General features: G+C 54.9%; 50 protein-coding genes, 1 tRNA gene and 1 pseudogene (2 of these 52 cut by a window edge). 19 read left to right on the forward strand and 33 right to left on the reverse strand.

The features are described from left to right. Positions 1-1,362: the 3' portion of an HAD family hydrolase gene (locus tag AC0L6S_RS13160; protein ID WP_473424447.1), read on the forward strand. It extends 660 nt beyond the left edge of the window; 1,362 of the gene's 2,022 nt are visible here — the last part of the coding sequence; its start codon lies off the left edge, out of view; the stop codon is at positions 1,360-1,362. A 112-nt stretch (positions 1,363-1,474) separates the two neighbouring features. Here the strand turns inward: AC0L6S_RS13160 and AC0L6S_RS13165 are convergent, their stop codons facing one another. The 5 genes from AC0L6S_RS13165 to AC0L6S_RS13185 all read right to left on the reverse strand — a co-directional run bounded on the left by AC0L6S_RS13165 (position 1,475) and on the right by AC0L6S_RS13185 (position 6,236). Next, complete coding sequence (locus AC0L6S_RS13165) at positions 1,475-2,410, reverse strand: hypothetical protein (protein WP_473424448.1); 936 nt, start codon at positions 2,408-2,410, stop codon at positions 1,475-1,477. Next, positions 2,397-3,119: a polysaccharide deacetylase family protein gene (locus AC0L6S_RS13170; RefSeq protein ID WP_473424449.1), complete on the reverse strand. Its 723-nt coding sequence runs from the start codon at positions 3,117-3,119 to the stop codon at positions 2,397-2,399. The genes AC0L6S_RS13165 and AC0L6S_RS13170 overlap by 14 nt, the downstream gene beginning before the upstream one ends. A gap of 65 nt (positions 3,120-3,184) precedes the next feature. Beyond that, complete coding sequence (locus AC0L6S_RS13175; protein ID WP_473424450.1) at positions 3,185-4,015, reverse strand: FkbM family methyltransferase; 831 nt, start codon at positions 4,013-4,015, stop codon at positions 3,185-3,187. After that, complete coding sequence (locus AC0L6S_RS13180) at positions 4,015-4,875, reverse strand: sulfotransferase domain-containing protein (protein ID WP_473424451.1); 861 nt, start codon at positions 4,873-4,875, stop codon at positions 4,015-4,017. The genes AC0L6S_RS13175 and AC0L6S_RS13180 overlap by 1 nt, the downstream gene beginning before the upstream one ends. Next, a complete protein-coding gene (locus AC0L6S_RS13185) occupies positions 4,872-6,236 on the reverse strand; it encodes an oligosaccharide flippase family protein (protein WP_473424452.1) in 1,365 nt (454 codons plus the stop codon). Before AC0L6S_RS13185 ends, AC0L6S_RS13180 begins: the two co-directional genes overlap by 4 nt. Positions 6,237-6,542: 306 nt before the next feature. On the opposite strand from AC0L6S_RS13185, the gene AC0L6S_RS13190 reads away from it, so the two are divergent. From AC0L6S_RS13190 to AC0L6S_RS13200, 3 genes are all read left to right on the forward strand, one after another. After that, positions 6,543-7,700, forward strand: coding sequence for a glycosyltransferase (locus AC0L6S_RS13190; protein ID WP_473424453.1), 1,158 nt, complete (start codon positions 6,543-6,545; stop codon positions 7,698-7,700). 270 nt (positions 7,701-7,970) lie between these two features. Continuing rightward, on the forward strand, positions 7,971-8,225 hold the full coding sequence (locus tag AC0L6S_RS13195) for an exodeoxyribonuclease VII small subunit (RefSeq protein WP_473424454.1): 255 nt from the start codon (positions 7,971-7,973) through the stop codon (positions 8,223-8,225). Next, positions 8,222-9,133, forward strand: coding sequence for a polyprenyl synthetase family protein (locus tag AC0L6S_RS13200; protein WP_473424455.1), 912 nt, complete (start codon positions 8,222-8,224; stop codon positions 9,131-9,133). Before AC0L6S_RS13195 ends, AC0L6S_RS13200 begins: the two co-directional genes overlap by 4 nt. Positions 9,134-9,167: 34 nt before the next feature. Here the strand turns inward: AC0L6S_RS13200 and ribA are convergent, their stop codons facing one another. The 11 genes from ribA to glyA all read right to left on the reverse strand — a co-directional run bounded on the left by ribA (position 9,168) and on the right by glyA (position 18,053). Beyond that, positions 9,168-9,764 (reverse strand): GTP cyclohydrolase II, encoded by a 597-nt coding sequence (gene ribA / locus AC0L6S_RS13205; protein ID WP_473424456.1) that lies wholly within the window; start codon positions 9,762-9,764, stop codon positions 9,168-9,170. A gap of 66 nt (positions 9,765-9,830) precedes the next feature. Next, entirely contained in the window at positions 9,831-10,481 is a 651-nt protein-coding gene (locus AC0L6S_RS13210) for a retropepsin-like aspartic protease family protein (protein WP_473424457.1), read from the reverse strand. Between the two features lie 20 nt (positions 10,482-10,501). Then, positions 10,502-11,002 carry a phosphatidylglycerophosphatase A family protein gene (locus tag AC0L6S_RS13215; RefSeq protein ID WP_473424458.1) on the reverse strand — a complete coding sequence of 167 codons (501 nt, stop codon included), beginning with the start codon at positions 11,000-11,002 and terminating at the stop codon, positions 10,502-10,504. Between the two features lie 18 nt (positions 11,003-11,020). Further along, positions 11,021-11,950, reverse strand: a complete 930-nt coding sequence (gene thiL, locus AC0L6S_RS13220; RefSeq protein WP_473424459.1) for a thiamine-phosphate kinase — start codon at positions 11,948-11,950, stop codon at positions 11,021-11,023. After that, positions 11,950-12,402: a transcription antitermination factor NusB gene (gene nusB / locus AC0L6S_RS13225; protein ID WP_473424460.1), complete on the reverse strand. Its 453-nt coding sequence runs from the start codon at positions 12,400-12,402 to the stop codon at positions 11,950-11,952. The genes thiL and nusB overlap by 1 nt, the downstream gene beginning before the upstream one ends. Then, positions 12,403-12,876, reverse strand: coding sequence for a 6,7-dimethyl-8-ribityllumazine synthase (gene ribH, locus AC0L6S_RS13230; RefSeq protein WP_473424461.1), 474 nt, complete (start codon positions 12,874-12,876; stop codon positions 12,403-12,405). A gap of 12 nt (positions 12,877-12,888) precedes the next feature. Then, positions 12,889-13,998 carry a 3,4-dihydroxy-2-butanone-4-phosphate synthase gene (gene ribB / locus AC0L6S_RS13235; protein WP_473424462.1) on the reverse strand — a complete coding sequence of 370 codons (1,110 nt, stop codon included), beginning with the start codon at positions 13,996-13,998 and terminating at the stop codon, positions 12,889-12,891. A 2-nt stretch (positions 13,999-14,000) separates the two neighbouring features. Continuing rightward, complete coding sequence (locus tag AC0L6S_RS13240) at positions 14,001-14,687, reverse strand: riboflavin synthase (protein ID WP_473424463.1); 687 nt, start codon at positions 14,685-14,687, stop codon at positions 14,001-14,003. Between the two features lie 57 nt (positions 14,688-14,744). Beyond that, positions 14,745-15,875, reverse strand: a complete 1,131-nt coding sequence (gene ribD / locus AC0L6S_RS13245; protein ID WP_473424464.1) for a bifunctional diaminohydroxyphosphoribosylaminopyrimidine deaminase/5-amino-6-(5-phosphoribosylamino)uracil reductase RibD — start codon at positions 15,873-15,875, stop codon at positions 14,745-14,747. Between the two features lie 18 nt (positions 15,876-15,893). After that, complete coding sequence (gene nrdR / locus AC0L6S_RS13250) at positions 15,894-16,358, reverse strand: transcriptional regulator NrdR (protein WP_473424465.1); 465 nt, start codon at positions 16,356-16,358, stop codon at positions 15,894-15,896. 432 nt (positions 16,359-16,790) lie between these two features. After that, on the reverse strand, positions 16,791-18,053 hold the full coding sequence (glyA, locus tag AC0L6S_RS13255; RefSeq protein WP_473424466.1) for a serine hydroxymethyltransferase: 1,263 nt from the start codon (positions 18,051-18,053) through the stop codon (positions 16,791-16,793). Between the two features lie 265 nt (positions 18,054-18,318). Here glyA and AC0L6S_RS13260 point away from each other — a divergent pair, with 265 nt between their 5' ends. The 5 genes from AC0L6S_RS13260 (at position 18,319) to AC0L6S_RS13280 (ending at position 27,722) form a co-directional block, all read left to right on the forward strand. After that, positions 18,319-19,767: a circularly permuted type 2 ATP-grasp protein gene (locus AC0L6S_RS13260; protein ID WP_473424467.1), complete on the forward strand. Its 1,449-nt coding sequence runs from the start codon at positions 18,319-18,321 to the stop codon at positions 19,765-19,767. Beyond that, complete coding sequence (locus AC0L6S_RS13265) at positions 19,764-20,723, forward strand: alpha-E domain-containing protein (RefSeq protein ID WP_473424468.1); 960 nt, start codon at positions 19,764-19,766, stop codon at positions 20,721-20,723. The genes AC0L6S_RS13260 and AC0L6S_RS13265 overlap by 4 nt, the downstream gene beginning before the upstream one ends. A gap of 40 nt (positions 20,724-20,763) precedes the next feature. Then, entirely contained in the window at positions 20,764-24,126 is a 3,363-nt protein-coding gene (locus tag AC0L6S_RS13270; protein WP_473424469.1) for a transglutaminase family protein, read from the forward strand. Between the two features lie 111 nt (positions 24,127-24,237). Next, positions 24,238-26,829 carry a circularly permuted type 2 ATP-grasp protein gene (locus AC0L6S_RS13275; RefSeq protein ID WP_473424471.1) on the forward strand — a complete coding sequence of 864 codons (2,592 nt, stop codon included), beginning with the start codon at positions 24,238-24,240 and terminating at the stop codon, positions 26,827-26,829. Next, on the forward strand, positions 26,829-27,722 hold the full coding sequence (locus tag AC0L6S_RS13280; RefSeq protein ID WP_473424472.1) for a transglutaminase family protein: 894 nt from the start codon (positions 26,829-26,831) through the stop codon (positions 27,720-27,722). Before AC0L6S_RS13275 ends, AC0L6S_RS13280 begins: the two co-directional genes overlap by 1 nt. A 414-nt stretch (positions 27,723-28,136) precedes the next feature. On the opposite strand, the gene AC0L6S_RS13285 is transcribed toward AC0L6S_RS13280, so the two are convergent. From AC0L6S_RS13285 to AC0L6S_RS13295, 3 genes are all read right to left on the reverse strand, one after another. Continuing rightward, a complete protein-coding gene (locus tag AC0L6S_RS13285) occupies positions 28,137-28,349 on the reverse strand; it encodes a hypothetical protein (RefSeq protein ID WP_473424474.1) in 213 nt (70 codons plus the stop codon). 165 nt (positions 28,350-28,514) lie between these two features. Beyond that, positions 28,515-30,953, reverse strand: coding sequence for a ThuA domain-containing protein (locus tag AC0L6S_RS13290; RefSeq protein WP_473424475.1), 2,439 nt, complete (start codon positions 30,951-30,953; stop codon positions 28,515-28,517). Positions 30,954-31,104: 151 nt separating this feature from the next. Beyond that, positions 31,105-31,503 carry an MAPEG family protein gene (locus AC0L6S_RS13295; protein WP_473424476.1) on the reverse strand — a complete coding sequence of 133 codons (399 nt, stop codon included), beginning with the start codon at positions 31,501-31,503 and terminating at the stop codon, positions 31,105-31,107. A 266-nt stretch (positions 31,504-31,769) separates the two neighbouring features. Here AC0L6S_RS13295 and ettA point away from each other — a divergent pair, with 266 nt between their 5' ends. Both ettA and AC0L6S_RS13305 read left to right on the forward strand, forming a co-directional pair. Next, a complete protein-coding gene (ettA, locus tag AC0L6S_RS13300) occupies positions 31,770-33,434 on the forward strand; it encodes an energy-dependent translational throttle protein EttA (protein ID WP_473424478.1) in 1,665 nt (554 codons plus the stop codon). 193 nt (positions 33,435-33,627) lie between these two features. Then, positions 33,628-33,990: a PilZ domain-containing protein gene (locus AC0L6S_RS13305; RefSeq protein ID WP_473424479.1), complete on the forward strand. Its 363-nt coding sequence runs from the start codon at positions 33,628-33,630 to the stop codon at positions 33,988-33,990. A 15-nt stretch (positions 33,991-34,005) separates the two neighbouring features. Here AC0L6S_RS13305 and radA read toward each other — a convergent pair whose 3' ends face one another. Then, complete coding sequence (radA, locus tag AC0L6S_RS13310; RefSeq protein WP_473424481.1) at positions 34,006-35,394, reverse strand: DNA repair protein RadA; 1,389 nt, start codon at positions 35,392-35,394, stop codon at positions 34,006-34,008. A 151-nt stretch (positions 35,395-35,545) separates the two neighbouring features. Between radA and AC0L6S_RS13315 the strand changes: the two genes are divergently transcribed. Beyond that, positions 35,546-36,688, forward strand: coding sequence for a DnaT-like ssDNA-binding domain-containing protein (locus tag AC0L6S_RS13315; protein ID WP_473424482.1), 1,143 nt, complete (start codon positions 35,546-35,548; stop codon positions 36,686-36,688). Further along, positions 36,600-37,271: a replication protein P gene (locus AC0L6S_RS13320; RefSeq protein WP_473424483.1), complete on the forward strand. Its 672-nt coding sequence runs from the start codon at positions 36,600-36,602 to the stop codon at positions 37,269-37,271. The genes AC0L6S_RS13315 and AC0L6S_RS13320 overlap by 89 nt, the downstream gene beginning before the upstream one ends. A 105-nt stretch (positions 37,272-37,376) precedes the next feature. On the opposite strand, the gene dnaB is transcribed toward AC0L6S_RS13320, so the two are convergent. The 8 genes from dnaB to rnr all read right to left on the reverse strand — a co-directional run bounded on the left by dnaB (position 37,377) and on the right by rnr (position 45,555). Then, complete coding sequence (gene dnaB / locus AC0L6S_RS13325; protein WP_473424484.1) at positions 37,377-38,786, reverse strand: replicative DNA helicase; 1,410 nt, start codon at positions 38,784-38,786, stop codon at positions 37,377-37,379. A gap of 102 nt (positions 38,787-38,888) precedes the next feature. Beyond that, positions 38,889-39,710: a class I SAM-dependent methyltransferase gene (locus AC0L6S_RS13330; protein ID WP_473424485.1), complete on the reverse strand. Its 822-nt coding sequence runs from the start codon at positions 39,708-39,710 to the stop codon at positions 38,889-38,891. 355 nt (positions 39,711-40,065) lie between these two features. Then, on the reverse strand, positions 40,066-40,515 hold the full coding sequence (gene rplI / locus AC0L6S_RS13335) for a 50S ribosomal protein L9 (RefSeq protein WP_473424486.1): 450 nt from the start codon (positions 40,513-40,515) through the stop codon (positions 40,066-40,068). Between the two features lie 38 nt (positions 40,516-40,553). After that, positions 40,554-41,477 carry a hypothetical protein gene (locus tag AC0L6S_RS13340; RefSeq protein ID WP_473424488.1) on the reverse strand — a complete coding sequence of 308 codons (924 nt, stop codon included), beginning with the start codon at positions 41,475-41,477 and terminating at the stop codon, positions 40,554-40,556. Between the two features lie 63 nt (positions 41,478-41,540). Further along, complete coding sequence (rpsR, locus tag AC0L6S_RS13345) at positions 41,541-41,768, reverse strand: 30S ribosomal protein S18 (RefSeq protein ID WP_159168601.1); 228 nt, start codon at positions 41,766-41,768, stop codon at positions 41,541-41,543. A 59-nt stretch (positions 41,769-41,827) separates the two neighbouring features. Next, positions 41,828-42,268, reverse strand: coding sequence for a 30S ribosomal protein S6 (gene rpsF / locus AC0L6S_RS13350; RefSeq protein WP_473424489.1), 441 nt, complete (start codon positions 42,266-42,268; stop codon positions 41,828-41,830). 153 nt (positions 42,269-42,421) lie between these two features. Beyond that, a complete protein-coding gene (rlmB, locus tag AC0L6S_RS13355) occupies positions 42,422-43,171 on the reverse strand; it encodes a 23S rRNA (guanosine(2251)-2'-O)-methyltransferase RlmB (RefSeq protein WP_473424490.1) in 750 nt (249 codons plus the stop codon). A 2-nt stretch (positions 43,172-43,173) separates the two neighbouring features. Continuing rightward, a complete protein-coding gene (gene rnr / locus AC0L6S_RS13360; protein WP_473424491.1) occupies positions 43,174-45,555 on the reverse strand; it encodes a ribonuclease R in 2,382 nt (793 codons plus the stop codon). Positions 45,556-45,727: 172 nt separating this feature from the next. On the opposite strand from rnr, the gene AC0L6S_RS13365 reads away from it, so the two are divergent. The 4 genes and pseudogenes from AC0L6S_RS13365 (at position 45,728) to AC0L6S_RS13380 (ending at position 50,304) form a co-directional block, all read left to right on the forward strand. Next, a tRNA-Leu gene (locus AC0L6S_RS13365) sits at positions 45,728-45,814 on the forward strand. A 1,063-nt stretch (positions 45,815-46,877) separates the two neighbouring features. Next, positions 46,878-47,120 (forward strand): annotated as a pseudogene (locus AC0L6S_RS13370) (FHA domain-containing protein); the annotation flags it as partial. A 96-nt stretch (positions 47,121-47,216) separates the two neighbouring features. After that, positions 47,217-47,858, forward strand: coding sequence for a hypothetical protein (locus AC0L6S_RS13375; RefSeq protein WP_473428682.1), 642 nt, complete (start codon positions 47,217-47,219; stop codon positions 47,856-47,858). A gap of 4 nt (positions 47,859-47,862) precedes the next feature. Continuing rightward, positions 47,863-50,304 (forward strand): protein kinase domain-containing protein, encoded by a 2,442-nt coding sequence (locus AC0L6S_RS13380; protein WP_473424492.1) that lies wholly within the window; start codon positions 47,863-47,865, stop codon positions 50,302-50,304. On the opposite strand, the gene AC0L6S_RS13385 is transcribed toward AC0L6S_RS13380, so the two are convergent. Next, the gene (locus AC0L6S_RS13385; protein WP_473424494.1) at positions 50,262-50,735 is read right to left on the reverse strand and encodes a hypothetical protein; all 474 of its coding nucleotides are present in this window, start codon (positions 50,733-50,735) and stop codon (positions 50,262-50,264) included. The two genes, AC0L6S_RS13380 and AC0L6S_RS13385, sit on opposite strands and share 43 nt — an antisense overlap. 1,035 nt (positions 50,736-51,770) lie before the next feature. Next, positions 51,771-52,607 (reverse strand): hypothetical protein, encoded by an 837-nt coding sequence (locus AC0L6S_RS13390; RefSeq protein ID WP_473424495.1) that lies wholly within the window; start codon positions 52,605-52,607, stop codon positions 51,771-51,773. Positions 52,608-53,958: 1,351 nt separating this feature from the next. Here AC0L6S_RS13390 and AC0L6S_RS13395 point away from each other — a divergent pair. Beyond that, the gene (locus AC0L6S_RS13395; RefSeq protein ID WP_473424496.1) at positions 53,959-54,342 is read left to right on the forward strand and encodes an MAPEG family protein; all 384 of its coding nucleotides are present in this window, start codon (positions 53,959-53,961) and stop codon (positions 54,340-54,342) included. Between the two features lie 21 nt (positions 54,343-54,363). After that, entirely contained in the window at positions 54,364-55,872 is a 1,509-nt protein-coding gene (locus AC0L6S_RS13400) for a metallophosphoesterase (RefSeq protein ID WP_473424497.1), read from the forward strand. A 295-nt stretch (positions 55,873-56,167) separates the two neighbouring features. On the opposite strand, the gene AC0L6S_RS13405 is transcribed toward AC0L6S_RS13400, so the two are convergent. The 3 genes in view from AC0L6S_RS13405 to AC0L6S_RS13415 are tightly spaced (at most 3 nt apart) and all read right to left on the reverse strand, a layout consistent with a single transcriptional unit that may run on beyond the window. Beyond that, complete coding sequence (locus AC0L6S_RS13405; RefSeq protein ID WP_473424498.1) at positions 56,168-56,614, reverse strand: DoxX family protein; 447 nt, start codon at positions 56,612-56,614, stop codon at positions 56,168-56,170. A 1-nt stretch (position 56,615) separates the two neighbouring features. Next, on the reverse strand, positions 56,616-57,392 hold the full coding sequence (locus tag AC0L6S_RS13410; RefSeq protein ID WP_473424500.1) for an HvfC/BufC family peptide modification chaperone: 777 nt from the start codon (positions 57,390-57,392) through the stop codon (positions 56,616-56,618). Positions 57,393-57,395: 3 nt separating this feature from the next. Further along, on the reverse strand, positions 57,396-57,671 hold the end of the coding sequence (locus AC0L6S_RS13415) for an MbnB/TglH/ChrH family RiPP precursor modification enzyme (protein WP_473424501.1). The gene runs 600 nt beyond the window's last position; the window shows 276 of its 876 coding nt (coding positions 601-876); the start codon falls outside the window, past its right edge; the stop codon is at positions 57,396-57,398.

Raw genomic sequence — 57,671 nt, forward strand, 5'->3', positions numbered from 1 at the left:
AAGTACAGCCACGACAGCGTAAGGGCTTTCATAGGTATCAACCGATGCTTGCGATTACGCGCAGCCGAAAGCGGTAAGTTGCAGCCACATCCATCAGCCTCAGTGGTCCACTCTGTTATCGCTCCTTTTCTAGTGATCTATGTTTCCTGGGTTCTGCAACAGGCTAGAATCGATGGTAGAAAACGGCTCTATTTCGTCTCCCGAGATGCCGAGATATTTTTCAAAATCGCTAGAATTCTCAGCGCCGCCGACGACGCTATCGAATGTCGATATCTCTTTGGATCTCGAAAGGCGTGGTTCGCTCCTTCTATCCAGCGGGGCGACCGGGAAGAGATGAAATGGGCCTATGAGTCAATTATGGCACGCACACCCAAGGCAATTCTTCGAAGACTGGATCTCGACCCAGAAGAGTTTGAAAATTTGCTTTTGCAGAATGAGTTCAACGATGTTAATGAAGAACTCAGTAATAGCAGAACCGAGGAGTTTGTCTCACTACTGGAAACCGACGGGTTGAGGGATTCTGTTCTTGAGCAAGCTGGAATCAATAGAACCCATGTGCTGGGTTACGCAGAAAGAGAGGGATTACTGGACGGCACACCCTGGGCACTTGTTGATATAGGCTGGGTACTGAACTGTCAAGCTGCTTTGCGCCAGATACTCGCAACGAAAGAACCGAGTATAGACGTACAAGGCTACTACCTGGGAGTGACTAAAAACCATTCACCAGTAAGCAGCACTGGGCGTCACAGGGGATACTTTGCGCACTCTAGTGCAGAAGTACCGGGCGAACACTGCGATGATCGAATCTTCCATCTACCTTCAGTCACGGTCCTTGAGCACCTATTCACACCTGCGACCCATGGCACTGTTATTGGATACCAAGCGCACTCTCCATGGGAACCTTTAACCAAGCCAGTCGATGACGACAGTAAGCATCATATCTGGGTAGAGCACCTTCATGGAATGGTGGAAGATCATGCTCGGGCCCTGACTCAAAGCGACATACTCAACGGCAACCTTACTGAACTTATGCCAGCGGCTAACCAGTTACTTCTCAACTTTTTGTTCAACCCGCAAAAGCAGGATGCACAAGCAGTTGCCTGGCTAAAAACCAATGTCGAACAATCCCATTACAAAGAGTACGAGAGAACGCTAGCTAGCGCTCTCTCGATACGCGATCTGCTGGAAATCCTCATCTTCGAAATAACACCGGGGAAGAAACGTTATGCAAACCCGGATCACGTTTGGCTCAATGGATCTGCTGCGCTCTCAGGCCCCATCGTCAGACGTATATTTAAGTTACTCCATGCCATGAAGCACGCTGCAAAGTTAGTGACGCAGAATCATTTGCGACCACAATAAGGCTTACTTACCTACCTATCTATCTATCTATATAAAAACTGCCTTAGGGCGTGACCTATCACTGAATCGTAACGACATTGCGAACGCAGATACTCGAACGATGCCGGGCAATCTACCTACTGTCGCGCGTCCGGTACAAATCCGGGGGCATTGCACCGATACTGGAAGATCCCTCCCTACCCAGAAATCCAAGCATATAGCGCCGGAGCATCTGCAAAAGAAAACCAGAAAAAATCCTCGGACCGATGGCCCAGGCAATGACAACCGATTGATACCACTGATTTCTAGAAAACCGGCGAAGTTGAGTTTGCGAAATACCGGGCTGTACTGACAATCTCTTATACAGATTGTGATCTACCGGCGCCCCCTGATCTTGAGACATAAAAAATTGCTGGGCCGCGCCTTCTAATGCCAATGAACGCGCTCTGTCCTCGTGTCGGCGATAAGCCACAGACAATCTTCGAATATTGACCCAATGGTTTTTAACTTGATCATAGTCGCTATAATCTCGGTCACGCTGCAGCACCTTCGCCGCCTTATGATAGCCAAAAGCATAGGCGTCTGAATCACTCTGACCGAATGCATGCCGCACGACATTCAGTTCCGGAGTCGGGGCGGCCAGCAGCAGTCGATGACCACTAACTATAGGAAAATGGTCTACGAAGAGTTGATCGCTGGATCGCTCCCAACGACATCGGTTGGAAAAAAAATGGACTCCAAAAATACTGGAATCGGTATAGAAATCTTGTACTGTAAGCGATAGATGATCTAGACCCGGATGACATTCAAAATACTGAACAACCCGTTCAATAACGTCGCCTCCTACAAACTCCATATCAGCATCAAGCTTGATGAAGTAATCGTACCTTTCACGCAAGTCCATGAATCTGCCATAAAGCGCTTCATGAGCTTCCTTGTTAGGCAGAAACTCTATCACTTCATGCACTATAGGCTTTAGTGTCTGCGCTTCTACCGAATCCAGACATGCCTGTAGCTCCGCCTCACCCGAGTACAGAGTACCTACATAAACCCTCCTATTCTGATTCATTACCTGACAACTCAGACACAGAGCAACGTGGCAAATTCATTACATTATTGAGCGTTCCTCGGCAGTGAGTTCCATAGCCTTGCCGATAGCCCAGAATAGAGGCCACTTTTTGTGTAAAAAAACTGGTACCTCCATAGGGATACGACAACTTTACAATCTTCCGAGCGAGAATTTTTTCCAGAATAGTTTTAGATTTATAGAGTTCTCTAACAATGTTCCATTTCGATTGAGTGGGCAAGAGGACATGAGAATGCGCGTGTGAACCAACATCGATGAAATCATGGGTGGCTAGCGTTCGCAATGCTTCAGCACTCATAAATCTGGACTTTCGAAATACTGCTCTATCCTTGCAGTTTCGCTCGAAAAACTCACCGACCAACGCCTCTCGAGCAGACCTATTAAGCGGTTTCAACGTCGAGTGAATCTCCCTGAATAACGCCTCCCTCGCTATCACACTATCAATGGCATGCTTCTCGCCCACCAGATCCCACACCTCATCTAAATCAGCCAAAAGATTGGAAACCTCCAATTCATACGGATAGCACTCTTGATTCAGAAAGCCGGTGGTAACAAAAAAAGTGCACGGTATCCTGTACTTTTCCAATAACGGGAGAATATTGATAACCGATTCGTAGCCGTCATCAATAGATAATTCGACTTCGGGCAAATAGCGGCAAATCACCTCTTCTATTTGATCGAGTCTATCCACATTCCATCGCTGAGCCGCGATAGCACCGTCTGATATGGAAGCTTGGACATCATGCAGATATATATTCACAGCGAAAAGAATAGTACTACCGGTCTGGTGGTTCGATTTATGTCAGCAGGAACACCGGGGACGAGGTAGTTGTCGCTGATCTTCCTATACTCATCAACCATATAACACTGATACTGGGGGACGGCAGACATAATACGATCTACAACCATTTCCGGCGTTTTCTCGATTTCAGCCAACTGCGTCGGGTGAATTTCAATCAGTAACTTTGGCCGCGCCTGTGACAGTGTTTGCATCATGCCGCTGAGCGCCTCTAGTTCTGCACCCTCGACATCCAGCTTGATGAAATTGGGGGAAATTTTCATTCTCTCACAAAAGGTATCAATCTTTAAGGTTGTCGAGAACGACATCACTGAAGATTCAACCCTTTTTTGATGAATGGAATTTGTTGTGAGATTACCCTCGATATGCGGCGCAAATGTTACGTAGTCCCCATCAGTATCTGAGACCGCCGCTTGATGGATGCTGATAGGAGCAATATCACAATTCAGTAGTGCAGACTTTTTGATGAGGGGTATGAGCACTGGGTCCAGTTCGAAGGAATGAACTGACCCTTGCGCGGCTAGCTTCGCAGAAAGCACTGAGAAATAACCCTGGTTAGCACCAATATCAAGTACGGTATCGGTAACAGCTACCTCTCGACAGAATAGGTCCGTAACATTGGGTTCATGTTGCTGCCCATGAAGATACCTAGGATAGAACCATTGCTTTGAGACTTCAGAGTCGGTAGCAAAGCGCATCTCATGCCCTGCTGCAAATATACTAAGCTCCGACTTGCTCTGGATCATGTAAGCGGTACGCATTCTTCTTAACTCAGATAATATGCTCATCACAAATCCAGATGCTTCCACTTAGTGAGGTCACGTTGGGTTAATTCTTCCAGGCATGCAATATCTTCAGAGTAGAATTTTTGTATTTCACGCAAAATACTCTCACCCACCGACTGCAGGAACTGGTCTTTATCGGAAAAAATTGGCTGAGCCCTGTTTGTATCTGGCACACTCCGCGCTTTTAACTTCGACGCAATTCCCGCAGGTGTTATGGCGGCGATCACCGACCCAAGCTTGAACCCTGAATCCCTAGCAGCAAAAGGTGCAGCAGCATTTACTTTCTCGTATATCCACTGCGGAACTTCAGTCAATTCAAGCCCGCAAAAATCGAGTATTTCCTGATAGAACGAAACCGGATCGACTTCAAGATCTTCGAAGAAAAGTATCTTGATCTGGCTTTGGTCAAAAAAATCCAAATAGGTGCTGATGTGCCTGAAATACAACCCAGGTTCCAACCAACTAGCAAAGAGATCAAAGTTTCTGAAAACCTCATCAAACGCGTAATTGAATCGGTCTTTTTTCTTCTCGTGCCAGTAGTGTGAGAGCGCTCTATCGATTGGTGACCGCAACGTAAGCATGATACGTGCATCCGGATTGTACTGCGCGATGCGCCTGGCTGATTCTCGACTACGAATATAGGTATATGTCGGATCAAAAACCACTCTTCGTTGTGAAGGTGTGAACTGATTATGATACCAATCCACTTCTCTGTGGTAGAAAAAATCAAAATAGTGGACAGAATCAATGGCAGATGTGGCTACCTGAGGGTGGCCCTGCAGTGCTTTATAGACCCAGGTCGTGGCGGCTTTTTGTGGGCCTATATGGAACACATTCACCAGGAAACTATCGCCTTTATTCATACCCAAAACATATACCCGAGCAATCCGAGATTAACGATCAGAAGTATCAACCAATCATACAGCTTAAGAAAGCGAATTCCCTCATACTGAATTATGAACGTCAGCATTAAATTAAGCGCCAGCAGAGAGGCTAACGTCGCCCATGCCGCCCCCATATTACCGAACCTAGGGATCGCTACCATATTGAGCGACACCATTACCGCGAGCACGAATATTGTCGACATTAGAGTCAGATTAGATCGACCCGACAAAATCAAGTACCTGCCGTTGGGGCCAAAAAAAACCTGGTTAAAAAAGGCTACCGAAAGCACCAGCATAACGCCGTACGACTGCTGATAGTCACCAAACACGGACAGTAAGACTTCACCAAACAACAGATAGCATAGGAGAACCGCTGCCGCGATGATAGCAGAGAAGTTTTTATTTCGGCGATACTGTGAAATGACTTTCTCACCGTCGTTCTGACCCAAATAGTATCGAAACATTGGTGTAAAAAGCGGCCCCAGCAATACATCCCCCGTTTTCACCAGAACTGCGAATAGGGCGGCCACCCGATACTCAGCTATACACATGACAGGCAACAGAATTCCAATCATAAGCAAATCGATTTTTTCCACACCGGTATGCACCAGCTTTGTCGCCATAATTTTGACTGAGTAAGCGTAATCCCCTTTTCCCAGACCGACCTTTTTTTCGAGCTGCGGCAGTGATCTTAGCTGATAAACAAGAGCCGCAATCGTGAAAAAGTTAGGCACCACTATAAACAGGGCAATACTGCGATAATCACCTTGCAAGTAAGTTAGAGTACCAAGCAACAGAACTGCGACAAGATTGGATAGAATGCCGACCTTTATGGTTACAACGACATATTTATTGGCTTGAAGATAGGCAACCAACATGGCGATCACAATGCCAGTCAGCGCGTTCGCCGAGAATAGCACTATCCAGAAAAATGCCGAATAACCAGCGGTGATACCGCGAAACCAGAACCAGGAAACAAGTAGAATTGCCTCCAGCAATAGGGTCGCTACGAAGGCCTGCTTCAACAACCGAACCATCATTGCTTGTCCGACGAGTTGGCCCGCGCTCTCACTGAAATCTGATAGCCTGAAAATCAAGGTACGATCAAAACCCAGAAGACCGACTATTGCTATGTAGGAAAATGCTGTCTGGAAGAAAACAAACTCACCATACCCGTCTTTTCCGAGCAAGCGGTTCAGAAACAATACAACCAAATAACTGGCGCCGAACGCTACTGCATTTTGGACAACGCCCAGGCTAACCACATTCGAATATGATTCTCTGGATCGGAAGCCCGCAAACACGGCCTTAATCTGGCTAATTATTGCGTTCTCTGACAACCTTCAGCCCTGCTAGTACTCTCGAATTGATACGAGAAAAATGATACCCCGGTATGTCAGGACAATGCTCAACGCATTCTTCCGCTCAGCACCGTTACCCGGCCGACTACCAACCGGCGGCGATTTGACGTGTCCCAAATCACTCAAAACTGAGTCTCTTCGGCTAGATAACAATGCTATAATCCGCGCTTTCACGTTTTATATCGGACTAACACATGAAGAACAGCCATTTTCAATCATCGGCTGAACAATTGGAAGCGCCCAAACAGATTCTCACAATAATTCCAACCTCCACCGGAACCTCCTATGGGAGCTAACGGACACGTTAATGAGCCGCGGCGCAAGAAAGTTCTGTGTGTAATAGACAGTCTCGTCGGTGGCGGAGCAGAGAGAGTTCTAAGCAGAGTAGCTTCCGAACTGAACCCAGCTCACTACGACGTCCAAATCGCTCTCACACTGGGAAACACTATCGACGTAGCTCCCGCCGAACACGTCGCTATCATTCCGCTTTTAGAGCAAATACCTGAGAATATTGCCTCCCCTGCAGGTAGTATCAAGCGGCGGCTGGAACAACTGGCGTCCGCCGGCTTCCTGCTCTCACTATTCGATCTCAGCGAGATAAAATTATCCAAGTTCAGATTATTGTCCAACGATATCAGAGACTTCCGCACAATGTCGGTAGTCTTGGGTAGGCACGTACTGAACTGGAAACCGGACTGCATCCTCAGTTTTCTTCCCAATAGCAACCTGATCTGCTTACTTGCCAAGGCATGGTATCGCCTACCAACACCGGTTATTTGTTCTGACAGGAATTACCTTAGCCGCGAAATTCAACGACTTCCATCGACAAAAATAAGATTGCGTGCGATAAATCGACTGTACCCGAAAGCCTTTGCACACGTAGCTGTTACACCGGAAATAGCAGACGACCTGAGCTCGAATTTCGGAATTGCCAAAGACAAGATCCGTGTAATCTTCAATGGTGTCGACATACCAGACCTACCGAATATCAGAGCCACTAACCCCAGTAAGTCATCCGCCCAAGTGGAGTTAATTTCTGTTGGGCGGCTGAACGTACAGAAAGGATTCGACTTATTGTTGGAAGCACTTGGCTCTATCAGAGAGTTGCCCTGGCGACTGACAATATTGGGGGTGGGCGAGGAACGTGAAACGCTGGAACGTATTGCCTGCGTACAGCAGATTGAGGATCGGGTTGAGATGGTCGGATGGAAAGAAAACGTTCGCGATTGGCTCCAGAAGAGCGACATTTTCATACTAAGTTCGCGCTGGGAAGGAATGCCCAACGTTCTTCTGGAGGCAATGGCGTTAGGACTACCGGCAATTGCCACCGACTGCCCGACAGGCCCTCGACTTTTGCTTGACGGTGGAAACGCGGGCCGTCTTGTAGCAAATGAATCCCCAGATGCACTCTCCGTCTGCGATAGCCGATTTGATCAACAGTGAAGACGAAAGAGCTGAGTTGGGTCGCCTAGGGCTAGAGCGCTGCAGAATGTTCTCTATAGAGCATATGGTCAATGAGTTTCAGGTACTTATCGATGAGGCTTGTCAGAGTGCCGAGTAAACCTAGTATCGACCCGGGTGTACGAATTGGGGCACATGGTGTACTCCTCCCAGCTGACAAGCAAAGGTAGACTGCCCCAGCGCGCTTAGTACAATTACCGACCATGAGTATAACGACCACAATTAGTACCCATGAAAAAGAGACTAACGTAGATGACAAAGAAGAAAAGTGCCACCGACAATCTTGATTTCGAATCTACCCTATCAAGGCTCAATGCTATTGTAGAATCCCTCGAGAATGAGGAAGAGACTCTGGATAAATCTCTGGTATTGTTTGAAGAGGGCGTCTCTCTAACACGCAGTGCACAACAGTCGCTCCTAGAGGCTGAACAGAAGGTCAACCTCCTACTTGAACAGCGGAATGCCATGAGCGTCCAGAACTTTGTTGAACCTGAGGATACTGAGTGAATCCTGTTCTCAAAAGGGCTTTTGAAGAGTTTCTTATTCCATTCAATCAAGCAGTTGGTCCTCTATCAGGGCGTGCAGAAGGCAGCACTGAAACATTCCTGAAGCCGTTAGATCAATTGGATCATGCCTCTCGGTATTCAGCAATCAGCGATGGTAAACGAATCAGACCTGCAATCTCATGGTTTGCCTTCAAGGCGATAGGCTCAGCTGAACCACCTCTTGAGCAACACATATTCGTCGCCCTAGAACTCATCCACACCTACTCCCTAATCCACGACGACCTCCCCGCGATGGACGACGACGACCTGCGCCGCGGCAAACCCAGCCTGCACAAGGCCTACGATGAGGCGACGGCCATATTGGTGGGAGATGGGCTACAGGCTCGCGCATTTGAGTTGTTGGCCGATGCACCGGGGCTAAGCGCCGAGCAGCGAATTGCGATGGTGAAGGTGCTGGCGCGGGCAGCGGGGCCGGCCGGTATGGTTGGCGGCCAGTTTATCGATATCCAGGCCACCGATTCCGATATATCGCTGGAACAACTGAAAGCCATGCACTCGCTGAAAACCGGGGCCTTGATTCGCGCCTCACTGGCGCTTGGCGGCATTGCCGCTGGCGCCAGTGAGGCGCAGCTGGCATCACTCGATGACTACGGCACCCATATCGGGCTCGCGTTTCAGGTGGTGGACGACATTCTGGATGTTGAGGGCGATACGGCGACCCTGGGTAAAACGCAGGGCAAGGACAGCGAGGCCAATAAACCGACCTACGTCAAACTGCTGGGGCTGGAGGGGGCAAAAGCCGAGGCGCGGCGGTTGCTCGAAGAGGCGCTGCAGGCATTGCGGGATTTCGGTGAATCGGCCGATTTACTGCGCGATCTGGCGCGCTATATCGTCGAACGGGATCGCTGATAGGCCCTGCCGGGGCTAGCAGTTTTCCCCGGCCTTAATTCCCATGATCAAACATATGCCCGAGCTTGCCGGCCTTGGTCTGCAGGTATTTCTCATTGTGCGGGTTGCTGTCGGTGTGCAATGCGATCCGCTCAGCCACCTGTACACCCTGCTCTTCCATCGCCGCGACCTTGCGCGGGTTATTGGTCATTAATCGTACAGACTGGAGGCCGAGGTGCTCAATCATGGGCCGCAGCATGCTGTAATCGCGCATGTCGGCGCCAAAACCCAACTGCTCGTTGGCTTCTACCGTATCGGCACCGGCGTCCTGTAATTTATAGGCCTTGATCTTGTTGAGCAGGCCGATTCCCCGCCCCTCCTGGCGCAGATAGAACAGCGCCCCGCACCCTTCCTTGGCAATCGCCTCGAGGGCCGCATGCAACTGGTTACCGCAGTCGCAGCGCATGCTGAACAGGGCATCGCCCGTCAGGCATTCAGAGTGGACACGAACCAGCACCGGCTGGCCATTGGCAACATCGCCCATGGTGAGAACGACGTGCTCCTTATTGAATTCGGTATCCTCAAAACCGTGAATATCAAACTCTCCCCAGGCTGTGGGAAGGCGAGAGGATTCTATGAAACTAACAGCCACGCGAGACATCCGTCAGAAAAGGTGCCGTATTCTACCAGTAAACGGCGAAAAGAGGGGGAGCAATGACTAAGGGCTTTTGGAGAGCGACAGGATGCCATTGTGCTCCTGTAGCTTCACATGCCGCAAATAACTCATTCCCAGCAAAATTGTGGTGGGAAATGCGCCATCAACGACCATTGCAGGCACATTATTCACCTCGATCTCGCCCACAGCCACAGATTGCAGGGTGATCGCGTGGGCAGTTGTGCGCCCGCCAGCCGTCTCAACTATTGAGGGCTCGCCGTCTTCGTAGTCGATGCCCAGAACTTGGGCATTGTCAGAGCTGATGGCCATCATGTTGGCGCCGGTGTCCACCAGCACCATAGCGCTACGTCCATTGATGGTGGCGCTGGTCTGGTATTGCATCGACCCGTTCCGCGCGATGGTGACAACCAGTTCGTCCCGCGCCTGATAAGCTGTGCCTACGCGCCGTGTGAGGCCGAGCACCTGAACCCTGCCAGCGATTTCCACGGTGGCTGAGGTGGGCTCTGTCGCCACCAACGTCACACCATCGGCAGCCTCACCCACGCGCAGTGTATGGCGCCGGCCATCGATCATCAGCACAGCGGTTTTACCCAACAGGGCCTCCAGATCAACGGAGCCCTGAGCCAATGCGGTTTGCAGTGTGGCCAGAGACAGGCAGAAACCAAGTGAAATCGCTGCTAATTGCAATACCATAGGTCGTCTCCCGGGAGGCCCTATATCATAAGCATGACGATATGCAGGGTCGCGCAGGCCATCACGCCGGCCAGGATATCGTCCACCATAATGCCAAAACCGCCACCGACCTTGCGGTCGAGCACGCTGATAGGCCAGGGTTTGACGATATCGAAAAATCGAAATGCCACAAACCCGGCGATCACCCAGCCCCACTGTACGGGCACAGCCCACAGGGTAATCCAGAAGCCAACGAACTCATCCCAGACGATGCCGGGATGATCGTGCACCTCAAGCTGACGACTCGCGGCACCGCAGATCCAGATGCCCACCAGCGCGGCCACCAGCACAACAGCACTGTAGTAAGGAAGGCCCCACTGCGCGATCAGCAGATACAGAGGAACCGCCAGGAGTGTGCCGGCAGTACCCGGCGCCTTGGGCGACAAGCCGCTGCCAAAGCCGAATGCCAGGAACTGCACGGGGTGACGCCGAAAGTCCGGCGCGGGATGGCTGACACGCTGCTCGGTGGTCTCTGATGGCATGATCATTCCCGGATTATCTCACTGCTCGTCAAAGTGTTGGTAGCCTGCGGGCGACTCCAGCACCAGACCGCAGTCTACACCTGATCCAGCCTCTACCCGGCCAATCAATGTGGTGCCCGCAGGCGGTGCGGCACCCGCGGGCAGGCAGAAACACAGTTCGTAATCATCGCCGCCGGTCAACGCCCAGCGCACGGCCACCTCCCGACTGTCGTGAGATAGCAGCGCGGGCGATAGGGGTAGGAGATCGGGGTCGATGCAGATTTTGACACCACTGGCCGCGGCGATATGCGCAGCATCTGCCAGCAAACCGTCGGAAATATCGATGGCTGCAGTGGCCGAACCCAGCAATTGCAGGCCGAGTTCAAGGCGCGCCCGGGGGCGGTTGAAGCGTTCCAGCAGATACTCCACATGGTCAGCATCCGGTCGCCATTCCTGTGCCATAACGGCCAGAGCCCCCGCAGCATCCCCGAGGGTACCCGATACATACACTGCATCGCCGACACTCGCGCCGCTGCGCAACATCGCCTGTGCCTGCGGCAGCGCACCCAGCACCTGCACGGAAACGGCCAGTGGGCCCCGCGTGGTATCACCTCCGACCAGTGGCAGTTCGTACGCAGAGACGGCCGCTGCCACACCCTCGCTGAATGCGTGTAACCAGAGTTCATCTGCGGCAGGCAGTGTCAGCGCCACCGTCATACCCAGTGGCCTGGCGCCCATTGCAGCCAGATCGCTGGCAGCGGTGGATACCGCGCGAAAGCCGATGTCCTCGGGGAAACAATCAGTGGGAAAGTGCACGCCTTCGACCATGGTATCGACCGAGGTGGCCAGACGTTCACCGGGCTGCAGACGCAGTATCGCGCAGTCATCACCCACCGAAAGATCCACCGCATCACCGCGGCCGAGGTGGGAAAAATATCGGTAGATCAGTGAAAACTCGGCCACAGGCATCAGGATGCCGCGTCGACCTCAACCTTGCGCAGTTGCCGCGCGGCCTTGTCCAACACGCCATTAACGTATTTGTGGCTGTCGGTGGCACCAAATTTTTTTGCCAGTGCCACCTCCTCATTGATGACGACCTTATACGGCACATCAATACGGTGCGTCAGTTCAAACATGCCCATGCGCAGCAGTGTACGCTCTATCGGGCCGAGGTCATCCAGCGTGCGATCGAGCAGCGGCTCCATCGCAGCATCGAGTTCATCGACACACCTTGGAATCTCGTGCAGCAGCGCCTGAAAATACTCCAGATCAACGTGGGTGAAATCGTAATCAGCGCGAAACTCGGCTTCGATATCGCTCACGGCGGCGCCGGCCATCTGCCACTGATACAGCGCCTGCATGCCGTAGTGTCGGGCTTTGCGGCGCTCGGCGGCCAGCGTGTTGTGTGCGGGCTTGTTCATTCAGCTCAACTTGCCCATCAGGCTCACCATCTCCAGTGCGGACATCGCAGCCTCTTCACCTTTATTGCCGGCCTTGGTGCCGGAGCGCTCCACCGCCTGCTCGATGGAATCCACTGTCAGCACGCCAAACGAGACGGGAACGCTGTATTCCATGCTCACCATCGCAATGCCTTTGGTGCACTCCCCGGCCACATACTCAAAATGCGGGGTGCCGCCGCGAATCACCGCGCCCAGCGCGATAATGGCATCGACATTGCCGCCGGCGGCGACTTTTTTGCACACCAGCGGAATCTCAAAGGCGCCGGGCGCACGCACGATGGTGATCTGTTTCTCGGTAACGCCGTGGCGGCGCAGCGTATCGATAGCCCCCTCCAGGAGGTGCTCTACCACAAAGCTGTTCCAGCGTCCCACGACAATACTGTAATTGCCCTTGCCGCCGGTAAAGGTGCCTTCGATGGTTTTGATGTCACTCATATCCTTGTCCTTCTATTGTCCGGGGTCCACAAAATCCAGCACTTCCAAGTCAAAACCGGAAATTGCATTGTACTTTATAGGGGCACCCATCAGGTGAATTTTTCCGACACCCAGATCCTGCAGAATCTGGGAGCCCAGGCCCACTGTGGTATATGTGCCGGGCAGTACGCCTGGCTCTGCGCCGGGTTCGCCAAGCGCCATATCGATGCTGGCCAACAATTGTTCGGGGCCCTCTTGCTGCGCCAACAGCACAACTACACCGCGACCGCTGTCAGACACCGCCTGCAGGCACGTGCCCAGGCTCCAGGTCGGCCGGTCTGAGAGCTTGCTCGTCACCAGGTCACGCATCGTCGATTGCACATGCACGCGCACCAGCGTGGGTTCATCGGTCACGATCTCACCGCAGGACAGCGCCATGTGCACATCATCCGCAGTCTGATCCCGATACACAGTCAATCGGAATTCACCGTACTGTGTATTGATTGTACCCTCGCGGATACGACGAATCGTGCGCTCATTGACCATGCGAAAGTGAATCAGATCGGCGATGGAACCGATCTTCAGTTCGTGCCGCGCGGCAAACTCACGCAGCGCCTGACCATCGGCTACTTCACCCTCAGGTGTGAGAATGTCCGCAATCACCGCAGACGGCAGCAGACCGGCCAGACGTGCATAATCGGTGCCCGCCTCCGTGTGACCGGCGCGCGTCAACACGCCGCCAGGCCTGGCGGTCAGCGGGAAAATATGTCCCGGCTGCACGATATCGCCAGGCTGCGCATGGGGCGCCACGGCCACCTGAACCGTGCGGGCGCGATCCACCGCAGAGATACCAGTATCTATGCCTGTAGCCGCTTCAATGGAGAGCGTAAAATTAGCCTTTTCTCCCTGTGCGTCCTCAACCATGGGCGGCAAATCCAACTGCTGGCAGCGCTCCTCAGTCAGTGTCAGGCAGATCAGACCGCGCGCCTGGCGCGCCATAAACGTCACGTGCTTGGCCTCGCAGTGCTCAGCGGCCACCATCACCACGCCCTCGTTGTTGCTGTCGTCGTCATCATCGATCACCACCACCATACGCCCCTGGCGGAGGTCACTGATCAACTCATCTACGCTATTCAACTCCATAGTCATTCTTTCCCCGGGCCCGGCGACATGCCACCCAAAAAGCCGTTTTCGGCGAGTGTATCCAGCGACAGGCCACCGCCTGTGCCCTTGGCAGCAGCATCACCCTGTATCAGCCGCTCCAGATAGCGGGCGATCACATCTACCTCAAGGTTGACGCGACTGCCGGGGCGGTAGCGCCCAAAAATCGTCTCGGTCATGGTCTGGGGAATGATATTCAAGTCAAACTCCGCGCCGTCCACTGCATTCACAGTGAGGCTGGTACCATCGACGCAGATGCTGCCCTTGTGAGCGATATACCGCGCCAGTGTATCGGGCGCGCGCACCACCACGCGGATAGACCGCGCATCCTCGGTCAGGCTCACCACCTCGCCCACACCATCCACATGCCCGCTGACGATATGCCCGCCCAGTCGGCTTTGCGGGGTCAGCGATTTTTCCAGATTAACCTGAGAGCCAGTTTTCAGCTCGCCCAAGGTAGTGAAGTTCAGGGTTTCGACGGAGACATCAGCCCAATAGCCGTCGCCGGGTAGATCAGTCACCGTCAGGCACACGCCGTTGGTACACAGGCTGTCGCCCAGCGCGACGTCATCCAATGGCAGCTTGCCGGTGTGGATACGCAAGCGCATATCACCGTCGCGTTTTTGTATTGCGGCGACAACGCCGACGGCCTGAATAATTCCTGTGAACATAATGGTCTCTCTGACTCCGGTTTGCCTGACAGGCGGCGTCGCTGACGAATCAGTGCCTCAAGCAGAATCGCTGTCGCGCAGTGCAGTGGCGGTAAACCGCCAATCTGCCCCTACCTTGCGCACGTCTTTCAGGTTGAGCTGAACTTTTTCTGACATATGCTGCAGCGGCAGGTGCAGCAGGGGACGCGCTTCACTACCCAACAGGGCGGGCGCCATATACACGATCAACTCATCCAACAATCCCGCCTGCAGCAGTGCACCTGCCAGGCGGGGGCCAGATTCTACCAGAATTTCATTGCATTGCTGCGCTGCGAGATGGTCCATCAGTGCGGCCAGATCGAGGCCGCCTTCACCCCGTTGCAGTGCGAGGCATTCAGCGGGCGTCGCCCGTATCGATTCCGGAATGACAACTGCCTGATCATGACACAGCAATGTGGACGCGCGCCCATCAAGTACTTTCGCACCCGACGGTGTCTGCAGCCGGGAATCCATTACCACCCGCAGCGGTTGGCGTTTCGCAGCCAGCTGCGCTTCCTCGGGCGCGAGCCCCAATTCAGCGGGCCGCACAGTCAGGGAGCAATCGTCCGCCAGTACCGTACCCACGCCAGTGACAATCGCACAGCTATTCGCGCGCAGGCGCTGTACATCCTGCCGTGCCGCCGGACCGGTAATCCACTGGCTCTCACCGGAGGCCATCGCTGTGCGCCCATCCAGTGACATCGCCATCTTCGCCCGCACACGTCCCCTGCCCCGCGTCATACGGGCAATAAAGCCCGGAATCACCGCCTGCGCCTCGCTCTCCAACAAACCGCATTCCACGGCAATTCCCGCCGCGCGCAATTTATCCAGCCCCTGCCCGGACACCTGTGGATTGGGGTCCAGCATTGCAGCAACAACCCGCGTCACCCCCGCCTTTACAAGTGCATCGGCACAGGGCCCCGTTTTCCCCTGGTGGCTGCAGGGTTCAAGTGTCACATAGGCCGTGGCACCCTTGGCGTCGCCCGCCGCCTGCAGCGCTTCAATCTCTGCGTGGTTGCCACCCGCCGGACAGGTATAGCCCTCACCAATGATGAGACCGTCGCGCACCAGCACACAGCCCACATGGGGGTTGGGCATCGCGGAATACTGGCCGCGTCGCGCCAACTGCAATGCGCGAGCCATCATTTGGGTATCAAAGGAGGAAGCCATGGGCGGATTAATACCGCTTCAGTCGGTGGTCGGTTCGGCTTCCAGTCGTTCTATTTCATCGCGAAATTCCGCGATATCCTGGAAGCTGCGATAGACGGAAGCAAAGCGCACGTAGGCGACCTGATCCAGTTTTTTCAGTGCCGTCATCACCAGCTCTCCCACCACCAGTGATTCCACCTCACGCTCCCCGGTGGCGCGCAGGGCGTGCTTGATATGCACGATATTGGCCTCGATATCCTCCACGGACACCGGACGCTTTTCCAGCGCGCGCAACAGGCCGGAGCGCAGTTTCTCTTCATCGAACGGCTCGCGGTTGCCGTTCTGCTTGATCACCCGTGGCATGACCAGCTCGGCGATCTCGTAGGTGGTAAAACGCTCGGCACAACTCAGGCACTCTCTGCGCCGGCGTATCTGATCGCCGTTGGCTACCAGTCTGGAATCGATCACCTTGGTATCTTCTGCGGCGCAAAACGGGCAGTGCATGGGCGTATCTCAGGAATCTAAGTGGCTGAAGATTAACATATTTTCTGGGTTTGGCGCTTTACTCATTTAGGGTACAAATTGAAGGAAACATGAGCATATGCCTGGGGCGGAGAAACCGGGGAGGGGTGGAGTATTTGAGTGGGTGGCACTAAGCCGGGAGTGTGGGGGTTGGCAAGAAAGGAGGTCGGTGTCGGCTGGGACTCTCGAAAAATTAGGCCACGCTTAGCGCTGCCCAGACATTTGGGGGGTTCTGCGAGGAGGGCCTGCCCCTGTTTATGGGTACTGTTCGAGTCCAGAAAATTGCGCAGCAATTTTTGTCGAGTTGCGCAGCAGCCAAATGACTGGGCTGCGCTGTGGCCTTTTCGAGAGTCCCAGCCGGCATCGACCGGGTTCCGAAGCACCCACTACACAGCAGCAGAAATCAATAAACGATCAGCCGTAAACAGGAAACCGCTTACAAATCTCCAACACCTTGCCCTTAACCTCAGCAATCACAGCATCAGAAGTCCCGTTCTCCAGCGACTCCAGCACATCACACATCCAGCCAGTAAGCTCAATGGTTTCCGCCTCGCCAAACCCACGTGTAGTAATCGCAGGGGTGCCAACGCGCAAGCCAGAGGTGATGAACGGAGAGCGGGGGTCATTCGGCACCGCGTTTTTGTTCACCGTGATATTGGCCTCACCGAGGGCCGCATCCGCGTCCTTCCCGGTGTAGGGCTTACCGATCAGATCCACCAGCATCAGGTGATTCTCAGTACCACCGGAGACAATCTTGATGCCGCGCTCGATGAATGTCGCGGCCATCGCCTTGGCATTTTTTACCACCTGCTTCTGGTATTCGACAAACTCGGGGCTTTGCGCCTCTTTGAAACTGACGGCTTTGGCCGCGATTACGTGCATCAGCGGTCCGCCCTGTCCGCCGGGGAATACCGCGGAGTTGAATTTCTTCTCCAGCTCTTCATTGGCCTTGGCCAGAATGATCCCGCCGCGCGGGCCGCGCAGGGTCTTGTGCGTGGTTGAGGTCACTACATCCGCATAGGGCACAGGATTGGGATAGACGCCGGCGGCGATGAGTCCGGCCACGTGGGCCATATCTACCATCAGGTAGGCACCAACCTTATCGGCGATCTCGCGAAAGCGTGCCCAGTCCATGATCTGCGAGTAGGCTGAGAAGCCTGCGACGATCATCTTCGGTTTGTGCTCCAACGCCAGCGCTTCCACCTGATCGTAATCCACCTCTCCGGTATCGGCGTTCAGGCCGTACTGCACGGCGTTATACAACTTGCCGGAGAAATTGGGCTTGGCACCGTGAGTGAGGTGGCCGCCATCTGCCAGGCTCATGCCCAGCACGGTATCGCCGGGGCTGCACAGCGCGAGGTAGACCGCTGAATTGGCCTGTGAGCCCGAGTGGGGCTGAACATTGGCATAATCGGCACCGAACAGAGCCTTGGCGCGTTCGATGGCTAACTCTTCAGCTTTATCGACATACTCGCAGCCGCCGTAGTAGCGCTTACCGGGGTAGCCTTCCGCGTATTTGTTGGTGAGCACGGTACCCTGCGCCTGCATCACGCGGGGGCTGGTATAGTTTTCCGAGGCAATCAGCTCAATGTGCTCTTCCTGACGGCGCTCCTCTTCACCGATTGCGGCAAAAACTTCGTCGTCGAACCCTTCAATGGTCATGTTGTTGTCAAACATGCTGGCCCCCTATGAAAAAAATGGGGCGATCGCTGGCAAGCCCCGGAAAGCGGCGCATTCTACCCTAAAACAGGCTCGACACAGAAGGATGCAAGGCGAAATCTCTCAGCTTTATTCGCTGTGCATCACACAACGACAACCGAGAGGCCCGAGCGGCGCGCACCGGCTCGCTGATCCCCCGTAAAACAGTCGTCGACCTGCAGCCGTTCTGGCATGAGGTTTGCGAGGCTTTTCCCAATATCCTCAGCGACCACCAAGAGACACGATGAACAAAAGCTGGAAAAACTACCGGTCGGATGCGTTCTACGATGAGTTGATCGCCGCTTCCGGGCAGCCTCGGGTGGCCGCCCGCCGCGTGGTCAAACTGCTGCAAAGCCTCCCCGAGGAAGAAATGGCCGCCCGGCGCGCTGCGGCAGAGCTTGCGATACGCGAAATGGGCGTTTCGTTCACAATTTACAGTGAAGGCAAGAATATCGACCGGGCCTGGCCATTCGATATCATTCCCCGGGTAATCTCAGCCCGGGACTGGGCGCAGGTGAGTCTGGGGCTGGAGCAGCGTAGTCGCGCCCTGAACTGCTTTATCGACGACATTTACAACAAGCAGAAGATTCTCGCCGATGGCATTGTGCCGGCAGACATCGTGCTCGAGTCGGGCAACTACAAATCACAGTGCGCGGGCGTATCGCCCCTTCATGGTGCATGGGCCCATATTTGCGGCACCGATCTGGTGCGCGATCAACGCGGCAAATTTTTCGTGCTGGAGGATAACTTGCGCGTACCCTCGGGCATATCCTATATGCTGGAAAATCGGGAGATCACCAAACGAGTACTGCCGGAACTGCTGGAGAACTACAGTATCCAACCGGTGGACGACTACCCGTCGCGCTTGCACGCCACGCTGTCGTCCCTCTCGCCGAGGACGCTGCGCCGCCCCTGCATCGTCGTCCTGACCCCAGGCATCTACAACTCGGCCTATTTCGAACACGCCTTTCTCGCCCAGCGCATGGGCGCAGAGCTGGTGGAGGGCAACGACCTGTTCGTCGACGACGATGACTGCGTCTATATGCGCACCGTCGACGGCCCGATTCGCGTAGATGTGGTGTATCGACGCATCGACGATGACTTCCTCGACCCCGAGGCCTTCCGAGAGGACTCTGCGCTGGGTGTGCCGGGGATTATGCGCGCCTGGAAAGCCGGCAATGTTGCCATCGCCAATGCACCGGGCGCCGGCGTCGCCGATGACAAGGTGGTATACGCCTATGTGCCGGCAATGATCCGCTATTATCTGGACGAAAAGCCGCTGCTGGCTAGCGTAAAAACCTATCTGTGCATGGACCCGAAGGACAGGGATTATGTACTGGCGAATCTCGACAAGCTGGTGGTTAAACCCGCTAACGAGTCTGGCGGCTACGGTCTGCTGATTGGTTCTGCCGCCACCGCCGCAGAGCGGGCCAAATTTGCCTCGCTCATTGAAGCAAATCCACGCAACTATATCGCCCAGCCCATCCTCTCGCTCTCGACCGCGCCCACCTATATCGATGAGCGCGTGGAACCGCGCCACCTGGACCTGCGGCCGTTCATTCTGCAGGGCAAGGACACCTGGGTGACACCGGGCGGGCTGACACGGGTGGCGATGCGCAAGGGCTCGCTGGTTGTCAACTCATCGCAGGGCGGCGGCAGCAAGGATACCTGGATTGTGGAGGACAACCGATGAGCATGTTGTCGCGAGTAGCCGAGCGGTTGTTCTGGATGGCGCGCTATCTGGAGCGAACGGAGGATACGGCCAGGCTCATACACTCCTACGCGCATCTGGTAATGGATATACCCAAGGGTTCCGAGCCCGGCTGGGATATTCTGGTGCATATCCTCAACAGCGAGGCCAGCTATAGCGAGCGCTATCGGGTCTACAACGAACAGAACGTGGTGAAATTCCTCATCGCACAGCCGGACAATATCAGCGGCATACTGAACTCCGTCCGCGCCGCACGTGAAAATGTACGCACCACCAGAGACGTGCTTCCCGGTGAAGTCTGGGAACATGTGAATGAGCTCTACCTCTATGCGCAGGAGTACGCTGAGAAAAGCGTCGGACGACGCCATCGCTATCAGTTTCTGGAAACGATTATTGCACGCTGCCAGATGATCAATGGCATACTGGTCTCAACCCTGCCGCGCGGCCACGCCTACCGGTTCATCAAGCTGGGTCGTTTGCTGGAGAGAGCGGATATGACTACTCGCGTGGTAGATGTCGGGGCCGCCGCCCTACTCGGTGAGGAGCGCCTGCATAGTTCGGTTGACCCATTGATCTGGGCCAGCCTGCTCAATTCGCTGTCCGCCATGGGGGCCTACCAGCGCGAGATAGGCCCACAGGTTGAGTCGGGTGCGATGGTTGATTTTGTGCTGCGCGAGAGCACACTGCCGAGGTCGATAAAGTTCTGCCTGAACGGTATCCGCCAGGAGCTATCCCCGCTGAACAACAACAAGGAAGCGATACAGTTGGTGCTCAAAGCCCGTCGCAAGCTCTCGGCATTCGACCCACAAACGTGTTCACGTGAGGACTTGCATGAATTTCTGGACCGATTCCAGGTCCTGCTGACGAAACTGTACAGCAGCATTGACCAAACCTGGTTTATGACCGCCGAACGACGGGCGACTGCTACACTAAGCTGACTGAGCGCACACAAAGAATCAACACAAACGGTAATCACTGATGACAATCCGCGTAGCGATCAACCATCGCACATCGTACAAATTCGACCGCCCCGTATCGATGTCGCCGCACACTGTGCGCCTGCGCCCGGCGCCGCATTCGCGCACACCGATTCACAGCTACAGCCTCAGGATCAAACCCGAGGAGCACTTTATCAACTGGCAGCAGGATGCTTTCGGCAACTACCTGGCCCGTTTGGTGTTCCCGGAGAAATGCACCGAGTTTGAAGTAGACGTTGAAGTGATCGCCGATATGACGGTGATCAACCCGTTTGATTTCTTTGTGGAAGAGTATGCTGAGAACTTCCCTTTCAAATATGCCGAGCAGGTGAAGAAGGAGTTACTGCCCTATCTTGAAACACTGGAGTGTGGCCCCCTGTTCGACGCGATGCTGGCCGGCGTCAATACCAAAAAACGCGCCATCAACGATTTTCTGGTCGAACTGAATCAACAGGTCCAGCAGAGCGTCGAATATCTCGTGCGCATGGAACCGGGTGTGCAAACCCCGGAAGAGACGCTGGAACTGGAGAAAGGCTCATGCCGGGACTCTGCCTGGTTGTTGGTGCAATTGCTTCGCCACCTCGGGCTGGCCGCGCGTTTTGCCTCTGGCTATCTGGTGCAGCTCAAACCGGACGAGAAATCGCTGGATGGCCCCTCGGGGGCAGAGGAGGACTTCACCGATCTGCATGCCTGGTGTGAGGTTTTCCTGCCGGGCGCGGGTTGGGTCGGGCTGGACCCCACCTCGGGCCTGTTCGCCAGTGAGGGGCATATCCCGCTCGCGTGCACACCGCACCCGGTGTCCGCCGCACCGATTGCCGGCGCCACCGACAAGTGCGAGGTCGAGTTTGATTTCAGCAACACCGTGGAGCGCGTACTGGAAGACCCGCGCGTCACCAAACCGTATACCGAGGCACAGTGGCAGCAGATCATGGCACTGGGCAAGGCGGTGGACAAGGAGTTCGAGCGCGAGGATGTACGCCTGACAATGGGCGGCGAGCCCACGTTTGTGTCCATCGACGACATGGAGTCCGCGCAGTGGAATACCGATGCGCTCGGCGATGACAAACTGAGCCTCGCCAAGACGCTACTGCTGCGCCTGCGCGATCATTTTGCCCCGAAAGGCCTATTGCACTACGGGCAGGGCAAATGGTATCCAGGCGAGGAAGTGCCGCGCTGGGCACTGGGCGTGTTCTGGCGCAAGGACGGGGAGCCGCTGTGGGACAACCCGGAACTACTGGGCCGGGTCGACAAGGATTATGGTTACGAGGAACCGCTGGCAGCGCAGTTTGGCGAGTACCTGTGTGATTTGCTGGCACTGCCGCGCGCCTGTTGCCAGCAGGCCTATGAGGACGGCCTGCATTACCTGTTGCAGGAACAGACCCTGCCCGAGAACCTGGATATCCTGGCGCAGAAACTCAAGGGCAATCTGGATCGTCGCCGCCTGGCACGCCTGATCGAACGCGGCTTCGGCGTCGCATCGGGTGTCGTCATCCCGCTGGAACGCAGCACCGGCTGGCCGGTGGCAGAAGCGCAGAAAACCTGGCGCAGCAGCCTGTGGCCGCTGCGCCGTGAGCGTATCACGCTAATACCCGGAGACTCCCCGATGGGGTTGCGCCTGCCCCTGAACGAGTTGCCTGAGGTCGCAAAAAAAGCGGCCAGGGTTCAGCCCCAGCGCGACCCGTTCGAGCCGCGCGACCCATTGGCTAAGCGTGCTGACATGCAATTCGCAGAACCCCGGGAGCAAACGGAAGACGAACCCGCAGAGCCGGTGGAATACGAACAGGTGGTGCGCACAGCCATGTGTATCGAGGTCCGCAAGGGGCGGCTGTATGTGTTTATGCCACCGCTGGAGTATCTGGAGGATTACGTCGAGCTGATTGCTGCAATAGAGCAAACAGCGGCAGCCCTGAAACTGAAAGTCCTCATTGAGGGCTATGAACCGCCGCGCGATCCGCGCATGCACAAGTTGCTGGTGACACCAGACCCCGGCGTGATAGAGGTCAACGTGCACCCCTCCAACAACTGGGATGAACTGGTGGCAACCACCACCACCCTGTACGAGGAAGCGCGGCTCGCGCGCCTGTCGACGGAGAAATTCATGCTCGACGGTCGCCACACCGGCACCGGCGGCGGCAACCACATTACACTCGGCGGGGCGACACCCGCCGACAGCCCTCTTCTGCGCCGGCCGGACCTGTTGCGCAGCCTGATCACATTCTGGCAACACCACCCCAGCCTCTCCTACCTGTTCTCCGGCATGTTTATCGGCCCCACCAGTCAGGCGCCGCGGGTCGACGAGGGCCGCGACGAGATGCTGTATGAGTTGGAGGTGGCCTTCGCGCAAATGGCTGATATCGAGGGGACACCGCAACCGTGGATAGTGGATCGTCTGTTCCGCAACCTGTTGATTGATGTCACCGGCAATACGCACCGCGCAGAATTCTGCATCGATAAACTGTACTCACCCAACAGCGCCACTGGGCGCCTGGGCATTCTGGAGTTCCGCGGCTTCGAGATGCCGCCGCACAGCCGTATGGCGCTGGTACAGGCGCTGTTGCTGCGCAGTCTGGTCGCACGATTCTGGCACACGCCCTATCACAAGCCGCTGGTGCGCTGGGGCACAGAATTGCACGATCGCTTTATGCTGCCCCACTACATCTGGCAGGACATGAAGCAGGTGGTGGAGGATCTCAACGAACACGGCTATGCGTTTGATCTGGAGTGGCTGGCACCGTTTGAGGAGTTTCGCTTCCCACACTACGGCCGCGTGCAGCTCGACGGCATCGAACTGGAGCTGCGCTGGGCCGTTGAGCCATGGCATGTGCTGGGCGAGGAAACCACCAGCTTCGGCACCTCTCGCTATGTCGACTCCTCGGTCGAACGTCTGCAGATCCGCGTGACCGGTCTTACCGAGGGACGCTATGTGCTGGCATGCAACGGCCGCCGTGTGCCGATGCGCAACACTGGTCGGCACGGTGAGAGCGTCGGCGGTGTACGCTACCGCGCCTGGGCACCGCCCTCGGCACTGCACCCAATGATAGGCGTGCATGTACCGCTGACGTTTGACCTTATCGATACCTGGAACGGGCGTTCACTGGGCGGCTGCACCTACCATGTCTCACATCCCGGCGGGCGCAGCTATGAGACCTTCCCGGTCAATGCGTTTGAAGCGGAATCCCGACGCATCAACCGGTTCGACGTGCTCAGTCATACACAGGGGCCGTTTATTCCACAACCGGAAGTGGATGCATTGCGCGAGTTTTTCCCGGATCAACACCCTCCCAGGCCAATGGCGCCACCGCCGGAGGAATCACCGGGGGAGTATCCGTATATACTGGACATGCGCAGCCCGCGCAAAAGCTGACATCGTCAACACAGGCTGAATGGGGCTATACTACGCGGCACGGTCGGTCCCCCTGTGGTGGGAGCGGCCTAAATCACCATTGGTTCGATGCTACTACCGCAGGATTACGCTGTGCCCAACCCCGTAACGTCCAAAGAAACCGGCCAATCGCAGTCGCAGACTCAGGTTGTCCCGCTTCTGCCGCTGGAATACAAAAGCCGCAGTGACCTGCTCGATGAAGCGTGCACGCCTGAGGGCGAAATCAAACCCGAATGGGAATACATGCTCGGCGGACTGCGCGATCTGGGCCCAGAGGCGCTGCGTGAGCGCGCGCAAAAAGCGCGCCGCATCCTGCGCGACGATGGCGCGACGTTCAATATATATGATGGCGAGGGCGGCCCAGGCGGCAGTTGGGAGCTCGACCCGGTACCGTACATTCTCGGCAGCGAGGACTGGGCGCGCATTGAGGCGGGCTTGCTGGAACGCTCCGAGCTGTTTAATTTGTTGCTACGCGACCTTTACGGCCCCCGCACCCTGATTCGGCACGGCTTACTTCCGCCAGAGGCGCTGTTCAGCCACGGCGGGTTTCTGCGCGCCTGCCAGGGTATCCAGATGCCCGGTGAGCATGAGTTGATTGTGCATGCTGTCGACATGATCAGGCGTCACGATGGCAGCATGTGTGTGTTGTCAGATCGCTCTCAGGCGCCCGCCGGGGCCGGGTATGTGCTGGAAAACCGCACCGTAATGTCGCGGGTATTTCCCAGCCTGTACCGCGACAGCCACGTGCACCGTATTGCCAGCTTCTACCAGCGACTGCGCCTCAAACTGATTTCACTGTCACCCTCGGATGAAGCGCCACTCATCGCCCTGCTCACACCCGGCGGTCAGAACGAAGCATATTTTGAGCACACTTATCTCGCCAGCTATCTCGGTTTCTCCTTGGTGCAGTCCGGCGACCTGATGGTGCGCAACGGCTTCCTATGGATGAAATCCATGGACGGCTTGAAACGGGTGGACGTGCTGCTGCGCCAGATGGACGATGCCTTCTGCGATCCGGTGGAGTTACCCAGTGGGTCCCGCCTCGGTGTACCCGGTTTACTGGAGGTAGTACGGTCGGGGCGGGTTGTCGTCGCCAACCCGCTGGGCAGCGGTGTATTGGAGAACCCGATTTTCCTCAAATACCTGCCAGAGATCAGCAAGAGCCTGCTGGGACGCGAGCCGCGACTGGACTCAGTGAAAACCTGGTGGGCAGGAGATGACGGCGACCTCGAGTACATTACCGCCAATATTCGCAAACTCATCATCAAACCGGCATTTCGTGGCACCGGCATCAGCAGCGTCTGGGGTGGTGATCTCAACGACGAGGAGTTGAACAGGCTGCTCGCGACAGTGCACAGTAAACGCTACCAGTATGTTGCCCAGGAGCGTTTGCAGAAACCACACATCCCATCGTTTGCCAACGGCATGCTGGAGCCGAGACCCTCACTACTGCGTACCTTTTCCGTGGCGACTGATGGCTCATCCTACAAAACACTGCCAGGCGGGCTAACCCGCATCGGGGTAGACACCGGGAGCCGTGTTATCAGCATGCAGTCCGGTTGTCCCAGCAAGGACACCTGGGTCACCGCCAGTGAACAGGAGCGCACCCCCGCTATCGACAGCACCCCCGATAGTGCTCGCATCGCTGCGGATTCCCCACTGTTGAGCCTGCCCAGCCGCGTGGTCGAGAACCTGTACTGGATGGGTCGCTACTCAGAGCGCGCCGAGGCAGCCCTGAGACTACTGCGCACGGTATTTGTGCTGCTGCATGGCGAGGAACCGATAACACCCAACGCGCAGAAAATTCTGTTACACACCGTCAGCGACCTCACCGCCACGCTGCCGGGATTCACCATCGCGCCACAGGAGCTACTGGCCAATCCGGACGAAGAGCTGTTGAACATCATCCGCGATGGCAGCCGCGCCGGAAGCGTAAAATCGACTCTGAATTCGATGCTGGCAAGCGCTGATGAGTCCAAGGAATTGCTGTCTACGGACACGATGCGGGTGATCAATGATCTGCGCGACGCGATGGATGAACTGGATCTGGCGCTCGACAGTGGCCTGACCTCTGCGCCTGAAGAGGCCCTGGACCCACTGGTGACCACACTGACTGCGCTTTCCGGTTTGATGCATGAAAGTATGGTGCGGGGAATCGGTTGGCGCTTCATGTTACTGGGCAAGCGTATAGAGCGCTCCCTGCAGACACTCAACACCGTGCGCTGCCTGGCAACCCCGGTTGTCGAAGAGGCAGACCAGATCACTCTGCTCAACGCACTACTGGTGTCGATGGAAGTCCTGATAACCTACCGCAGGCACGGCCGCCAGCGCCGCGGCATTGAGTTGGGGCTGGAGCTGGTTTTGCTCGATGACCGCAATCCACGCTCACTGGTGTTCCAGCTGGAACAACTGCAGCAACACCTCGCGGAGTTGCCCAAAGCCGAATCAAAGCCCGGCGAACTCGGCGAGGAGGACCGCGCACTGCTGGAGGCGATGACCAGTTTGCGGCTGGCGCGTTTACCGCAACTGCTGGGAACGTCCTCCGACTCGCGCGATGAACTGGCGCAGTTATTGTTGCAATTGGAAAAATTGCTACAGGAATTCAACCGTATTATCAGCGACAAACACTTCGACCATCGCACCGACGAGCAACATCTGGTCACCAGCTTCTGGGGCGAACAATAGTGCGCTACCGGATAAAACATATCACGCGCTACAACTACGCAGCCCGTGTTACCCGTTGCTACAACCTGGCCAATGTGATCCCCAGGGACACCGCAAGACAGCGCTGCCTCAGTAATCGCATTACGCTGTCGCCACTGCCCTCGACAACGCACAAGCGTACTGACTACTTCGGCAACAAAGCCTTTCATTTCGAAATCCAGAAAGCGCACAGTGAGTTGTGCATCACTGCGGTCAGTGAGGTGGAAGTTTCGGACAACGACAACGCACTGAATCTCGACCTTGGGATTGCCTACAAGGAAGCTCTCGAGTACTTCCGCAATGCCAGCAAGCCGGACATTATCGAGGCGCGCGAATTCCTGCTCAGTTCACCGCTCATTGAGACCAGTGACGTGCTGGCCGATTATGCCAGACCCTCCTTTGACCCGGAGCGCTCACTGAAATCCTGCGTCGCCGACCTCACGCGGCGAATCTTCAGGGAATTCACCTACGACCCACATTTCAGCACGATTGCAACACCGTTGGCCGACGTGCTGAAACACAAAAAAGGTGTCTGTCAGGACTTCGCCCACCTGCAAGTGGGCTGTCTGCGCGCGATGGGTATTCCCGCCAAGTATGTCTCCGGTTATATCGAAACGCTGCCCAAGCCCGGTGAGCAGAAGCTGGTAGGGGCCGATGCGACACACGCCTGGATAGCGTTCTTTTGCCCCGAGGAGGGCTGGGTCGAGTTCGACCCGACCAATGACAGCATGGCGGGTAATCAACATATCGTGACTGCATTTGGCCGGGATTATTATGACGTGACGCCGCTGCGCGGGGTTATCTTCGGCGGCGGGGCTGGCCCTGCGCTGAATGTGTCAGTGGATGTCAGTCGCATGACGGGGCCGCAAGCTTAGCAGATACGAGCTTGCCCGCTGTCTGGCTGCAAGCCCGATACATTCGAGTGACCAAATCTGGCACGAGGTACCCGTATCGATTTTCGCTACTGCTGGGCCTGGAGAACACTACGTTTAACTGCGCTGGCAAACCCTCGATGCTCACTGACATCAGCATGCGCCAGTCTTCACCATTTTTCTTCAGAGACACCACCTCCATTGCTTCAACATCAATCTCCCCACACTGACTCGATTTCTGGTAACAAGGCGGGCTATATTATCGCCCTCTTTGACCTCCCCAGTATTTCCACACCTTCAGAGTTTATTCCCCCTGCTAGGTCAGCCTACTGCATGACAAAGTTGAATATGACGGCAAAAACGCTACATCACTGAATTTTTTATGCTCTTAACCGTTTGAGTGGGCCCCAAAAAACACTAAAAAAATTCAGTTTGCACTTCTGGAGGAAGCTCCTTGTAGAGCTCCATCATAGTTCTGAACTCCTTCAGTTGAGCCGGATCAAACTGACCGGCCGCTGCAGCAAAGTTGCGGTTGCTGATACCGTCAAAATACCCCATTGCTGTATCACTGGCTGTTTCGGCGCATGCAACAATCGTCAACAAAACAATAATCAGTAGGAAGTGACTCATACTGGGATATCATTATTGTCTAAGAAATGGAACCAGAGGGTCGAGGGAACCGTGGTTCATGAGTTTGGCGGTTAGGTTCGCCTGAGTGGAGCGACTGCAATAGTAAAAAAGCACTAACCATCGTGGATGTGCGTTAAACGCGCAGGTGGATGTCCATTATCTCAGTTAAACATCGAGTGCCGAAGGCGTATGCGCCCTGGCGTGATTAGCGGGGTTGAGCGACAAAATCCAGTCAACCATCTGCTGCACCTCGATGCTTTGAAGCTGGGGATGGGGCGACATGTGTCGCTCTCCCCATACCCCTGAGCCACCCTGAATAATTTTTTCAACAAGGTAGTCTTTGCTCTCCGCGCCATACCGCTCAGATATTTGCTTATAACTGGGGCCATTGACCTGCGCTTCAACACCGTGACAGGCACTGCAGTCAGAGCTCTCCACCAGACGCTGCCCTTCAGGCTTGCCGCTGACCGCGACTACCTTGTGGGCAAGTGCGGGGTTCGTCGAGGCGACGCCTTCGGCGACATAGCTGATACGATTCAGCCTGGCATCCGGATTGCGGTGATTCCATTTTTGGCCGTACTCAAGTAGATACAGGCTGCCATCCGTACCAAAAATCATGTCCATAGGGTGAGAAAACTCCTCGTCGGGCATAAACCGTTCGACACGACGCAGGCCTTGTCCCGCACTGTCAAAATGCGCGACCACAATCCAGTCGCGCATCCATTCGTAGAGCAAAGCAGAGCCCTCGAAGTAAGGCGGGAACGTTTGAACAGAGGGTGCGAAATCCTCCCGGTAAAAGAACGGCCCGGCCATCGGCGTAATTCCTCCGGAACCCAACCAGGGAAACTGTTGCTCCAGACCAAAGGAGTACCACACGAAAGACTCCTGGGCAGGGGGCAGCTGACGAATTCCCGTATTGTTGGGCGAATCATTTTCCAGGTTCTCTGGATCAAACGGCTGACCCGACTGCTCTGCGTCAAAGTCGTAATCCAAATACGCCAGATTATTCCCTCGGGTATAAGGCCAGCCCCAGTTTCCGGCCTGTGAAGCGCGATTGAATTCACCCATGCCGCGAGGGCCGCGAGATGGTTTGTCTCTGCCCGCATCCGGACCCACATCACCCCAGATCAGGTCGCCACTGTTACTGTCGATAGCAAAGCGGAACGGGTTGCGATTCCCCATGATATAGATCTCGGGCCGGGTCTGGGCCGTCCCTGGAGGAAACAGGTTACCCTGTGGTATCGAGTAGCTCCCGTCATCCTCCACCCGAATGCGCAAAATTTTACCGCGCAAGTCCATGCTGTTAGCTGACGAGCGCTGGGCATCCCAAGCATCCCGGTACAGTCGTTCATCGATTGGCGCAAAGCCATCCGAGGCAAAGGGAATGGTATTGTCACCCAACCCTATATACAGTTCACGGCGCTCTCCAAACTCCAGCCCACCACCGGTGTGACAACACAAGCGATCCGTGGGTATTTCCAGCAGTATCTGTTCAGACTCCAGGTCCAACAGACGATCTTCCAGCGTGAAACGTGAGATACGTTGCAATGGCTGGTCCAGTGCTGCTGTGTAGAAGAGATAGATCCAGTGGTTGTTGCGATAATCAGGGTCTACCGCGAGGCCCAGCAAGCCGTCCTCATTGCCGTAAAATACATCCAGTTCCGCCAACACTTCTGTCTTCTTCAGGGCAAAGTCATAGAACTTGATTGCACCGCGACGTTCAACAAAAAGTATGCCCTCTCCCGGTAGCTCATCCAGTTCCATGGGCTCATTCAGATTACTGTCGAGCACCACTCGTTCGAATTTGTTCTGCTGCGGCATTGTCAGCAGGCCGCTGTCCTGGCCGATCGCCCACGCCAGACCATTGGCCAGATGATTGAGAAACTGTGGATCGCTATAGCGTTCTTCAAGGTGCCCCATCGCGGTGTAAAATGTACGTCCCCCGTCGAATTCCCGGTACCAGGACACAGGGTGATGTTCACCGTTTGCGCCGCCGCTGTAACTCGCCTCGTCGATCTCAATCAGCACGGTGATATCAGGCACAATCTCTCTGAAGTTGTACCATTCATCTGTCACCTGCCAGGATGATGGCAGCGCGCGGCTGGCGGGATGCTCCTGATCCACAATGTGCAGCGTTGCTTCCTGTATCTCGGGGTGACCGTCAAAACGCGCCCCGACCAGTTGACCGTACCAGTCCCAGTCGTACTCTGTATCGGTAGCGGAGTGAACACCGACAAAGCTGCCGCCCTGTTGGATATAGCGCTCAAACGCCGCCTGCTGCTGTATATTCAGCACATCCCCGGTCGTATTGAGGAAGACAACCGCCGCAAAGGGCGCCAACTGTTCATCAGTAAATATATTGGCGTTGTCGCTCAGTGTGACGGCATACCCCACAGTTTGCCCCAACTGCGACAACGCTTCGCGCCCCGCCTCAATTGATTCGTGCCGATAGCCGTAGGTTTTACTGAAGACAAGCACTTTCGTTGATGCGTCACTCCAGCGCAAACTGGGTGAGTTATTGCAGGCGCTCAGGAAAAGAATCAGCAAGAAACCGGAAAGATAAAAGCGGCAAACAGGCACACCATCCTCATTTAGTCGTGTCATTGAAATTTGGCAATCGCTGTACAAAAACGATCAGGTTCGAAACGGAATAGTGCGCTGACTGGAATTCATACGTCACGCTGCCGGTTGTTTCAACTTGTCGCTATCGGAACACTGAAACCGATAATCACCGTATTCGCTCCCACTGCCTGATTCAGGCCAGGAACCCTAGAACAATCAGTGACAGCAGGCAGACCAGCGCAACACCGAAAATTACCGACCTCAGGATTTTGATATTGAAGTAATAACACAGAGCATAGGCTGCCCTGGAGACAACAAAACCCCAGGCTGCATACGCAGTGTACTGCGGTGACGCTTTAGCAAAAATACAAAACACCACAGCCAAGATAAAGATGGCAATGCTTTCATTGGAATTGGCGACCGTGCGAGTCACGCGAAACAGTAGATTATCGTGATCCGTACCGACAGTGGCTCCTGGCGTGTGACCGGATCGAATACCTACCGCATCAGCCACGAGTAACTGGCAAAACAGCAGCAGGGACATTGCCCCCACTGCGGAGATGGTGCCCTGATAAGCCTGCAGTATATCCATGTGATACCTGGTATTGAGTTAGTGGCGGAGGTCAATCCCGCGCCTCCCGGAACAGCCGCGCGGGTAACCTTGTCCAGTTACAGCGCCACTACGAGTTGTGATCGAAACGACTTGAACCATACTATAGCGACAGCGGAATCGGAAGGTTCGATTTCATTGGCCTGGTGAACATCCACTACCCTGCAAAACCCTCGACCAAGCCTTCTCCCTGCAACAGTTTCTGTTAAAATCGCCAACTCACAATTTGAACAGAGCACAACACACCCATGGCGCAATACGTCTACACTATGAACCGGGTCGGCAAGGTCGTGCCACCGAAAAAAACCATATTGCAGGATATCTCCCTGTCGTTTTTCCCCGGCGCCAAAATTGGCGTACTGGGTCTGAACGGTTCCGGTAAGTCGACACTGCTGCGCATTATGGCCGGCATAGATTCCGACATCCTCGGAGAAGCCCGTCCGCAACCCGGCATTAAAATCGGGTATCTGCCGCAGGAGCCACAACTCAATTCAGAGAAAGATGTGCGTGGCAACGTGGAGGAGGGCGTACAGGAAGCCATCGATGCGCTCGCTGCTCTGGAGAAAGTGTACGCGGACTACGCGGAGCCGGAGGCGGACTTTGACGCGTTGGCCAAGGAGCAGGCGCGGCTCGAAGATATTATTCAGGCGACCGATGCACATAACATCGACCACAAACTGGAAGTGGCTGCAGATGCACTACGCCTGCCGCCTTGGGATGCCAACGTAGACACGCTTTCAGGTGGCGAGCGGCGGCGTGTGGCTCTGTGTCGGCTGCTGCTGTCCAACCCCGATATGTTGCTTCTGGACGAACCCACTAACCACCTCGATGCAGAGAGCGTCGCGTGGCTGGAGCGATTCCTGCACGACTACCCGGGTACAGTAGTGGCGATCACTCACGATCGCTATTTCCTGGACAACGCAGCGGGCTGGATACTGGAACTGGATCGCGGCCGCGGCATTCCCTACGAGGGCAACTACTCCGACTGGCTGGACACCAAGGAGAAGCGGCTGGAGCAGGAGCAGCGCCAGGAGGCCTCGCACCAGAAGTCCATCAAGTCAGAACTGGAGTGGGTGCGCAGCAATCCCAAGGGCCGGCAGGCCAAGAGCAAGGCACGCTTGCAGCGGTTTGAGGAACTGCAGTCGCAGGAGTTCCAGAGCCGCAATGAGACGAATGAAATCTATATTCCCCCCGGCCCGCGCCTGGGGGACAAGGTCATAGAAGTGACTAACCTGTCCAAGAGCTTCGGTGACCGCCTGCTGTTTGATGACGTGAGCTTTACAGTGCCTAAAGGCAGCATCGTCGGCATTATCGGGGCCAACGGTATGGGTAAATCAACGCTCTTCAAAATCCTGATGGGCGCAGAGCAGCCCGATGGAGGCGATGTCACCGTAGGTGAAACCGTGCAACTGGGTTATGTGGACCAGTCGCGTGACGATCTGGACGGCAGTAAGACGGTGTGGGAAGAGATATCCGATGGCCAGGACATTATTCGCATCGGCACCTACGAAGTTCCCTCACGTTCCTATGTAGGACGCTTCAACTTCAAGGGTTCGGACCAGCAGAAATACGTCAAGGATTTATCCGGCGGTGAACGCAACCGACTGCACCTGGCCAAGCTGCTGAAACAGGGAGCCAATGTATTGCTGCTGGATGAGCCCACCAATGACCTGGATGTGGAAACCCTGCGTGCCCTGGAAGAGGCCCTGCTGACGTTCCCAGGCGCGGCCATGGTGATCTCACACGACCGCTGGTTTCTGGACCGTATTGCCACACACATATTGGCCTATGAAGACGATGGTGGCGTGGTATTCCACGAGGGCAACTTCAGTGACTATGAAGAGGATCGCAAAGCGCGCCTCGGCGCCGCCGCCGATCAACCGCAGCGCCTCAAATATCGCAAACTCAAGTAGCGGCTCGTTACAGTTCGAATTGACCCTCCCTTGCTCACGGAGTGCGAGTGAATAGTCTTTTGCACCTGAAAGTGAGCTACTACCCAGTCATAGGAGAAGCAAATTTTCTAAAGGTAGACAGTGTTACCCTTCTCGCAATCGTGCGTAGGCAGCGCTATAGTTGTGTCTGGATTTGAGGAACAAGAGCCACGATATGACCGAACATTCTAGTGAGAAGCGCCGCTGCACCCGCGTTGAACTGGCGCTGCCCGTGGAAGTGCATCAGGGTGGGAGTGTGTGGCGCCAGCGTCTCATCGATATCTCTCTGACAGGTGTGGCTACCGACCAGCCGGATGTGTGGGACGCTCAGTATAACGAGCCCTTTACGCTGATCATCAAACTGGATGAAGGCAGCACGCTGGAGCTGCATGCCTACCTGCAACACGTTGAGGCCGGCCGCTTGGGGTTTGCGGTACAACATGTCGATCGGGAGAACATGGAGCCTCTGCTGGAAGTGTTACAAGCCCATATGGACATGGCCACACTGGAAGAAGAACTCGACCAGCTGTCCACCTAGCCCGCACGCGACACTCTACTCCAGCGCCGCCAGTGCATCGGCCAGCTTTGCCACCGCAGTTACCTGCATACCCTTGATCTGCCCTTTGGGCGCATTGCCCTTGGGCACGATGGCACGAGTGAAACCGTGTTTTGCGGCCTCGGAAAGACGGTCCTGACCGTTGGGCACGGGGCGAATCTCACCGGACAGGCCCACCTCGCCAAAAATCACCATATCCCGGGGCAGTATTCGGTCGCGAAAGCTCGACACAATCGCCAGCAACAATGCCAGGTCTGCACTGGTTTCCAAGACCTTCACACCACCCACCACATTGGCGAACACATCCTGATCACCCACCTGCAAACCGCCGTGGCGATGCAGCACAGCGAGCAGCATGGCCAACCGGTTTTGTTCCAGGCCTACCGCTACGCGGCGCGGATTGCCCAGTTGGCTGTCATCGACCAAGGCCTGGATTTCAACCAGTAACGGCCGGGTCCCCTCCCACACCACCATCACGGCGCTGCCGGAGGCGGGTTCGCTGCCGCGATCAAGGAAAATCGCCGAGGGGTTTTTTACCTCGCGCATGCCCTGCTCGGTCATTGCAAAAATACCCAATTCATTGACGGCACCGAAGCGATTTTTCTGCCCCCGCAGTGTCCGAAAGCGCGCGTCGTCACTGCCTTCCAACAGAATGGAGCAGTCGATCATATGCTCCAGCACTTTGGGACCGGCCAGCGAGCCATCCTTGGTGACATGGCCCACCAGGAACAGTATGGTGCCGCTTTGCTTGGCGTACCGAATGAGATAGGCCGCGCACTCTCTCACCTGCGAAACGCTGCCCGGCGCGGAGGCGATCTCATCGGTATGGACCACCTGAATCGAGTCGACCACCAAGATCTTTGGCTTGAGCTCCTGTGCCGAGGCGACAATGGCCTCGACATTGGTCTCCGACATCAGACGCAGCTTGTCGGTGGGCAATTGCAGGCGCTGCGCGCGCATCGCCACCTGCTGTAGCGACTCCTCCCCCGTGACATACAGGGCGTCCATGGTGCTAGCCAGATGACACATGGTCTGTAACAACAATGTACTTTTCCCCGCGCCCGGGTAGCCGCCCACCAGAATGGCGGAGCCAGGCACCAGGCCACCACCGAGCACGCGATCGAACTCCTCGGTGCCGGAGGACACCCGCGGCAGGTCCTGCAGATCGATATCCTTGAGCACCCGCGCACTTTCCAACGCGCCGGCAAACCCCGTCCGCTTGCCACTGACCGGCACACCGGCACCGGCGCGCCCCGACCCCTTTTCCGGACCCAGCTTGATTTCAGTGAGCGTGTTCCACGCTCCGCAATCACTGCACTGGCCCTGCCACTTCACATAATCGGAGCCGCAGTCATTGCACACAAATGCGGTTTTTTGCTTAGCCATTTTCAATCCTGATAAATTAACCGCATTACGCCGTATTCCTGCGCACCCGGTGCACAGCAGAGGAAAATACCGCCTCTCCTGTCGGGTTTACGCGCACCGTATTCACGAATGCGGTATCCTACCAAACTTGCGACCCGATTCCGGTACAACGATGTCAGATTTCTCACTCATCCCCGAGCGCCAGCTGCTATTTTCTCCGGTGCTGGCGGCGACTATTGGGCTTGAGGAAGCCATTTTATTGCAACACCTGCAGCAGGTCTTTGAGCACCAAAGCCCGCAACTGCGCAGCGGCTATGCCTGGCTCACCGTCGAGCGCGCATTCCTGTTGCGCACCCTGCCCTTCTGGACAGTGGAGGACCTGCATCGCATCAGCCGCTCGCTGGTGGACAAAGGTGTTCTGCTGATCGATACCCCACCGCTGCTGAACGCAGAGCAGCTGAGGTTTGCCGTAAACGAACCCGCGGCCAGCGCGCCGGCCCCCAGTCCCACGCCGCCCAGCCCCACGCTGGCCACAGCGGTACCCACCCGGCGCAGTGCCGGCCTGCTGCCGCCACACTGGACGCCGAGCGAGGATATGCTGCAGCTGCTGGCGATGAACCACACCATACCGCGCCAGTTTGCACTGGACCAAGTAGAAGATTTCGTCCTTTACTGGCGCGAACGGGGCGAAACCAGCCATGCCTGGGAGAACAAATTCCGCCAACATGTCATCGCCATCTGGCGGCGCCAGCAACAGCACCAGGCCGAGGCTTTCCGGGTGCCTGAGACGACCACACTGGATAACAACTGGCGCCCCAGTGCTGACGCGATGGAAATCATGGAACGCAGCGAAATTGCCCGCGACTTCATCGAAGATGCGATCCCCGAGTTCATCCTGTACTGGCGTGAGCGCGGCACCAGCCCGAAGGAACTGAACTCCAAGTTTATCCAGCATATCCGTATCCAGTGGGCCAAATACACCTCCAGTCTGGAACACAGCACACAGCCAAAGCGTATCAGCGAGCAGTGGCAACCCACCGAGGATGTGTACGACATTTTGCGTCTGTCCCACATAGACACTGAATTTGCCCGCTCACTATTGCCGGAGTTCATCGTATACTGGCGCGACAGCAACCAGGCGCACACGTCCTGGAACAGCAAGTTTATACAGCATGTGAAGTATCACTGGGCAAAACGCCACCAGCTCGAACACGCAGGACACAGCCATGCCGGACAACAGGGAACTAGTACAACGGGTCGCACAAGAGATCGCAGCCTCGAACAAGACCTCAACGACACCTCATGGGCAGACTGAAACGACGCGCATACAGGCTACCGAAGCGCACGTAGAGGCTATCAACCAGGTATTCGCGCTGTTTCGCCTGAATTATCACAACCAGTATTACGCCGCCTACCCCGGCGCAGACCAACTCAGCCAGATCAAGAAACTGTGGCTGGAAGCGCTTTCAGACTACCCTGTGGAGCATATCCTCAAGGGCGCCAAACACGCCATTGAGAATAGTGAGTACTTACCCACACTCAACCGCATGCTGGAATGCTGCCAGCAGGGTTTGGGCGAACTGGGGTTACGCCCGGCTCACGATGCCTATGTGGAGGCCTGCCGCGCGCCCTCGCCCAAATCGGCACAGCCCTGGAGCCACCCCGCCGTGTATCTGGCCGGCCGGGACAGTGACTGGTTCTTTTTGGCCAATAACACCGAGCGCACCAGCTGGCCCGTGTTCAAATCCCATTACGATAAATACTGTGCGCGGGTATTGCGCGGGGAATCACTGGAGACACCTGAACCTGCCGCGCTGGAAAAACACAAGGCGGCGCCGCTGGACCGGGAGGAGCAACTGGCCCGCCTGCGGGAGTTGAGGGAACAGACCGGGCTGTAGGATATTCTGGCTGCGCGACTTGGCAGACATTGCAAGGGGGCGAGCCCGATAGAAAACCCAGAGGCGCTTCACACCCGGTCAGGATATGACCAGTAGCCGCCGATACTAGTGCTCGTCGTAGGCGCCGCGCGCCAGATTTTCGAACCGGGTGTACTGCCCGATAAAGGCCAGCCGACAACTACCAATGGGACCGTTACGCTGCTTGCCGATAATGATCTCTGCCACACCCTTGTCTTCCGACTCCTCGTGGTACACCTCGTCGCGGTAGATGAACATGATGACATCGGCATCCTGCTCGATCGCACCTGATTCGCGCAGGTCCGAGTTCACCGGGCGCTTGTTGGGCCGCTGTTCCAGCGAGCGGTTAAGCTGTGACAACGCCACCATTGGCACTTTGAATTCTTTGGCGATGGCCTTCAGGCTGCGTGAGATCTCGGAGATCTCGGCAGTGCGCCCCTCCGACGCTCCCGCCACCTGCATCAGCTGCAGGTAATCCACCATGATCATGCCCAGGCCGCCGTTCTCGCGCGCCACACGGCGGGCACGGCTGCGCAGTTCAGTCGGCGTCAGCGCAGGTGTATCGTCGATAAACAGCGGCACATCCTTGAGCTTGGATACCGCCTGGCTCAGCTTGGGCCAGTCCTCCTGCTCCAGCTTGCCGTTGCGCACCCGCGTCTGGTCGATGCGACCGATCGATGACAGCATACGAATGATCAGGGAGTCCGCCGGCATCTCCATACTGAACACCAGAATGGGCTTTTTCTGGGTTAGCACCGCGTGTTCCACCAGGTTCATCGCAAAACTGGTCTTACCCATGGAGGGGCGGCCGGCCACGATCACGAGATCGGACTCCTGCAGGCCCGAGGTCATGTTATCCAGCTCGATAAAGCCGGTGCTGAGGCCAGTAATCTCACCGCCGGACTGGAATAGCTCTTCAATGCGTTCAAGGGCCGTCTGCAACAGCGGGTTAATATCCTGTGGCCCACCGGATTTGGGGCCCTCCTCGGAGATCTGCATAATCCGGCGCTCGGCCAGATCCAGCAACTCCTCGGATTTGCGGCCGTCCGGGTTAAACCCGCTCTCGGCGATATCCTGTGCGGCCTCGATCAGCTTGCGCAAACTGGCGCGTTCGCGCACCACCTGCGCATAGGCCCGTATGTTGGAGGCACTGGGGGTGTTCTGAGCAAGTTCAGCCAGATACGGCAGACCGCCGACGCTCTCCAGCTCACCCGAGGCGTCCAGCTTATCGGCCACGGTGATGACATCCACCGGCTCTGCTGCCTCGGCGAGCTGGGCGATCTGGCGAAATACCAGCCGGTGCCCGGGCCGGTAGAAATCATTGGCGGATACAATCTCGGCAACCGCATCCCACCCATCGGCGGATAGCAGCAGGCCGCCGAGCACAGACTGCTCGGCCTCAATGGAGTGTGGCTGCATCTTGATGCGCGCGAGCTCACCGCCTTCACCTGGGGGATTCAGCTCGGAGACATTGCCGGGATAATCTGGATCGGACATAACAAGCAATATTTTTTTCGGGTACACAGCCTATCGGAAATGGGCTGCCAGCTAAATAGGGGTTTCAGAATAAATGACCCCGACATGGTATCAACTCACTACTCACCAGGACGGCACCATGGAGATGCCTTTGTCTTTTTCAACCAGTTCTATTTCCACATGCAAATTGGGCTTAAATATATCGAACTGTTTCTGCAGGAACTCCTTCAAAGTACCTGCTTCCAACTCTTCAGGGTTACGATCGTCGGTATAGTGATGTTTTACGCATTTAAAATCAGGAGACAGCAGTGAGAAATAGAGCAGTACCTCTTTCATACTATACTCCTTCCAGTGGTGACCAAAAGTATGGGTATCCAGAATCTTGTTGACCGAAAGCCCGTCACCGTAACCACTGAGCAGGCGCCGAACGTCATACCCTCTACCCAATAAACTGTAGTAGTTAGGCGTTGTCACAACAATTCGGCCACCAGGCTTCATAATGTGGTAAACCGTCTTCCAAAAGCGGAGAGGGTTGAAAGTGATATGTTCGAGAATTTCAGTAAACAAAACTATGTCAACGCTGCTTTCCGGAAGCCCATAAAAAGACTCCCCGGTTTGCAGTTCTTCTGCTACGGTGAGGTTGATGTTGTGCGCCGCCGCCAGAGACTTAACCCTATCCTTTTTGAAAGTAGTAGGTAGATTAAAAGCTTCAACTTTAAAACCGACCAGCGCATACAAAAGGCTTTGATGCAGCCAATGCGCCCCCACGTCAACGACGACCTGATTCTGATCATATGACCATGTGGATAGTACTCGCTTGAACGTATTCTGGAATCGGCGAAAGTGGTGTTTCAGATAGTTGCTATCTGTTCCGCCATGCGCTTCGAATAATGCATTGAACTCATCGAACGTGTAGTTCATGACGTCATTGATTTCTTGGGGCATCGGGAACGACTCCTTAAATGGTAACCGTTTAGTAACCGCACAAAATATTCGCTAGAACTAGTAACGTGCGCAACGCTCGATGCAACAGTTCCAGACATACAAAATTGCGAACTTTACAGCACCTTTGTCCAAAAAGAATCACCGACTTGCCCTATGCCTCATCGGCATTAGAGCATTCTCCGCCAAACTTTGACCGCCCTAGACGCCCCTTAGGGCATGGCACTTACAGGCTGAGCGCCACGGGGCTCATGAACCCGTAGAGTGGCCTTTTTCCAGGCATAAAAAAGCACCGACCACGAATGACCGGTGCCTGAAATGATACTGGTGGCAACCCTCGGGGCGCCACCTGCGTGATTTACTCGGGGATTACCGCGACAACAACGGTAGCGTCGACATCGCCGTGAACCTGGATGGCGATTTCGAATTCGCCCAGTTCACGCAGCGCACCGCTGGGCAGACGGACTTCAGATTTGTCTACCTCACAGCCCAGAGCAGTGATGGCTTCCGCGATATCGCGTGTACCCACCGAGCCGAACAGTTTGCCTTCTTCACCGGCGTTGGCGGCGATAGAAACCGTATCCAGCGCGTTAATTGCCTCAGCGCGTGTCTGGGCTTCGGCCATCTGTGCAGCGGCAGCAGCTTCCAGCTCGGCGCGACGCGATTCGAAGGAAGCGGTGTTCTCTTCAGTAGCGTGCACTGCCTTGCCCTGTGGAATCAGGTAGTTGCGGCCAAACCCGGCTTTCACTTTCACTGTCTCACCAAGCTTACCCAACTTGCTGATGTTCTCCAGCAATATGACGTCCATCTTACGTTCCTCTTTTTGGGTAGTGGTTTACCACTACTTCAATTGTCTCGATCATTGCTTTGATCATTGCTTTGATCGTTGCTTTCATCACCACCGTCGTCGTGTTCGTCGCGTCGGCTCAATTCGTACCCTGGCCCTTTGGACCAGCGCTGGCGGAAGTTTACCCAGCTGTCAGCGACAGCAAACAGCACTACCAGCAATTTCACCGGGTCAAAGAGCAGCCAGGCGATATAAAACACCGTCAGCCATCCTGTACCCCGCCCGCGCATCTCGGCTCGGGCATGTAACAGCGACAAGCCCGCAAATGTCAGCGGGATGATGCATATCATTGCCCAGGTGCGGTACTGCACCCCCAGGCTGTACAGCGCGACCGCCGCCAATAACAGTACCGAGGTCACCCCCACCGGGTAGTACAATCCCTTGAACTCGGCACCGAAACCGCCCGGGTTGTACAACGCCGCCTGCCAGTAGCGCGCCAACAGCAGGCACAGCACTGACATTGTCGCCGTTCCCGCGCCCAACATACCGGCTATCTGGGCTGCGTCTGGACGGGGCAACTCCATCGCCTGCCCGCCCTGCGCCAGTTGCTGCTCCAGTGACGCCAAAAACTCACTGAAGTAGGCCACCATCTCATCCAGGTAACCATCGGCAAAGGCCAACAACGCCAGCCCAGTCACGGCACCCACACCCACCGCTGACAGTATGGCAATGGGCAGGTTCACGGTGTTGCGTAACACCACTGCCAGCACCATTGTCCCTGCCAGCAGGGTCAGCGGGCCGCTATCTCCAAAGACGTAAACCAGCGTTCCCGCCGGCAACAGCGCCCACATAAACAGCCAGAGCCCTGCTGCTGCGCCTTTGCGCAGTGTGACCAGTGCCAGTGCGGCGGCGCTGATCCAGCAAAATAACAAACTGCCTGCACCGGCCACTACAACAAATAGCGCCTGCAGGCGTCCGCGCATGACAAGTTCTGCCAGGCCCTTCAAGTTAAACCTCGACTGGGCGACACGCGGATCAAACCATTTCTACAGGTGCGAATCCGTGTATGGCAGCAGTGACAGGAAACGCGCGCGCTTGATGGCAGTTGCCAGTTGACGCTGGTACTTCGCTTTAGTACCTGTAATACGGCTGGGTACAATCTTGCCGGTTTCAGATACGTACGCTTTCAGGGTTTCCAGGTCCTTGTAATCAATTTCCTTGGTGCCTTCAGCGGTAAAGCGACAAAACTTACGGCGACGGAAAAAACGTGCCATGGTGATTCTCCTCTAAACCTCAATAGTCATTACGTGATTCTGTGCGCGAGAACGGTGACTTATTCCTCTTCGGACTTGTCGTCACCACTGGAATCATCATCATTGCTTTCTGCGGCTTCGGCGCGGGCGGCATCAGCTGCCTGGCGCTCTTCGTAGCGGCTCTTGCGCTCGCGGTTTTCTTTCTCCGCTTTCATGATGAAAGATTCTTCAGTCACAGCTTCATCACGTCGGATCACCAGATTACGGATAACGGCGTCGTTGTAACGGAACGTGGTGGTCAGCTCTTCCATGGCGTCGTTGGACGCTTCCACGTTCATCAGCACGTAGTGTGCCTTGTGGATCTTGTTGATCGGGTAGGCTAACTGGCGGCGACCCCAATCTTCAAGGCGGTGCACCTGGCCACCGTCTTTCTGGATTGCTGTGGTGTAGCGCTCGATCATGCCGGGCACTTGTTCGGACTGGTCCGGATGGACCATAAATACGATCTCGTAATGTCGCATTCGAAAGCTCCTTACGGGTTAATGCTACCCACTATAATGGTGTAGCAAGGAGGATCGGCCATTCGAAACGGCCGGGCAAATTTTGAGGGAGCGGAGTCTACCGAGTTTGTCGGCGGGTGACAAGGGGCGTATGGAGGCGATTTGGCAGGAATCTTACCCGCGCTGCCGCACAACCTCGAACAGGAAGACTCCGGCCGCTACCGACACATTGAGACTGCTCACTGAACCGGCCATGGGGAGATGAATTAGAAAATCACACTGCTCCCGCGTCAGGCGCCGCATCCCCTTGCCCTCGGCGCCCATCACCAGCGCGAGGGGAGCTGTTAAGTCACTGTTAAATAATGACTTTTCTGCGCTGCCATCGGTGCCATACAACCATACCCCGCGCGCCTTCAACGCCTGCAGCGTACGGCTGATATTGGTGACGCGGACAAACGGGACCACCTCGGCAGCACCGCAAGCCACCTTGTGCACCACCGGCGTCAGGTCCGCCGAGTTGTCCTTGGGCACCACCACAGCATCCACCCCCGCGGCGTCTGCACTGCGCAGGCAGGCGCCCAAATTGTGGGGATCCGTGACCCCGTCGAGCACCAGGATCAGTACAGGGCCGTCTTTATCCTCTACCGCCTGCAACAGTTTCGCTTCATCCCACAGGTTGGAGGAGGACTGCTCGGCGGCAGATTCCTGCACCCGCGCTATGGCACCCTGATGGCGGCCGGTGACAAGGCTGTCCATCCCGGCGCGCGGTTCGCGAACCACCGTCACGCCCTGATTCTGCGCCAGTTCCACCAGGGCATTGATACGCTTGTCGTTGCGCCCGGCCTGCAATAACAGGCACTGCACCGCTTTGGCGTTTTGCCGCAACAGGCTGTCGACCGCATGAATCCCATAAACATACTGCATTGCTAATGACGCCGCCTGAGACCCGTTTTACCCTTACCTCTGGCCTTGGATTTGTCGCGTGTGCTGGACTTCGATGCGCTCTTCTCTTTCTTTCCGTCCGTTTTCTTGGCGGACTTGCCAGCACTGTCCGCGCCAGCTTTCTTCGCTTTGCCTTTCTTTCCGGTCGCGGCCTCGACCAGTTCCAGATCAATTTTTCGATCGTCCAGATCGACCCTGGCCACTTGCACACGCACACTGCCACCTAGCTGGAAACTGCGTCCGGAGCGCTCGCCGGTCAGCCGCTGCCGCGCTTTATCGAAGTTGTAATAATCTCCGGGCAGAGCCGTGATATGCACTAGCCCCTCTATATAAAGGTCCTCCAGCTCCACAAAAAGACCGAAACTTGTCACCGCGCTGACAACACCGTTGAACTCGTCCCCAACATGCTCTTGCAGATACTCGCACTTGAGCCAGGCGTTGACCTCCCGGGTGGCCTCGTCAGCACGCCGCTCTGCCATCGAGCAGTGTTCCCCGTGTACCACCATGGCATTTATATCGTAGGGGAAGATTTTTTTCGCCGTAATCGTCTTCGCACCCTCGACGCGCAGTACACCTTTAGCACTGGCTCTGCGACGAATAAGGTGGCGTATACCCCGGTGTACCAGCAGGTCGGGATAGCGCCGGATCGGCGAGGTGAAGTGGGCATAGGCCTCATAGTGAAGGCCAAAGTGGCCCTTGTTCTCGGGTTGATACACCGCCTGGCTGAGCGAGCGCAGCAGCATAGTCTGGATTACATGCGCATCATCTCGCTCGGCAATCTGTTGCAGCAGGTGCTGGTAATCGAGCGGCGTCGGCTTGGCTCCTCCACTGAGATCCAACCCCAGTTCACCGAGGAATTTGCGCAGACCCTCCAGCTTCTCCTCGCTGGGACCCTCGTGCACCCGGAACAGTATGGGCAACTGGTTGGCATCATAGAACCGGGCGGTGGCGACATTTGCGCACAACATGCACTCTTCGATCAGCTTGTGTGCATCGTTGCGTACCACCGGCACGATGGCGTCGATTTTACGATTCTCATTGAAAACAATGCGGGTCTCCACCGTCTCGAAATCGATCGCACCGCGCTTGTCACGCGCCGCTCGCAGCACATGGTAGAGGCTGTGCAGGCGTTTCAGATCCGGCACTCGACGCTTATCGACATCGGGGTGCTTCCCCTTCTCCAGCACCTCGCCCACCTGCGTATAGGTTAAACGGGCGTGCGAGTGGATAACGGCCTCATAGAAACGGTATTTGGACAGTACACCCTTGCCGCTGAGCTCCATCTCACACACCATCGCCAGGCGGTCCACTGCGGGCTTTAGTGAGCACAGGCCGTTCGACAGCGCCTCCGGCAGCATGGGCACGACCCGCTCGGGGAAATACACTGAAGTGCCACGCAGCGCAGCCTCCTGATCGAGCGCAGAACCCGGTGACACATAGTGAGAAACATCCGCGATCGCCACCCACAGGCGCCATTTACCCGCCTTGGTCTTCTCGCAGTACACCGCGTCGTCAAAATCCCGCGCATCCTCGCCGTCGATAGTGACAAACGGCAATTTGCGCAGGTCAACCCGGTGCTCCTTATCGGCCTCCAGCGGCTCTGCCTCAAGGCCTGCTGCCTCATCGAGCACCTCGTCAGGCCACTCAAACGGAATGCCGTGAGAGCGAATAGCCACGTCTATTTCCATACCGGGGTCCAGATGATCGCCCAGCACCTCGGCAATCCGCCCTTTCGCCCCAAACCGGCGGGTGGGGTAATCGGTAATTTCCACCGTGACGATCTGGCCGGAGATCGCCTCGCCCTTCTCTTTGGGAGGAATCAGTATCTGCTGCGTGAGCCGGCCGTTGTCGGGCACCACAAAGCCGATGCCGCTCTCTTCCTGATAGCGCCCGACAACCGTCTTGTGCTGGCGCTTGAGCACCTCGACGACCTTGCCCTCCATACGCCCGCGCCGATCCTCGCCGGTGACCTGCACCAGCACCTCGTCGCCGTCAAACACAAAGTGCATCTGCCTGGCGTTGAGATAGATATCATCGCCCCCGGCGACCGGCATCGCGAAGCCGTAGCCATCGCGATGGCCCTGCACACGGCAGTGCGTGAGGTTCATTTTATCCACCAGGCCGTAAGCACCGCGGCGATTCACCATCAGCTGGCCGTCGCGCTCCATTGCCCGCAGGCGCTTCTGTAGCGCATCGACTTGCTCCGGCTCATTGAGATCAAGCGACTTGGCGATTGCGGCGTGATCAAGAGGTTTTTCCGCATCAGCCAGAAGCTCGAGTATCACCTCGCGGCTGGGAATGGGATTTTCGTAGCGCTCGGCTTCGCGAGCGGCGTGGGGATCGGCAATCTTGCCTTTTTTTGTCATAAAGTTGGTTTCTTCCGTCAGAAATTATTGTTCAGAATGTGAGAATTGTTGCGCAGTATACGCGAGGAGGCCCCGCTCCGTCTGCCCGGGCATTGACAAAGCCGTGCCAGAAAAGTAAAGTCGCCGCCCTCAGAAACTTAGACGGGTTTTATTGGTCGTAAGAATCTGAATTGCCCAGATGGTGAAATTGGTAGACACGCTAGCTTCAGGTGCTAGTGCTCGCAAGGGCGTGGAGGTTCAAGTCCTCTTCTGGGCACCATATTACAGAAAAAGCCGAACCAAGTGTTCGGCTTTTTTGTGTCCGCTCAATTCGTTACGGCACATTTTAGATCATCAAACACTTACTGAAGTTTCGTTTGGTACTCAAATTGTGAAACAACAACTTCAGCGTTGCATTTTTACATACAAATTCGCAATGAAACGAGATTAAGGCCATCTTGCGAGTTTCTGTCAGAGCTTCAGAAGCTTTTCCCACCTGATATAGTCGCCAGTCCAGCGAAGAGACGGCTTAATAAACATCTAGCAATGACGGGCACTACTTTATGCTCGAGCCATTACCCAAACTGATTCAACCTTGTAATTCGATGTAATGGATTTCATTCCAGATGTTGAAGCACTATTGAGAGAAGCGCTCCCCAACTGGGGAAGCTACTTTTTTTGCCAATGGACTTGTGACCTTGATCATAAACATGAGCCTAGACACAGCTGGGCAGGTAACGAAGTTTTATTACGAGTATCCCAAAGATATTTTTGGCCTCGCCTATCATGCACTCGAAGTAGGCCTTTCACCGGGGATACTCGGTCAGGGAGAGAACCTATTTGTCCATGCCTGTATAACGGAAACCAATCAGCTAGGGCACAAAACAGGGAACCCTCAATTCAATGCCCACGAGTTCGCATTTTGGATTCAGGAATTTGTTCTACCATGGAACTATCACGGCAACGTATATCTTGCCACCGATCGGCCGGCCTCTGTCTACGGACAGTACCTACTTCAACACCTCGACAAATGCTATGAGGAACGCCTCTTCCGCCTGGGCAGTCAAACTGATCACCAGATCCCTAAGCCAAACAGTCGGCAGTGGGTAAAAATAGTTAACAATAGCTTTTAATCGTAGGCTTTCCTGCCAGCTCTTAGCCCCTCGTCATGCACTCAGCTGAGTCTGACCCACCCCCTATCACATACCAAGTACAAGAGATTACCGCAAACGGTTGCACTAATTCACTTTTTGCACTATTTTTTACATTGAAGCCGCAAGTCGACAGCTCTATTATGGAAAGTTAGGCGAAGATCCGGCGTTTTGGGGATTTTTAGCGGCATTATGGCGACAATATTAGACACTCGCTCGAAACAAACCCATCCTGTCAGAGCGCACCATACCATTGGGCGCAGCGCTGAACGGGTTGATACAACAGTCACAGATGGCCTGACGTCCCGCATCCATGCTTCCCTGGAATGGTGCGGATCGGAGTGGCAGGTCCGAGACCTGAGTAGAAATGGTACCTGGCTAGAAGACAGGCTTCTACGAACGCGCCAAAGTACACCTATATATCGAGGCCAGTCACTCCGATTCGGAAGCCCGGATAGCGCTCCTTGGACGCTTGTAGACGATGCCCCTCCGCAGTCACTTCTTATCGGATTAAGCGATGGTACGCCCTCGGTGCAACTGGAGGAGGTCCTCTTTCTACCGGATGATACAGACCCAAAATTGGTGGTGTCCTACTCACCGCACCCGAAGAGCTGCCGCAGCCTTTCATTAAGCCAACCCAATCCGGAATCCGCTGAAACCTCACTTGAGCATGGCTCGGACATCTCCTGCGGCTCTCACACGTGGCGGGTGTTTCTGGCCGAATCGATGGATGCGACTGCACCTAATCCACTTTTGCAGCAGCATTTGGATGAATTTGAGTTTGTCTTTGATCTCAGTCTAGATGAGGAAAATACCGCATTAAAACTAATTGGGCCACATGGCACATTTAACCTTGGGGAACGCTCTCATCATTATTTGCTGTTGCACTTGGCCCGCAAGCGAGCTCTGGAGGCAACCGAAGGGCTTGATCTCAAAAGTCAGGGCTGGATTAATACTGAACAGCTTTCACGGGATTTAGGCGTAGAGATACCGCATATCAATATCTTGATTTACCGTGCAAGGCAGCAACTAGCCAGACAAACTGCGGTTAGCATGCGCTCAGAGAGCCTGGTGGAACGGGGCCGGGGCCGCGTTCGTTTTGGCGGCCCTCGCTTTCGAATTTATAAAGGCCAGGAGTTAACTTACTGGTTGCCACTATCGGAAACACAATAGCCCTATGACACCGCAAAGCGGCAATGCGGCCTCAGACACTGAAAAATATAGAATTATAGAATACCTTGGCCAGGGAGGGATGGGTGAAGTCTATCTGGCGCTCGACGTTAAACTCCAACGTAGAGTAGCACTTAAGTACCTCAAAAATGACAGCCACAGTACGGATTGGCAAAGGCAAATACTACAAGAAGCCAGAATACTTGCTCGCCTCAACCATCGCCACATAATCCAGGTCTTCGATGTAATCAAACACCAGGGCCGACCCGCCATCGTTATGGAATACATTGATGGCAGAAACCTTCATATTCATCTTCGCGAAGTCAAAGCCGATCTGACAGACCGACTACGTTGGCTCTTTGAGATCGCGTCCGGCCTCGCCGCTGCCCATGAAGCCGGGATTACCCACAACGACCTGAAGCCTGAGAACGTACTCATCGGCGCTGATAATACTGCGAAAATCTCTGACTTTGGAATTGCACATATCACTCCCGATCCTCAGATAGACCTTGAAGCACTGGGCGCATTGATCGAAACCTTAGTTGGCGAGTACGGCAAAGCGAACCCTATGCTAAGAGATCTGATTCGCCAGCTATCACACCGAAACGCAATTAAACGAACCTCTGCCTCAGAGGTGGCAGAAAAGATCCACTACTTGTGGCTGGAGAGCACGCAGGTGGAGACGCAGACACCGAGTAACGATACTGAGTCCATCTATAAGAAATGGCGCGGTATCAAAGTCTGGTCAGCCTCGTTGGTCATCATATTGACAATCGTAGGGGGCGCACTATTCCACAAAAACCAACATCAGCAAGTGCCAATTTATCTCGCCGTGTTGCCGACTATATTAGATGCAGACGCAGAAGGTGGCGAGATGCAGACGCTACTGAAGACGGCTGTTGAGCAGGCACTGAGGCAGCAGGCACTTGATACAAGGGGTCTCGCGCTAATAAATGCTTCGGACACCCATCGAGAAAAGGGTGAGCTTCCCGAAATTGCCGGCGCGCTAGGCGCAGATGAGATTATCCAGTCCAACTTACATTGCACCAGCGTCCAAAAATGCTGGTTGACTATAGAGCGTCTAAGCGGCGAAGACCTGGCGGTAATTGAACAATCGGGGTCCACGGTCCTCGTCGACATGCTCCATGAATCCAATGCTATTGTTGCACGGCAGTGGCGATTACTATATCCAGACCAAGCTAAACACCCCTTTAGGAAGCAGTCCATTTCAGAAGAGGTGTACATAGAATTTCTTAAACTTTATGAAACGTCCTATACCGGTGGCCAGCGTCAGGTGGAAACCCTAACGCAACTGGAAGAACTAATTGGCAGAGGCAATCGTTTTCTGCCTCTCTACCTGTTGTATGCGCATTCTTCGCTGGAAGTCTACGATGAATCAGGGAATACAAAGTATCTGGAACGATTAAGATCCGTACTTGAAAGTGCGGACGTATGGGCTAGTTCTTCGCTTCAACTGCGCCACGCATGGGTGCTACTAGCACTAGAGGAAAGAAACTTTGAATTGGCCGCCAAAGAAATTGATCGGCTAGAGAATCTCGGTGCCGATGCTGCCCTTGTTCACAGCTTAAAGGCTGATAGATACAGGTATCTGGCCCAACACCAGGAAGCTGAAGAGCACTTCAAAAAAGCGATAGCCTTGAACCCCAATCGTGTGTTCTATAATAAGCTCGCAGACAACTACAGATTATGGGGCAAAGCTGAAAAGGCCATCGAGACCTACGAGTTATCTCAGTCCCTATTTTCCGCCACGGTCAGCGATAAAACGCTGCTTGGCGTCATTTATCTGCAGCAAGGTGACTTGGATAATGCAATTAGAGTCCTAGAATCTATTTCCGCATCTCACCCCAAGTCTCTGTACCTGAGCGACCTCGGACTGGCTTATATGCTGAAGGGCGACTATACAAAAGCCAAGGTGATATTCCAGGACGCATATGAAAGAGATGTACGAGATCCGACGCTAGTCCTAAATCTCGCTGACACAGAACAGCTCATTGGCAACGCCAACCGAGCGCGGGAGCTCTACACGAGCCTGATCAACCAGGGAAAATTGAAGCCGCATGCGGTAAAACGCTGGATTTTATCACAAGCTTTCGCTCAGATTGGTGAGTTTGAGCGTGCTATACAGACTCTGAATCAGATTACTGAAATTGATTCAGAGTCTGCATTCAATGCTGCGCTAGTCTTTACACTCGCCGATCAAAAGATTTCCGCAGTTGTAGAAGTCAAGAAAGCACTGCAATCTGGCTTTGGGGCTATATGGTTTACACTACCCTGGTTCGATGCTTTGTGTAGTAGACCCAACTTTTCAAAACTCATGGTGCAGTATGGACTTCCAACACGGTGTGACCACGCCACGTTAGAGCGACGTGATGGTGGCAGCCAGGGTCATCTTCGCCCCCAGGTACTTCCAGGATCTGCCGATGCGTAGATTCCACACTCACCAGACACAACATCGCGCCTGATAGCCAGGAAACTGAAATTTACAGTTTCTTCAATGTCCGTCAAGCATTTAACCGATGCCGTCAGTACCTTACCATCGTTACTCAATTCCAACTCCATATCTTGAAGGTAATCTGCCTCACCTGCACAGTACATAATGCCGCTCTCTGTAAACCGCCAGGACGCGTTATCCGACTGAGCAGACTCTGCTATTGAGAGTACAAATATCATTCTCTCCGACTGACGTTGCTCAGGCGTAGAAGATCGCGCAAACTCCACATCTAGCCGGTCTACATTTTCGTTGGGGTTGGCAGATGTATTTACCATCTGCCATTTCTGCGCCAGTCCGTTGACTGGAAGCACTGGGGTAATTTCTATGTGCACAATGCTACTGCCGCCTTGTGGTACGTTAAATGACATCTCGAAGCCCTCCTTATTTTGTTTACAGGCATAAGTAAATTGTATGATCCAAGGGTAACAAATCCAATTACCCAGAGTTACAGAGTATTACAAGAGATTTCACTACTCGCGGTGTTTAAGTGTGATCGCGCCCCAAAGCCAATCGGTATGGCAGACCTCCCATTATCTCCGTGAATCGTCTCGAACAGCGGCTTACGCATGAGCAGCCTGACCGCGCGTGGGTACGCGTGGGCAACTGACAATGCAAATATCAGAACGATGACTGGATACGCTTCTGAAAACAACACAACTTGGAACCAAGCATGAGTCGATGGAGACATTGTTGGGAGCGTCAACGCCATCGCAGAGCCTTTTATAGTGACCCAAATAAGAGCGGGGCAGGAAGGGTGTTTATAAGATACGTGATATGGTTCGTGCCGATATCTTCAACTATCTCGAAATGTTCTATGGGCCACGGCCCCCGCGATGGCTAATTGGGTTTCAGTTCTACTCGCACTTCCTTGCTCAGTTCCAAGACACGACCATCTCCAATCGGCGCACACACTAATGTGATACTTGGCAAAGTACATTGCTCGAAGAAACAGAGGAACCCGGGGTGAAATCCATAGCTTCCCGGAGAGGCATAGCTCCCGTGAGGTGTATCGAATTGAGTTACGCGTGTATCCAGGACACGCGCGCCTTGAGGAGCCATCGTAATGTTCGCGTTGCGAAGCGTGATTGCCCAAGGATAGCGGCAAGTGTTAGCTGTAGGCACGGAGTTGAAATCCACGTGCTGAGCGAAACTCGGCGCAGATATCCACGCACCGCTGAGAAGCAAGTTCATCACTAGAAAAAATCTCATATCTAATGCTCATCCTCGTGCCCGGAATCTGTGAAGCTTGGGGTACGCTCTCTTGCCTCGAACTACGCTTCCCCATGGGGAAATGAAGTCCGAGGTGTTCCCCGAGCATTAAGACGACAACATACGGTCAGTATCTGCGCAATCACCACACGTCGCCAGATATCGCACAGTGGAGTCGGTTTCAGTTTCGAACTCTAGATCTCTATGTCAGCAACGAATTTCTCGGCCTTGTCTCCAAGCTTGTCGACGATTTGCTGGCGTACTTTGGCATAGATGTCTTCAGACAGGACCACGCGTTGCGTCCCCTGATATACATTGAAGCTCTTGGTTGACCAGCTCCAGAACAGGAACCGGGTGTGGTGCTCGGTAGTCTTGAAGTAGAAGGCACCGAGGCCAAGCTCAACATTTCCTTCGGTACTTTCGGAAACCGGCCCCATCTGGAAATTTCCGCCGGTTCCGGTTGACCCATTTGAATCGAAAAGGGTGACTGCCTTGTCGTCTCCAGGTAGATTACCAAAGGCATCTAAAGTCGCCTTCAAGATGACAGCCTGATTGCCCGATGCGATTGCAGCTAGCACCTGAAGGGCCACTTTGTCCATCTGGAGGCTCGAGTCCGAGGACTGGTACTCGTTGAACTGGAATCCGGTAATGGCCCAACCTATGTTCTCTAGAACCTCATGATAGAAGGTGTACCACTCCTTGGTCTCCTGCTCGCGGTCGTGCTTTTTGTTAGCGGCCAGTTGAGCGAGCAACATGGAGTTCTTTACGTCGGCCTGGTGCTCATCAGTGACGCCTTCTCCGAATGCAAACAGCGCGCCAGCCACGACCGCGGCCGATGGCTTTTCCGCTGCATCGGCGGCAGGTCGCCAGGATTTCCCCGTTCCAGCAGCTGCTGGGTAGGTTGGCGCGGCCAGCTCGAGCGAATCAATCCATTCGTGAACGTCCTTCGGGCGTCTAATTTGTAAATGTTGCATCCGAACCTCCTTAATCGTACTTTGCTGATGAAAGGCGATATACTTTTCATAGGTCATATACCACCTGAATAAATAGCGTTCAGAGATATGTGTCTAAAAATATAGACCAAATTCACGAAGCGCATCATTACACTTGATTACAACCCCTCCCCTGAGCCAGTACAAAGTCCGTAATCCCCCCAACAATCCGCAAAGGTCATAAGTAGAAAATTCCACTTAAACGAACGGAAGGAGTTTTCTATGCGCATATCACGATTTAGAGACAGCCAGATACTGACTATCCTCAATCAAAACGAGCGAGGAGTTCCCGTGACTGAGCTGTGCCGAGGAACGGCTGAAGGCCGAGATCCGCCAGGCGGCCCTCGAGGGAACGTTGTAAAGCCATCTCAGCATAAGAAGATGGCGCAGTCCGCATTTGCGCGTCATGGCAGCCGCTTTGCCTGACTATTCCCAAGAGTGAGCGAGTCTTGTTACCACGATGATCCCAAACTCTCTTCAGAGAATGCTGAAATCGACGAGTTGCCATTCAGGCTGACCACGACACACAAACGCTGGGGAGCTGGCCGGGGCTCTCTGTATCTCCGCAATGTGAAGGTCTACAACTGGAATCAATCAACACTGCTGCTGGCGATTTTACTATTTATACCCATACCCTCTTGGGCCGCGCTGGTCGACGGTAAGGAGTGGCTTCAACCCTGGAACCTTACCCACCTTTCTTGGAAGGATACTGTAGGAATATGCGAAGTTGATATCGGTGCATGCGAAGGCGAGTTACACGGTATAAACGTTAGTGGTTATACATGAGCCAGTATTAATGACGTAAACGGGCTGTTTAGTTCTTATGGCATATCGCCCCCATCGTGGGATATGACCAATCTGCCATGATCGACAACGTTTGGGCGCCCCTCTTTTTGCCGATTTCAACCCTGTTTTCGTCGACCGCCATTCACGGGCTATTCTCGCCACCACACACGAACTAGCGGGGCGTAACTGGATTCGAATAGGAATCATCGTAAGCGCCTACCCGGTGAAAGGGAAAGACATCGCGAGCACCAGAGGGCTGACCCCCTCGCCACTATCCGCTACAACTTGCCGCACTGCTTTCACTACAGCTCACAGTGCTGCCTATCGGTTGTGCACGCAGCGCAGTAGGCAACATCAGTAAGCCCGGCGAACAAGTGCGCAGTGACCGGAGAGCACGGTGTAGTCGAGAATTCATAGACTAGCAGCCTGCAGAACTATGCCTCCAGACGGCCCTCCACAGCGGGAGTTTCCCGAACGCATGTTGATGGCCGCACGACTCGTCGCCCACCGGCGTCCTTCACACTATCTATCAGCACTGCGCATTGGTAGAGTCACAGGTCTCTAACAAGTGGTATCCTGTTTTTTTTACTATAAGGAGATGAATATGGAACTGGTCACCATCGTTATTGCTTTGACCCTGATTGAGTACTCGGTATTTGCCATGCTGGTGGGCTGGGCGCGAGGTAAGTACGGTGTCTCTGCGCCGGCGGTATCGGGTGATCCGATTTTTGAGCGCTATTATCGGGTCCAGCAGAATACGCTTGAGCTTCTGGTATTGTTCGTGCCGGGCATGTGGATGTTTGCTCACTATGTCAGTGCCGATATCGCCGCAGTATTAGGTGTCGTCTTTATTATCGGGCGCTTCCTGTACTTGAGAGGCTACGTTGCAGACCCTAAATCCCGCAGCCTCGGATTTGGCCTGAGTTTCCTCCCCGCGCAGATCCTGCTGTTCGGCGGGTTGATTGGCGCCGTGATAGACATACTTTGATACTGCGGCGAGAGCGGCCCGATGAAACTCCCCTCCTTTCAAACTCCAAATAGATCGCTGTTGTTTCTGGCAAGCCTGGCTCTGTTGATTGTGACAGGCTGCGCCGGCTGCTCGTCACACGATGACAGCGCGGCTACCAACACCTACGCCTACAGCATGCTTGCACCCGGCCAGAATGGCAGCACGATAATCTATGCACGCATTGTGATGGATGCAAAAAACCAGTCCTGCCCGGAGCTGAGAGGCAGTGATGGCTCTGCGCTGACAACACGCTTGCGGCAGATGTATCCGAACTCAGTAACCAGTTCAGCCAGTTTTCCCGTAACGGTTTGCGAGGCAGTGATGGCCGAAGGTGTTTCCTACACTGGGTTGGGTACTACTATGAGCCTTGATGCAGTGACGCTCACCGCATCCCTTGTGCAAGTGTATGGTGACTCCGGCTGCGAGTCATCGGATTGCCCAGGCACAGGGCCTTCCACCCAGTTTCAAGCACTGGCGAACCTCGGTGCAGAGCAAGCGCCGAATGTGATTCTGCATATGGGTGACTTTAACTACCGCGGCACATCGGGCGCCATCACAGACAATATCTATGCCTACGACGCGGGAGATGATAATTCTGGCGGCAGCACCTGCGGCCTGCAGGAGACTTACTACAGCCAGAATGCAGCGAACAGCCCAAGGCCCGACGCCTGGCCAAACTGGCAGGCTGATTTTTTTGATGCGGCGCACAAGCTGCTACCAAAAGCACCCTGGGTTTTCGCACGCGGCAACCACGAACTATGCAGTCGCGCCGGGCCGGGCTGGTTCTACTTTTTTGGCCCCGGTTCAGACCTGCCCGGTGCGGGCCAAGTGCAGATGCAATGTCCCGATCAGGGCAACTTCGACGCGCCACCAGCTACTGCAGAACAGCACATCATCATGATCCCGCCGTACATGCTGTCTTTGGGTAGTATCGATGTCTGGGTAATGGATTCGGCCAATGCCTGCGATGCCCTGGCTACCAATGCGCTCACTTCCCAGTATCAGGCACAGTATGAAGCACTTGCCAGCACAGTAAAAAACACCACCTGGGTTATGAGCCACCGGCCGACCTGGGGCTATCAGAAAAAAGATGAGCCAACGCTAAACCAGATGCTGCAAACAGCATTGGCCAACACTGCCACCGGTGCACTACCAGCAAGTGTTCAATTATCGCTTGCCGGGCATATGCATATTTTCGAATCACTGAGCTTCCTTCAGGACAGTGCACGCCCTCCACAGATCGTGATTGGCAATAGTGGCGTCAAACTCAGCCATCACCCGGCGAAGGAGGCGTTCGTCGAAACCGTTGACGGGGAGCAGGCCCAGGGGAATGCCATGCGAAAATTTGGCTTTCTTTCCGCGTCTGTCGCCAACGGCGTATGGAGCGGAGAAATACTGGGCACAACAGGTTCGACCCTCCTCAATTGTGATAGCCGCAATATCGTCAATCAACAGCCGATTTGCCTCCCGGCACCGGAAGCGAATGTCGAGCCAGGAGCGAGCGAGTAGCAAAATAAGGCACTGTCCTTGGTGGGACGGGAATGCAGCTCCCAGACGTCTCGCTCCTCCACCACCATCAGGGCACAAATGGACGTTTGTAGTTCGAACTCACTCGGCAAAAATTGCCTCTGAGAAGCGGCGGCTATACCTGAATTCTTAAAACTGATCATATTGCTCCTCTTTCCAAACTCGCGGAATGCATATACCAGGCGGCTCTACACACCCATCTATCGAAGTCTTATGGCCCTCAATCCACCATCGGCGGGCATAGTGTCGGACGCCCGCCAAGCTAGCGCCCTCTGTACTAGTCGACGCGCGAAGTCCAGCGGTCGAATGACAACAGGCCGCTCCCCCAGATAAACACCTGCAGCAACAGGATGCCCCATATGTAATGGAGATAGAGCGCTGCGGGAGCGATATCTTCCAGACTAATCACGGCAACGGTGTTGATTACGAACAAGCCGGCAGCCGCAAAGCGGCTGGCCAACCCGGCCACCAACAGAACTGGCAACACTATCTCGCCCGCCGTGGCCAGATACGCCGCGATTTCAACGGGTAATAGGGGTACATTGTACTCGTACTCGAAGAGGAAAAGTGTGGTGTCCCAATCCCGTATCTTGGTTAAACCCGCGTTGAAAAATACCCACGCGAGGTATAGGCGGGCTGCCGCCTGGGCAATGAACGACGTATTCTCCAGCAAATCGGAGAGCCGGTAGTAGTGCTTTGAAATTGATCGAAATGTAAGTTGCATGTTAAGCCTCCTTTAGAACATAAAAACGCTTGATTAGGTTTTGCTTGATCGCCCACTCAATCCAGGACGGAAAGTCGAAGTCCTCTGCGGCCAGCTCGTCTAGCAGGGCACCTACTGATCGACCGGCCTTAAGCCCACGAATGAAGAGGTGCTGAGTGCTGTCCATGTATAACTGCTCGACGCGAAATTCGCGGCGGTACACGAGTACCGGGCGAGGTTGCTCTGATACCTGCAATTTCGCGCTGTCGATGCCCGGGGCCGAATGCCAATCAAGTATTTCCAGCAACGGATAGACCGAACTGATCAGACCGGCGTGCCCGGCAATCTCGATACCGACATCATCTAGATGTCTTGACTGCAGTAGCTGAGCCGTTGATTGATCAAACCGATTGTCAGCGGCCCGATTAGCCCGGTGACGCAGCCAGTCAAGTTCGGCAACAGGGGCAATGAATGAATAGTCTCTAGCCAGAGTTGTGCGCTCGATTAGCTGAGGAAGCCCATCTCCCCACTCGCCCCAATCTCCGAGAGTGGGCGGGTGGCTCTTTAGCAATTCTTTTACAAGGAATTGAAAGTCACTGTACCCCGTCAAGCGGCGTAAAGTGGGAAACGTAGTGCTTAGCGCGGACTCGGCCATGGCAAGGAGGTTGCGATAGTAAACGGCAAATCCCTCCCCATTTTTGAAGGGCCCGCATTTCTCAGGCGCACCTAAAATTCTCGACGCAAACAGTGACTGCTGTCTTGCCAGTCTCAAATGGCCTACCTGGATCTCAGTTTTCACGACCTACTCCAACACTCCCAACACTTTGCTACCGATATATCTGGCGCGCATCGCTTCATTATGTAATGTGCTCCAATCCGGCAAACCTGTATCCCACTCAATCAGCGTTGGTACATTGCCAAACCGACCAAGCGCGTGTTCATACAAGCGCCATGCAGCTGCAGAAACCGGCGCGCCGTGATCATCTACGGCAATCTCTCCAGGGGCCACAGGTGAATATCCCGCCAGATGAATTTCTCCGACTGCGTCGTCAGGTACCTGATCTAACCACGATGAGAC

The sequence above is a fragment of the Halioglobus sp. D3-4 genome (genome assembly GCF_055809315.1).

What these genes read in the sequence shown, in the direction of transcription:
- AC0L6S_RS13165 (WP_473424448.1), bottom strand. Translation starts at nt 2,410, where the DNA reads ATGAATCAGAATAGGAGGGTTTATGTAGGTACTCTGTACTCGGGTGAG.
- AC0L6S_RS13175 (WP_473424450.1), bottom strand. Translation starts at nt 4,015, where the DNA reads ATGAGCATATTATCTGAGTTAAGAAGAATGCGTACCGCTTACATGATC.
- AC0L6S_RS13180 (WP_473424451.1), bottom strand. Translation starts at nt 4,875, where the DNA reads ATGAATAAAGGCGATAGTTTCCTGGTGAATGTGTTCCATATAGGCCCA.
- AC0L6S_RS13190 (WP_473424453.1), top strand. Translation starts at nt 6,543, where the DNA reads ATGGGAGCTAACGGACACGTTAATGAGCCGCGGCGCAAGAAAGTTCTG.
- AC0L6S_RS13195 (WP_473424454.1), top strand. Translation starts at nt 7,971, where the DNA reads ATGACAAAGAAGAAAAGTGCCACCGACAATCTTGATTTCGAATCTACC.
- AC0L6S_RS13210 (WP_473424457.1), bottom strand. Translation starts at nt 10,481, where the DNA reads ATGGTATTGCAATTAGCAGCGATTTCACTTGGTTTCTGCCTGTCTCTG.
- AC0L6S_RS13215 (WP_473424458.1), bottom strand. Translation starts at nt 11,002, where the DNA reads ATGCCATCAGAGACCACCGAGCAGCGTGTCAGCCATCCCGCGCCGGAC.
- thiL (WP_473424459.1), bottom strand. Translation starts at nt 11,950, where the DNA reads ATGCCTGTGGCCGAGTTTTCACTGATCTACCGATATTTTTCCCACCTC.
- nusB (WP_473424460.1), bottom strand. Translation starts at nt 12,402, where the DNA reads ATGAACAAGCCCGCACACAACACGCTGGCCGCCGAGCGCCGCAAAGCC.
- ribH (WP_473424461.1), bottom strand. Translation starts at nt 12,876, where the DNA reads ATGAGTGACATCAAAACCATCGAAGGCACCTTTACCGGCGGCAAGGGC.
- ribB (WP_473424462.1), bottom strand. Translation starts at nt 13,998, where the DNA reads ATGGAGTTGAATAGCGTAGATGAGTTGATCAGTGACCTCCGCCAGGGG.
- AC0L6S_RS13240 (WP_473424463.1), bottom strand. Translation starts at nt 14,687, where the DNA reads ATGTTCACAGGAATTATTCAGGCCGTCGGCGTTGTCGCCGCAATACAA.
- ribD (WP_473424464.1), bottom strand. Translation starts at nt 15,875, where the DNA reads ATGGCTTCCTCCTTTGATACCCAAATGATGGCTCGCGCATTGCAGTTG.
- nrdR (WP_473424465.1), bottom strand. Translation starts at nt 16,358, where the DNA reads ATGCACTGCCCGTTTTGCGCCGCAGAAGATACCAAGGTGATCGATTCC.
- glyA (WP_473424466.1), bottom strand. Translation starts at nt 18,053, where the DNA reads ATGTTTGACAACAACATGACCATTGAAGGGTTCGACGACGAAGTTTTT.
- AC0L6S_RS13260 (WP_473424467.1), top strand. Translation starts at nt 18,319, where the DNA reads ATGAACAAAAGCTGGAAAAACTACCGGTCGGATGCGTTCTACGATGAG.
- AC0L6S_RS13265 (WP_473424468.1), top strand. Translation starts at nt 19,764, where the DNA reads ATGAGCATGTTGTCGCGAGTAGCCGAGCGGTTGTTCTGGATGGCGCGC.
- AC0L6S_RS13270 (WP_473424469.1), top strand. Translation starts at nt 20,764, where the DNA reads ATGACAATCCGCGTAGCGATCAACCATCGCACATCGTACAAATTCGAC.
- AC0L6S_RS13285 (WP_473424474.1), bottom strand. Translation starts at nt 28,349, where the DNA reads ATGAGTCACTTCCTACTGATTATTGTTTTGTTGACGATTGTTGCATGC.
- AC0L6S_RS13290 (WP_473424475.1), bottom strand. Translation starts at nt 30,953, where the DNA reads ATGACACGACTAAATGAGGATGGTGTGCCTGTTTGCCGCTTTTATCTT.
- AC0L6S_RS13295 (WP_473424476.1), bottom strand. Translation starts at nt 31,503, where the DNA reads ATGGATATACTGCAGGCTTATCAGGGCACCATCTCCGCAGTGGGGGCA.
- ettA (WP_473424478.1), top strand. Translation starts at nt 31,770, where the DNA reads ATGGCGCAATACGTCTACACTATGAACCGGGTCGGCAAGGTCGTGCCA.
- AC0L6S_RS13305 (WP_473424479.1), top strand. Translation starts at nt 33,628, where the DNA reads ATGACCGAACATTCTAGTGAGAAGCGCCGCTGCACCCGCGTTGAACTG.
- radA (WP_473424481.1), bottom strand. Translation starts at nt 35,394, where the DNA reads ATGGCTAAGCAAAAAACCGCATTTGTGTGCAATGACTGCGGCTCCGAT.
- AC0L6S_RS13315 (WP_473424482.1), top strand. Translation starts at nt 35,546, where the DNA reads ATGTCAGATTTCTCACTCATCCCCGAGCGCCAGCTGCTATTTTCTCCG.
- AC0L6S_RS13320 (WP_473424483.1), top strand. Translation starts at nt 36,600, where the DNA reads ATGCCGGACAACAGGGAACTAGTACAACGGGTCGCACAAGAGATCGCA.
- dnaB (WP_473424484.1), bottom strand. Translation starts at nt 38,786, where the DNA reads ATGTCCGATCCAGATTATCCCGGCAATGTCTCCGAGCTGAATCCCCCA.
- AC0L6S_RS13330 (WP_473424485.1), bottom strand. Translation starts at nt 39,710, where the DNA reads ATGCCCCAAGAAATCAATGACGTCATGAACTACACGTTCGATGAGTTC.
- rplI (WP_473424486.1), bottom strand. Translation starts at nt 40,515, where the DNA reads ATGGACGTCATATTGCTGGAGAACATCAGCAAGTTGGGTAAGCTTGGT.
- AC0L6S_RS13340 (WP_473424488.1), bottom strand. Translation starts at nt 41,477, where the DNA reads ATGCGCGGACGCCTGCAGGCGCTATTTGTTGTAGTGGCCGGTGCAGGC.
- rpsR (WP_159168601.1), bottom strand. Translation starts at nt 41,768, where the DNA reads ATGGCACGTTTTTTCCGTCGCCGTAAGTTTTGTCGCTTTACCGCTGAA.
- rpsF (WP_473424489.1), bottom strand. Translation starts at nt 42,268, where the DNA reads ATGCGACATTACGAGATCGTATTTATGGTCCATCCGGACCAGTCCGAA.
- rlmB (WP_473424490.1), bottom strand. Translation starts at nt 43,171, where the DNA reads ATGCAGTATGTTTATGGGATTCATGCGGTCGACAGCCTGTTGCGGCAA.
- rnr (WP_473424491.1), bottom strand. Translation starts at nt 45,555, where the DNA reads ATGACAAAAAAAGGCAAGATTGCCGATCCCCACGCCGCTCGCGAAGCC.
- AC0L6S_RS13380 (WP_473424492.1), top strand. Translation starts at nt 47,863, where the DNA reads ATGACACCGCAAAGCGGCAATGCGGCCTCAGACACTGAAAAATATAGA.
- AC0L6S_RS13385 (WP_473424494.1), bottom strand. Translation starts at nt 50,735, where the DNA reads ATGTCATTTAACGTACCACAAGGCGGCAGTAGCATTGTGCACATAGAA.
- AC0L6S_RS13390 (WP_473424495.1), bottom strand. Translation starts at nt 52,607, where the DNA reads ATGACCTATGAAAAGTATATCGCCTTTCATCAGCAAAGTACGATTAAG.
- AC0L6S_RS13395 (WP_473424496.1), top strand. Translation starts at nt 53,959, where the DNA reads ATGGAACTGGTCACCATCGTTATTGCTTTGACCCTGATTGAGTACTCG.
- AC0L6S_RS13400 (WP_473424497.1), top strand. Translation starts at nt 54,364, where the DNA reads ATGAAACTCCCCTCCTTTCAAACTCCAAATAGATCGCTGTTGTTTCTG.
- AC0L6S_RS13405 (WP_473424498.1), bottom strand. Translation starts at nt 56,614, where the DNA reads ATGCAACTTACATTTCGATCAATTTCAAAGCACTACTACCGGCTCTCC.